Origin of the sequence: Amycolatopsis sp. NPDC051373, assembly GCF_040689465.1 — a bacterium.
Lineage (GTDB): Bacteria > Actinomycetota > Actinomycetes > Mycobacteriales > Pseudonocardiaceae > Amycolatopsis.
In genome coordinates, this window is the sequence record NZ_JBFBAE010000032.1 from 1 (window position 1) to 57671 (window position 57671).

Genomic DNA, 57671 nt, shown 5'->3' on the forward strand with positions numbered 1-57671 from the left:
CCGTCGGCGCGCAGCACGCGGCACACGCCGAGCCCGTCGACGCCGGGCATCATCACGTCGAGGATCAGCACGTCGAAGCGGTCCCGCCGCGCCGCGGCCAGCGCGGCGACCCCGTCTGTCACCTCTGTGACCTCGTAGCTCTCCAGCTCCAGTGCGCGTAGCAGTGACTCGCGGATGGCGCGGTCGTCGTCGGCGAGCAGGACGCGGGGCTGCATGCCGCCATCATGCACCGGCGTTTCGTGGGATGCCGGAAGCGACGGCCCGCGCGGGCGGGAAAGGCAAGCAGACGGCAAATTACCGTCCGTTGTGGACACCCGCATCCCGGCGCCGCTTCGGGTGACGTTGGTCCTTCGCCGCGATGCCTTGTGGCCGGCGCGCCGAACCCGGTGCCGGCGGTTTGCTGAGCGAGTCCGGCCAATCGACACCTTCAGGAGAAGCCGTGACCAGCGAAGCCGATTCGGCACCCGGACCGCGGGCCGGCGCCTGGACGAGCGCCGAAGCGGAGGTGCTGGGCCGCGCGGTCCTGCGCGCGCCGTCAGTGCACAACACCCAGCCCTGGACGGTCGAGCCGATCGCGGGAGCGGTCGTGCTACGCGAGCGGACGGATGTCGCGTTGCCGCGGCACGATCCCGATCGGCGCGACCTGGTGATGTCGTGCGGGGCGGCACTGGCGAACCTCGAGCTGGCGGTGCGGGTGCTCGGCCGGCGGGCGGACGTCACGATCCTGCCCGACACGGCCCATCCGGAAGTTCTGGCGCGCATCGATGCGACGGCAACGGCGCAGCCGTCGGACTCGGACCTGAGGCGGTTTTCCGCGATCACGACCCGGCGCAGTCAGCGGGCGCGGTTCACCGGAGCGCCCGTGGGGCCGAGGCTGGTCGAGCAGGTGGCGCGGGCCGCGGTGACGACCGGAGCCCAGGCGGTGCCGCTGCCCGACGCCGGTGAGCTGGCGGCGTTGTTCGGCCACGCGGCGCGAGCGATCCGTGACGACGGGGCGTACCAACGTGAGATCGCCTTGTGGACGATTCGCGACGAAGCGAGCCACCGCCACGGAGCGGGGCTCGGCCGCACCGTGGTTCCGGGCGGCGAGTTCCCGTGGGCGGGGCTGGTCCGACGCACCACCGACCTACCGGAGCTGCCCGTCTTGCGATCCAGGCTGGCGGCCGAGACGTTCCTGCTCTTCCTGACCACCGATGACGGCCGCGCCGATCACGTCCACGCGGGCTACGCGCTGGAAGCGGTGCTGGCTCGAGGCGATCGCGCGCGGGCTGGCGGTGGCGGTGCTGACACAGCCCCTGCACGTGCCGGAGGTGCGATCGGCGCTGTGCGAGGACCGCGGCTTGCCCGGTTTCCCGCAGGCGTTGATGCGGCTGGGCCGTACGTCGCGCATCGCGCCGCCGAGCCTTCGCAGGGGCCTGGGTGAAGTCCCGATCGGGCAGCGGGGGAGCGAGTCGTGATCGATCACGTGGTCGTGGGTGTCGACGGCAGCGAGCCGGCGGCGGTGGCTGCCGGCTGGGCTGCCCGGGAAGCCTCGTGGTGGCACACGTCGCTGACTGTGCTCACCGTGAACGGGGTCGACGGTCCGTCCGTCGGCGGCGCCGAGTGGCGTGCGGCCAAGGAGGCGCTCGCGCTGGAGGTTGCGCGGACGACGCGTGACGAGCCGGCGGTGGCCGAGTCCGGTGTGTCGATCACCACCGAGACGAGCGGCGTCGGCGTAGAGGCCGCTTTGCGGCAGGCCTCCCAGCACGCGCTGTTGCTGGTGCTGGGCCCGCCCACCGGAACACTGTCCGGTTTGCTCGCGGGTTCACCTGACGCAGACCTCATCGCCCGCGCCGGCTGTCCGGTGGCGATCGTCCGCGGCAGTGGCGCCACGCGGGTGGACGGGCCGGTCATCGTCGGCGTGGACGGCAGCCCGACGAGCGACGCCGCGATCGGATGGGCGTTCGAGGAGGCGTCGCGGCGACGCGCCCGGCTGGTGGCCCTGCACGCGTGGCAGGACAACTACAGCGGCCGGCCGTTCGGGGAAAGAACGCGCACTGGCCCGGCGGCTGGCCGGTCGGCGCGAGCGCTTTCCGGAGGTCGACGTCGAGCTGGTCGTCGAGCGGGACCGGCCGAGCGACCGGTTGATCGAATACGGCAAGGACGCGGCCGTAGTGGTCGTGGGGCAGCCGCGGGCGAGGCGGCTTCACGGGCATGGTGCTCGGTTCCACCACCCATGCGTTGCTGCACCACGCCGACTGCCCCGTGCTGGTGGTGAGCAGGGAGCGGAACGGACAGACCTCGACAGGGGAGGAACGATGAACACGAGCACGACACCCGTCGCCGCAGTGATGACGCCCAGCCCGGTGTGCGCGCGGCTGGACACGCCGGTCACGGAGATCGCGGAAACCTTGGTCCGCCGCGGGATCAGCGCGGTGGCCGTGGTCGATCGCCAAGGTGCGATTGCCGGTGTGGTGTCCGAACGGGACTTGCTGCCGTTGTTGCGCTCGGATCGCCGTCGCGGCTGGTGGCGCCGAAACCCGTCGCCGCCGCGTACGGCGCGGGACGTGATGACGAGCCCGGCGTTGACCGTGGCTGCCGGTGCGCCCGTTGCCGACGTCGCCGCGCGGCTGGCCGAATCGGGGCTGCGACGGCTCTTCGTCGTCGCCGCCGGGCGGCCGGTGGGTGTTGTCGCGCGGCGCGACCTCGTCGGGGTGATCTCGCGCCCGGACGCTGAGATCCACCGCGAGGTGACGGTCCTGCTGAGAGAGTCCCTGCGGATCGGGCCGGATCGTGCGCGGGTGATGGTCCACGCCGGTGTGGTGACGGTCGCGGGCCGAGCCGAGCGGCGCAGCGAGATCGCGTCCGTGACCAGTCTCATCGAAGCGGTGCCCGGGGTGGTCGAGGTGTGCAACGGCCTCGACTTCGTGTGGGACGACGTGACCCGATGAACGGAAAGCACCCCGCGGCGCGGCTGTCGCGCGCGGTTTACGAGAAGGAGCTCGCCCGGCTGCAGATCGAGCTGGTGAAGTTGCAGGAGTGGGTGCGCGCGGAGGGCGCGCGCCTGGTCGTGGTGTTCGAGGGCCGTGACGCAGCGGGGAAGGGCAGCACGATCAAGCGGTTGACCGAGCACCTCAACCCGCGGGTGGCGCGGGTCGAGGCACTGCCGAAGCCGACCGAGCGGGAGCGCACGCAGTGGTACTTCCAGCGGTACGTGGAATTGTTGCCCGCCGCTGGTGAGATCGTGCTGTTCGACCGCAGCTGGTACAACCGCGCGGGCGTGGAGCGGGTCCTGGGGTTCTGCACACCCGACGAGTACCACCGGTTCTTGCAGCAGTGCCCGATTTTCGAACGCCTGCTCGTGGGCGACGGCATCCTGTTGCACAAGTACTGGTTCTCGGTGAGCCGCGACGAGCAGGAGCGCCGGTTCCGGGCACGGATCGACGATCCGCTCCGGCGTTGGAAGCTGTCCACGACGGACCTGGAATCGGTGTCCCGGTGGGAGGATTACTCCCGTGCGAAGGACGACATGTTCGTGCACACCGACATCCCCGAAGCACCGTGGTACGTGATCGAAAGCGACCAGAAGCGGCGCGGGCGGATCAACATGATCGCGCACCTGCTCGCCGGCGTCCCTTACCACGAGATCCCGCGCGAAGCCGTGACCATTCCGCCGCGGCCCCGCGACAGCGGGTATGCCCGGACGGACCGGCGGTTGCAGCGCGAGGTCCCCGACCACGCGGCGACGCTGATGGAGCACTCCGCGCTTTCGTCCCGCCCGGAAGGGACTTCCTCCCCTGACCGCGCTCATCGCGGTTGAGCGACGGTGGAGTGAGTCACCGGTCCGAGGTGGCGGGAACGGAGGCACGTCGTGACGGGAACGACAGTCCGCGCCACCGTGGTGGTCGGTGCCGGCGAACCGGAGGCGGCTTTGGCCGCCGCCCGGTGGGCGGCGGAAGAAGGGGTGCGCCGGGAGTGCGTGCTCCGGCTGTTCCACGCCGGGCTGTTCGACCCGGCCGACCTCAGCGGCCGCGAATGGTCGTGGGAAGAACCGCTGCTGCTGGAGCGCGCCCATCGCGGGATTCAACGAGTCGAAGCGGCCGCGGAGGGCGGTTCGACCGGGAGCCGGTTGCTCGCTCATGCGATGTGCCCGGTCACCGTCGTTCATTGAGACATCAGGAGGAGAGCCGTGCGCGCACGGGACATCATGACCCGGCCGGTGGTCGTGGTCGGGCCGGCGACGCCGGTGCGGGAGGCGATCGTGCTGCTCATGGAGCACGGCATCGCCGCGTTGCCCGTGGTCGACGAGGAAAACCGCGTCGTCGGTTCGTTCACGGAGGCCGACGCGCTGTGCGGGGTTCTGACCGGAGAGCCGGTCGCGCCGGGCCGGCTCGTGGAATCCGTGATGACCAAGCCAGTCGAAGTCGTCGAGCTTGACACCGATATCAGCGACATCGCCGCCCGGATGCTCGTCGACCGGCTGCGCAGCATCCCGGTGGTCGACGCGGGCGGTCTGGCGGGGATTGTCAGCCGGCGAGACCTGCTGCGCCCGCTCGTACGGCACGACGACGCCATCGCCGCGCAGGTCCGCGGCTTGTTCAAGGACTACACGGGCCACCGCGACCTGTGGTCTGTCTCCGTCACCGCAGGTCTGGTGACTGTCTGCGGCACGTTCGCCGACGAAGCCGAACGACGGCTCGTCGCCGCTCTCGCGAAGACGGTCGAGGGCGTCACCGCGGTGGAACTTGCCGGCAACACCTGACTTGTGCGGCCGCGATTCAGGCCGTCGAACGTGATCTCGAGGAGGAGTGGTGCACGCACAACCCGGCGACTGGCTCGTAGTGAAGGGTGTTCGAGTCGACCTGCCCGAACAGCGGGGCCGGATCTTCGCCGTCGGAGGGCCGGACGGCACCCCTCCCTTCAGCGTCCGCTGGCTGGCCGACGACCACGTGTCGACCGTGTTCCCCGGCCCGGACGCCATCGTCGCGACCGAAGCGGAGATCACCGTGCGTGACGAAGTGGACCGTGCGCGGTTCGAGCGGTTGCGGGCGCTGTGGCAGTCGGGCGGAGGTGCGGACAGTGTCCCGGCGTGACGACCGCGTGGTGCTGGCCGGCGTGGACGGTTCGGCTTCGGCGCGGCACGCTGCGGTCTGGGCCGCCGAGATGGCTGTGCGGCGGGGCGCGGTGCTGAGGCTCGTGCAGGCGTACGTGCTTCCCTCGCCGGGCGTCTCGGGCACGGCTGTGACAGCTGTCCGCGAAGACTTCCGGGGCCGCGCCGAGTCGGGGGTGGCCGAGGCCGAGGGCGCTGTGTTGGCGAAGTGGCCTTCGGTGCGGATCGAGCGGTCTGTCGTGGAGGGCGGTCGGGTGGCCGTCCTGCTGCGAGAGTGTGCGGACGCCGAAGTGGTGGTGCTGGGCTCGCGCGGGCTGGGCGGGTTCACCGGGCTCTTGATCGGCTCGACCGCGGTCTCACTCGCCGCCCACGCACCGTGCCCGGTCGTCGTGGTGCGCGGGCGTCGGCCGGACGACCCGCCGCCGGTGGCCGGCCCGGTGCTTGCCGGGCTCGACGGGTCTCCCGACAGCAACGACGCTCTGGGTTATGCGTGCGAACAAGCCGCGGCCCGCGGCACCGCGCTCGTGGCGGTGCACACCTGGAACGAGATCACGCCGGAGGGAAAGTTGCGGGCAGCGGGCACCCGCCTGGAGGACGTCGCCGCAACCGAACGCCGGCGGGTCGACGAGCAGCTCGCGCCCTGGCGCGAGAAGTTCCCCGACCTCCCGATCGACGTCCTGGTCGTCCGAGGACGGCCGGTCCGGGCTCTTCTGGAGCTCGGAGCGGACGCCCAACTCGTCGTGGTGGGCAGCCGCGGCCGCGGCGGGTTCACCGGGATGTTGCTGGGCTCCACCAGCCAAGCGCTGCTCGCGCACTCCGCGTGCCCGGTCGCGGTCGTTCGCCCGGGCGCGCAACCTTCATGAACTTTCGCAGGGCGACGGCGCGGAGGCCACTCGCCGTGTCGCAGACGGTGTGCGCGCCGTGCCCTCAGGGCGGCTTGTGATCCGGTCCGCGGTGATCGGGATCCCCGAACCCGTGCGGGTGGGCAAATTCTCTTGTGGACAGTCGTGGCGGGACAGTGCCGGCGGTGCGGGAAGCCGTGGTCCGGGGACTCGGACGGCTCGCGACCGGTGACGTTGGTCCTTCGCGGTGGTGACTCCGGACCGGCGTGGCAGGCCTTGCCCGGTGGCTACTTTCGATGCAATGAAAGAAGGGGCGAACTCCATGCGTGCACGAGACCCGTTCGCGATGCCGATCGTCGACGGCCGCCGCCTGGTCGGGATCGTCACGCGTGGTGACGTGGTCCGTGTGCTCGCCCGGGAAGACAGTGTGATCTGCGCCGACGTGCAGCACCGGCTGGAGATCCACGGCGGCACCGGTCGCCGGAAGGTCGCGGTCCGCGAGAGGGTCGTGCGGATCGTCGAGCGCTACGACGACAAGACCGGTCGCCACGTCGCGACCCTGCTCGCCCTGCGCGCGCCGGGCGTCGTCGGTGCCGAGACGGTTTCGTCGGAGAGGACCCGTGGTCATGACAACGCACAACAGCAACACCGTGGTGGTCGGTGTCGACGGTTCGGCAGGTGCGGACGAGGCGGTCCGCTGGGCCGCGCGGCTCGCGTCCGGACGGGGGCTCGAGCTGGAACTCGTGAACTGCTTGCAGGGCGCTGCGCTCTACTACGGTGGCGGCCTGGCCGGAGGCGACGAGCTGTTCGAGCAATTTCGGCGGGAAGGTGATCGCCTCCTGACAGCGGCTCGCGAGCTGGCTCTGTCCGTGGACGCGGCCCTCACCGTGCGAACGGGCGTGCTCTTCGACGCTTCGACCACCGCCCTGCTCGACCGGTCGAGGCGGGTTCGGCTGATCGTGCTCGGCCGGACCGGCACCGGTGGCTTCGCCGGGATGCTGGTCGGCTCCACGGCCGCCACCGTGGCCAGCCACGCCGAGTGCCCGGTCGCGGTGGTCCGTGGGCGGCACGGCGATGGCCCGGTTCCGCTGGAGGGACCGGTTGTGGTCGGCGCGGACTGCACCCCGAACAGCGAGGCCGCCATCGCGGCGGCCTTCGAGGAAGCGAGTTTCCGCGGTGTACCGCTCGTGGCCGTGCACGCGTGGAACGACGTCACGTACGACTCCGCGGACAGCACGGCCCGCCTGATGCCCCAGCCGGAATCGCTCGAACCGACGGAGGAGCGGCTGCTGGCCCAGCGGCTGGCCGGCTGGCAGGAGAAGTTCCCCGAAGTGGCGGTCCGCCGGGCGTTGGTCCAGGACCGGCCGCGGCACGCGCTGCTCGCGGAGTCCGACCGGGCACAGCTGGTGGTGGTCGGCAGCCACGGCCGCGGCGGCTTCACGGGCATGCTTCTGGGCTCGACCGCCCAGGCGCTGATCCACCACTCGTCCTGCCCCGTGCTCGTGGTGCGGCCGGAGCCGAAGCGGTGACGGCTCTCGAGGCCACGGCCTCGACGCTTTCGCCGGTCGAGCCGGCCCCGGTCGACGCACAGTGGCGAGCGGCGAACTACCTGGCCGTGGGCCAGATCTACCTCACGAGCAACCCACTTGCTGCGTGAGCCGCTGGTGCCCGGCAGGTCAAGCCGCGCCTGCTCGGGCTCCGGGGGACCTCGCCGGGGCTGAGCTTCGGCTACGCCCACCTCAACCGTGCGATCCTCACCCACGACCTGGACGCGGTGTTCGTGACCGTCCCGGGCACGGCGGTCCGGCGCTGCTCGCGAACACGTGGCTCGAGGCGGTCGCGAATCCCGCTATCCGAACTGGATTCGCTGCTGCGTGGCGTCGGCTGGTGTAGTTGGAGGGCGACGAGCCCTCAGCGATGCACCAAGCGATGGCGGCGGCCCTCGACGCGTGGCCGACCCGGCGGCGCTGCGACGAAGTCGCGGCCGGCCCTGGCCGATGATTGTGCTGCGCTCACCCAAGGGCTGGACCGACCGGCCACTGTGGACGGAAAGCAGGTCGAGGGCACCTCGCGTGCCCACCAGGTGCCGCTCGCGCAGGTGCGCGAGGATTTCGAGCACCTCAGCGCGCTGGAGACATGGTTGCGGTCGTACCGGCCCGAAGAGCTGTTCGACGAACGAGGCTGCCCTACGGGTGCTCTCGATGGCCGACGACGGAGCGGGCCGCCGGCGGAACTCGTGGCGGGCGGACTGAGTAACGTGCACGACCGCGCGGAGTCGGCCGGCGGCCGGTTCACGCTCGATTCGCACCCTCGCCGCGGCGTGCGGATTCATCCGGGCTTGAGCCCCGACCACGCCGAGCTCGCGCGCTACCACGCCATCGGGCGCCGGCGCAGCCACCGCCGCTGGTTCTCGGCCGAGCCTGTGTCCGAAGTGGACCAGGCGGCGGTGTCGGCGGCGGGCGGCGAGGCGAGCGTGCGCGCGGGCGGCGCTCGGCCCCGAATCGCTGCCTGCCGCGGGGGCTGGTGCGCTGCGAAACGCCGGTGCCGGACGATGCCAGGCTCACCGCGCGGCTCGAAGCGGAGCACCTCCTGGTCTTCTGCACGGAGGGGGACAGCCGGCGCGAGCACCTCGCCGCCGGCGCCGTGTGCGCCCGGACGTGGCTGGAAGCGACCGCGCGCGGTCTCGCCGAGTCGGTCCTCACCCAGCGCTGCACCTGTGCGGTTTCCGCGAGCTGCTCGCCGAGCGGTTGGACCTGCCCGGACTGCCGCAGGTGATCTTCCGCTACGGGCACCCGGTGGATCCCGTGCCGCCTTCGCCTCGTCGCCTCCTTGCCGATCTGCTTCCGGACTGAACCGGGCCGGCTCGACCAGGAGACCATGATGACCACAGCGCTTTCCCCGTCGTCGGCGGGCTCTGTCGGCCGCGGTCCGCGCTCCGTCACCGCACGACGCCCCAGCCGTGGCGGTTCGTGGTCGACGGCCACCGAACCGAAGTGTGGCTCGACGGCGGCCTCCTGACCGTCGCCGACCCGGACTCCCGCGAGGCGCGGCGGGTACAACCTGCTGATCATGTTGCGGGTCAACGGGTTCGGTATCGCGCCGCGGATCATGCCCGAACCCGCGCAGCCGGATCTGCTCGCCGTCGTGCGGGTCGACGGCGACGCACGCTCGTCTCTGCCCGACCGGCAGCTCGCCGATGCCGTCTGGCACCGGCACACCAACCGCCGCCCGATGTCCGCGCACCCGGTGTCGCCGGTCGCACGGGCCCGGCTCAAGGCCGCCGCGCTCGGTGAGGGCGGCGTGCTGGAGTTCCTCGACGCGCCAGGCCGATACCCGAAGGTGACCGCGCTCGTCCGCCGGGCGGAGGCCGAACTGCCGCTCGACGCCGAGTTCCGCGCTGAAGCCGCTCAGTGGACGGGCCGTGATCCGAACAGCCCGGACGGGGTGCCGACGATAGCCTTCGGCCCACCGCCGGACATCCCCGGCATTCGGCCTTGCGTTCTTCGCACGAGAACCCGGCCATCGCCCCCGCTTGTTCGAGCAAGATCCGGTGCGGGCCGCGGTGCTGACCCGCGACCAGGGTGCGGCCGCCGAGGTGCGTGCCGGGCTGGTGCTGCAACGAGTCCTGCTGCCCGCGACCGCGGAAGGCCTCGCCGCGTCGGTCGTGTCGCAGCCGTTCGAGGCGCGTGGCACCCGGGCGCCTTTGCTCGACCTCTTCCGCGGCACCGGCCGTCCGCACACGCTGCTGCGTCTCGGGCACGGCCTGCCGGGGCGGCGTCCGGTGGCGGAGGTGACGACCGGCGCGCCCCTGACGTGCCTGCTCGCTGACCACCTGGTGCGGACTCGGTGTCCTATGAGGACCGCTCCTCGGCGGGCAGGACGCGCAGCAGGTCCTGATACGTCACGATGCCCACCAGCAATCCGTTGTCCTCGACCACGGGCAGCGCGCGCACACCTGATTCGGTCATGCGGTGCGCAAGCGCAGTGGCGTCGAGGTCTGGCGTCACGGTCGGGGCCGGGGTGCGCATGACTGCGGACACGGTGCGGTGGCGGCTGAGCAGGACGCCCGTGTCAGGGTCCCCGGTGGCCGCGTCGCCGGGGAATCCGGCCTGGACGAGGTCCCTTTCGCTGATCAGACCCACGAGCTTGGCCGAACGGGTGACCACGGGCAGGGTGGTGAAGCCGTGTCGCGTCATCAGGTGAGCGGCTTCGGCGAGCGAAGCGTCGAAAGTCACGCTGATCACTGGGGTGGTCATGATGTCACGCGTTCGCATGGCGTTCTCCGTTCCGGCGGCCCGGCGTAGGTGCCTCGACCCTGATGCCGGCGACCCGGGCGGGCCAAGGGTCTTTGGTCCCTGGCGGGCCGCCGGGTGGGGCGTGCGCCGGGGACCGGTGACCCGGCGAAGCGGGCAGAAGGCCTCTTCGGATCAGCCGACGCGCGGCCCATGCTGATGAGCGGAAACCGGCCCGTCGAAACGAAAGGCGCGAGACATGTTTCCGTCGGCGAACCGCTTGTCGCGGTGGCGGCACCTGCTCGTTCCCGTGCGCGGGTCCGTCGCACGGACTTCGGACCGGTTGCAGGCCGGTCTGGTACTCGTGGTGATCCTCGGGGCCCTCGCCGCGATCCCGTTCTCGGCGGCCGCCGGCTCGTCGGTCTACGCTTCGCAGAAGGCGGTCTCGGTGCGGGAACTCGCCGAGTACGTGCCGGTGACGGCGACGCTCCTCGCGGATGGCCCGCCGATTTCCGTGAGCGGCCGCAGCGGCGCCGTCGGCAGCACGATGCCGACCGACGCGACGTGGGACTCCGCCGACGGCGTCCGTCACGTCGGGAAGGTGGATGCGAACGAAGGCTCCCACCGTGGCGATACCGTGCCGATCTGGGTGGATCGCACCGGCGTCGTGGTCGAGCCGCCGCTGAGCGCCGCCGCCGTCGTGAACGCGACCGCGGCCGCGGCCGGGCTGTTGTTCGCGGTGTGCCTCGGACTGGCGGTGGTTTACGGGATCGCTGTCTTCGCACTGAACCGTTACCGCAGGGGGGAGTGGCAGCAGGAGTGGTTCGCCTTCGCGAGCAAGAAAGCGCGCTCGTGAGCCCGGGGCGGCCGATCGACGACCATGACCGCGTGCCGACGAGGGTTCGAGGATGGTGGCCGAACCGTCCGCGGAGCAGGAGGTAGTGATGCACACCAGGCAATGGCACGTCGAACTGTTTCTCAGCGAGAACGAAGGGCGGACGAACGCCACGGCCCGGCTGCGCACCGGGTCAGGTGCGACGCTCGACGCGGAAGGCACGGCGCGGCTCAACCCGGCTGACCGCGACGTCCCGGAGATCGGGGACGAGCTCGCCGCCGCCCGGGCCCTGAGCGCGCTCGCGCATCGACTGCTGGACGTCGCCGCCGAGGACATCGAAGGCATCACACACGAGCCTGCTCGGCTCGACAGGTGAGGAGGTGGACGGGATGCGCGCGATCGTCGTGTACGAGTCCATGTTCGGCGACACCGAAGAGGTCGCACGAGCGGTGGCGGACGGGCTGGATTCCGCGGAGGTCGTCCCCGTCGACCGCGCGCCACGCGATCTGATGGGGTGCGACCTGCTCGTGGTGGGCGCGCCGACGCACGTTCACGGCCTGAGCCGGCCGTCGACGCGCAGGGCGGCGGTGGAGCAGGCTCCGGGCGGGACTCGCACGCACGAGCCGGGGATGCGCGAGTGGCTGGGCGGTTTTCACGTCCTGCCTCCGGGAACGACCACGGCCGCGTTCGACACCAGGCTCCGCAAACCTGTCTGGCTGACCGGCTCCGCCGCGAGGGCGGCCGGCAAGCTCTTGCGCCGCCTCGGTCATCCGCCGGTGATTCCGGCGACGAGCTTCTTCGTCGAGGTGGTGAACGGCGAAACGCGGCTGGTGGACGGAGAACGAGCACGAGCTCGGGAGTGGGGCGAATCCCTCGCCCGGGCCCGGCGGACCGGGTCCGGCCGCGGCTTAGGGTCCGGCGTCCCCGGGTGCCCCGTCACCGGTCTGCAGGACCACCGATGGGCGCTTCGGCCGAGCGGTGGAAGCACACTACGGCGATCACTCCGGCGACGGCCGGCACGAGCCCGAGCCCGCACGGCCGCCCGGACCGCAGGACCTGCGGACGTCGCGGCGGAATCCGACCAAGGTAAAGCTCGTATCGCAGAGCGGACGGGAGTGGTGATGACGACGGACATGTGGAGGTGACGGTCCGCCCGCCCGCGGGACGTCCGGCGGCGGTGCCGCGATCACGGTGCTTCTGACGTTCGGGGGAAGTCTCTGGCAGCGGGAAGGAGGAGCATCGTTGACGAGAGGGAACAGGCATTGATCGAAGAAGACGCGCGGCGTGAGGTCGCCGCGTGGTACTGCGATCCGCCGGTGCATGCTGGTCGGTGAACGGCGCGCGATCGAGGAGAACGAGAAGACCGTTTTACCCGAATCGACACCTGAGTCCGGATGCTGACGGGCGAGCCCGAGCCGGTTCCCGGAATCGCGGCGGGACCCGGCTCGAACGACCGTTCATTCCGGCCGGCTGTAGGCGGCCAGGGCCCGGTCCCGCGCCTCCTGGGAGATCGTCCGCACCAGCGTGGCGTGAGCCGCCTGGGCGAAGGGGCGGGCGATTCGCCAGTACCGGCGGAACTTCAGCCAGCTCTGCGGGTCCGTCATCTGCACTCGGGAGTCGACGGTCAGCAGGCTGTGGTGGATTCCGTAAGGCCGCACGCCGAACGCGATCACCAGCTTTCCGTATCCGGGTTCGGAAAAAGCCGCGAAGTCGTCCGGGTCGACCCGGCGCCAGGTGGTGACCGGGCGCCAGAACTTCCCTGCGACGCCGACGGCGAATTCGGTGCCCGGGTGTTCGCCGAGGAGCGCCCAGTCGGAACCGCTGTCGAGGTCGTCGACGGTCAGTCGGGTGGGCTGCCGTTGCGGCCCGTGCCGCCGGTCGCGCCAGCGAGCGGGCAGCTCGCGAAACCGCTCCGCGATCGTCAGAAATCCACTGTGGATGTCCGTCAGGTCGAGGTCGCGTGCCGCCGCGTATGTTTCTTTGACCGGTGCGTCGACGATCTCGTGGCGCACCAATGAGAAGTGGGGGTGCGGGGCGAACCGGTCGACGAGCAGATCGGGTGCCTGCGGGTGGGAATCCGTCATGGTGCCTCCTCGGGCGGGTGTGGAGTTCCAGGCTGGGCGCGCCCCGGTGCGTGCGCTAGGAGCGGAGGGTATGTGCGTGGCCGATTTCGTCATCGCCGGAAGTGACTTCGTGCCCTGCCGCGGGCTGTGGTGGGACGCGACGGTGAGGAGCGTCGATCGAAAGGCGGCATGCCATGAGGATTCTCGTCGCGGTGGCGACCAGACATGGGGCCACGAGGGAAATCGCCGAGCAGATCGCCGCGACGGCCGCGGCTTCGCTCGAGGAAACCGGTGTCGCGACGGAGGCCGAGGTGCGCGATGCCGAGCACGTGACGTCGTTCGCGGGGAACGACGCGGTGGTGCTCGGCAGTGCGGTCTACTTCGGGCATTGGCTCGACAGCGCACGTCGGCTCGTGCACGAGCACCAGGAGGAGCTGCGCCGCGTCCCCGTGTGGCTGTTTTCCAGCGGGCCGGCAGGGGAGCAGGCGCACCCGGGTGAGGATCCGGTGGACGTCTCGGACGTGCTGGTCGCTTCGGGTGCCCGCGAGCACCGGCTTTTCGGTGGCCGCATCGAGCGCGCGAAGCTGCGCTTCCCCGAACGGGCCGTGGTCGCCGCGCTACGGGTACCGGACGGCGACAACCGTGACTGGCCGATGATCCGGGCCTGGGCGCGGACCATCGCCGGCGAGCTGGCCACGGCGCCTGTGCAGCGGCAGGGCCGGCGATGACAGGGCGAGCCCCGACGAGCCGCGGTCGTGCCCATTCTGGTTCGTGAAGCGATTTCCCGGCTCTGTCACACCCGATCTTCACGGCCTGTGTCGCCGGTGGACGCGGCCCGTTCGCCGGGCGCGCCGCGTGGACGACGTCAGGGGGTCGCGCCCGGCGATGAACACAAGCCGGCCAATCCGTCGACAACGCAGCCCAAGGGGATGGCTGTCGGGTTGATGTCCACAGCGAGCCTCGCCTTCGCCGTCAGCTCGCCTTGCGGCGGCGGTGTCCGCTGAGGGTAACCGGCGGCTCCGGCCCGGTCATCCTCCTGCGCGCACTCGTTCGTCCGGCCGATCAGGGAGAAGTGCTGCCATCGCCGTCAATGGCGGCGGTGACGCAGCGAAGCGTGGCCGCCCGCACGGCCCGGCCTCGTTCGCCCGGCGGGAGAGCGCGTGCGATCGTGACGGCGCCGACGACCGAGGCGACCAGTGCCCACGCGCGTTCTGTCTGCTCGTCCGGTGAGCCGGGCATGGCCGGAGTGAGCAACTCGACCAGGGCCGCCATCCGACGCTCGTAGGTCTCCCGAACGGCATCACTCGCGCGCGAGACGTCTCCGCTGAGCGCCGGCATGAGACACCCGTCCGCGACCGCCGCGCAGTGCTCGTCGCTCAGGTAGAAGTGGAGGAACTCCACGAGACGACGTCGGCGCTCACCCGGGTCGTCGGCCTCGATCACGGTGAACTCGGCACCGAGTTGCTCCTTCACCACCTGATCGAGGAACGCCTCCTTGCTGCCGAAGTTGGAGTAGATCGCCCCCGAGGTCACGTCGGCCGCCGCCGCGAGGCCGTCGACACCGACTCCGTGGAAGCCTTTCTCCTTCAGCGGGCGAGCTGCCGCGGTCAGGATCGCGGCGCGGGCCGTCTCTTTGTGGTCTTTCGGGTAGCGCACGTCGAGTCCTCGTCTTCCCACTTGCCTTCACGCTGCGACCACCATACGATAGCGGTCGTTATATAGCGATCGTTATCCAATGATGGGTCGCTGCCACAAGCCACGAGAGGTACGAGGACCGACATGTCTGCAAGCCACAACGACGCCCCCACCCGGACGGTCGACGTCGACGGAACGGCCTTCGCTTACCGGGAGGTCGGCGCCGGATCGGGCGTTCCGGTCGTCCTGCTGCACCACTTCACGGCCAACCTCGACGACTGGGATCCCACCGTGGTCGACGGCCTGGCTGCCGAGCGCCAGGTCATCCTCGTGGACCTGCGCGGGGTGGGCGCTTCGGGCGGCACCACGCCCGACAACGTCGAGGCCATGGCCGCCGACGCCGTCGCCTTCGTGCAGGCGCTTGGCCTGACGAGCGTCGACCTGCTGGGCTTCTCGCTGGGCGGCATGGTCGCGCAGGCCTTCGTCCAGCAGGAGCCGGGCCTGGTCCGCCGCCTGATCCTGGCCGGCACATCGCCGGCGGGCGATGCGGGACCGGCCAACGCCTTCGGGGTACTGCAGAGTTCGGTCGAAAAGGCCACCGCCACGGGCCGGCACCCGAAGCACGTCCTGTTCTTCTCCCAGACCTCGGCCAGCCAGGCCGCGGCCGACGCGTTCCTCGCTCGGCTCGACGAGCGCACGGCCGACCGGGACGCCGCGGTCACGAACGAGACCATCGGGGCCCAGGCCACCGCTTTGGCCAAGTGGGAGCAGAGCAGTTCGCCGACCGGCCTCGCGAACGTCTCCCAGCCCGCTCTGGTGATCAACGGTGACGACGACATCATGATCCCGACCATCAGCTCGTTCAACCTCGCGCACGTGCTGCCCCATGCCCAGCTGGGCATCTACCCGGACGCCGGTCACGGAGCCCTTTTCCAGTACCCCCAGCTGTTCGTCCAGCAGGTCCTGCACTTCCTCCGCGACTGACCGCCGCAGAAACGAGATCCGAACACCGGGTCGCGTGGCCGCGGCCCGGTGCTCCCCGTGACCGCAGCAGGCTTGCACTTTTCCTGCTCCGTCCGCGACGCTCTGCCGCCTCCCGTTGACGATGTTGAGTTCAGCGCGGCCAAACCCTTCTTCCGCGCCACCGCTGACATCGGTGGCCAGTGGGTGACCCACTTCGGCCGCGGCCACCAGTCGGATCTCCATGATCGGGTGGAGGGGTTCGGCCGCCCCCTGAGTGAGAGGACCGTCGGTTCCACGCAGCGAGAAGTCCCGCCCCTGGGCGTCGACACGGTGCGCGAGCTTCCCGGTGTCGGGCTGAACCTGGTTTCCTCGTCGCTGTTCACCTCCGGGGCCGGCTCCGTCGGCCAACACCAACGCCACGGTCTACGCCGTCGCGGAACGCGCGGCGGATCTGCTGCGGCAGAATCGCCGCTGACAAGGCCGCCGTACGGAGCAACTGCGTCGAATTGAAAGGTCAGTATGAGCGAACGCGTTGATGCACTCGAACGGACGACACCGATGTGCGAGCGGACGTCCCTGCCCCCGCTGTCGCTGCTTGGCGCGCTGCGGCGATCCGGCGAGTCCTACTGCGACCAGCTGACCGAACTGCCGGCGTACCTGGCCGGCACGAGCGCCCTCCGCGTGGTACCCGGCCTGACCGCGGTCCCGGCGCCGTGGTTGCTGGCATCGAGCGCCGAGAGCGCGGCGCTGGCCGGGGAGCTGGGCTGATGTTGTCCACACCGATCTACGACCCGGTATCGCGCGCGAGATCCCTCGAACTCGTCTGCTCGTAGTCCCGGGATCTACCGCAGCGTTGGGCGAGAACTCCGGCACAGGGATCGGTGGTCATGTCCCTGGTGCGATGAAGAACTCGAGAGCGATGTTGTCGGGGTCGCGGAAAGAGACGCCCGAGCCGTAATGCGCCTTCTTGATGCCGCCGTGGGTGATGGCGAGCTCGTCGAGGCGATCGCGCCACTGCTCGAGCTCCGCGAGGCCAGACAGTGCGAAGCCCACGTGGTCGAGGCCGGTGCGCGTCTCGGCGAAGCGGTCCTTCGACTCGCGGCCAGGGTGAGTGTGCAGACCGAAGAGCATTCCGCCGTCGAGGGCGAAGACCGTGTGGTGGAACTCGCCGCCTTCCTCGTCCTCGTCGAGTACGGGTTCGGCATCGAACAGGCGGCTGTACCACTCGGTGCTGCGCTTGAGGTCCGAAACCGTGATCGCGACGTGCTGCAGGCCGGGAAAAGCCATGTGAGCGACTCCGTTCCTTGGTCGGTATCGAATAAGGGCTCCGGGCCGGCGGCCACGCTGAATCCGGTTGTCCGGCGGGGCCTCGCATGAGCGACCGGCAGTACTAGGCGAGCAGCTTCCGTAGCCCGGCGATGCCGCTGCCGTACACGTCCTGGGCGAAGGTGCGGTTCAGCTCTTCCTCTTGACCCGCGTCGGCGTCGTACTCCGCCCACCACTCGACGAAGGACTCGCCGGTGTCGGTGACCGGGCTGACCCGGACCGTCGAAACGTAGCGGCGCACGCCGAACGGATTCGCCCCGGTGAACGCGTAGGTGAGCGTGCGACCAGGGTCGTCGAGGACGAGCAGCCGTTCGTCGAAGGGGTCGCCGCCCGCATCGAGGGTCAGCCTCCGGACGGCTCCGACCTGCCCGTCGACGCCGTCGGCGATCTCACTGTGGCCGACTGCCGGCAGGAAGGCGGAAACGTCGCCGAATGCGCGGACCTGGGCCCAGACCTTTTCGACGGGCGCGGCGACGACTCCGCTGGCGTACGGGCGCGGCATGGAAACCCCCAAATTGTCGGTCGAACACTCTCGTGCCGGCGCATCGTGGCAGCCGCTCGAAGGCCTGGAACGCACACCAGGCAGCAGAGAGGCCGTCACGAACTCGGAATCAGTGACTCGGCTCACGCTAACCGCAACGGATTCTCAACAGAAGATCTTTGTGACGACCGGCCGCGCCTGCCCGCCGAGCGGGAGGAGCGCCCCGTCGAACGGTTCACGCCCTTGTCGTCCGTGCCGATCAGCCACACCCGGCGCCATCCGGTTCAGGGCACCATCCACGAGAGCAAAGGGGTGGACTGCAGGTAGACGAGCACGCACATCACCGCGAGGAAGAGCACGCTCCAGAGGAACACCCTGCGGAAGAGATCGCCCTCCCGGCCGGACATACCCACCGCCGCCGCGGCGATGGCAAGGTTCTGTGGGCTGATCATCTTGCCGAGCACCCCGCCGGACGAGTTCGCGGCGGCGAGCAGGGTAGCGCTCAGCTCGGCCTTCTGCGCGGCGACCACCTGCAGTGCGCCGAACAAGGAGTTCGACGACGTGTCGGAGCCGGTCACGGCGACGCCCAGCCAGCCCAGGATCGGCGAAATGAGCGCGAAGATCCCACCGGCGCCGGCCATCCACGTGCCGAGCGTCGTGGTCTGCCCGCTCGCGTTCATGACGTAGGCCAGCGCGAGCACGGCCATCACGGTCACGATCGCGGGAGCGAGCTGGCGATACGTGGCGAAGTAGATGCGCAACGCGGTCGCGGGCCGGATCCGGATCACGGGAATGGTGAGCAGCCCGGCGATGATGAGCAGCGTGCCGGCCGCGGCGAGCCAGTCGAACTTGAACATCGGCAGCGTCGACACCTTCCCGCTCGCGGACGCGATGTGCAGCCCGGGCCAGGCGAAGGTGCGCGTGACGCTGGTCAGCGCGTGCTGGATCGCCGGGATCTGTGCGAGCCCGAACACCACGATGATGATCAGGTAGGGCGAGTAGGCGCGGAACACCTCGGCGCCGCTGTCGCGGCGGCCGGCTTCGGTGTCACCGTCACCGCCTCCACCCGATGGACCGTCGCGGCCCGCCCGGGGAGCCTGCCGGTCGATCGTGGCCGTCGAGGTCGCCGCCTCCGCGCGCCCGTCCGGGCCCGCGCCGGCGGTGCGGGTGACCTCAGGTCCGCCGGCCTCGGTGAACCCCTCGACCGGCCGCCAGACCCGCAGGAACAGTACGATCGCGCCGGCGCTCAGCAGCGACGCGACGATGTCGGTGAGCGGTGCGCTCACGTAGTTCGAGATCGCGAACTGCGCGACGGCGAAGACCACGCCGCAGACGAGCGCCACGGGCCAGGTCTGGCGGACCCCGCGGGTGCCGTCGATGATGAACACGAGCGCGAGCGGGACGACGAACCCCAGCAGCGGGGTCTGGCGTCCGACCATTGCGGACAGGTCGTGCAGCGGCAGGCCGGTGACGGTGGCCAGCGTGGTGATCGGCACCGCGAGCGCGCCGAAGGCGACGGGTGCGGTGTTGGCGACGAGTGCGACGACCGCGGCCTTCAACGGCCGGAAGCCCAGCGCGATCAGCATGACGCTGGTGATGGCGACCGGGGTGCCGAACCCGGCCAACGCTTCGAGCAGCGCACCGAACGAGAACGCGACGATCACGCCCTGGATCCGCTGGTCGTCGCTGACCCGCGAGAACGAGCGGCGCAGCACGTCGAAGTGTCCGGTGTGGACCGTCATGTTGTAGATCCAGATCGCGTTGATGACGATCCAGAGGATGGGGAAGAACCCGAACGCGGCACCTTCGGCCGCCGCGAGGAACGCCGGGCCGGCCGGCATCGGGTAGACGAAGATCGCCACCACGATCGCGACCGCGAGTGAGATCAGCGCCGCGAGCCACGCCGTCATCCGGAGGATGCCGAGCAGGACGAACAGCACGATCAGTGGGACAGCGGCCACGAGCGACGACCATGCGAGCGAACCCGCGACGGGATCGAGAATCTGCTGGTACATGTGCCACCTCACCGTTGAGGACGACAACCTGGGATCTGCCGGCTTACGCCCCGGATCGGGACCTCCCGACAGCGTCCGCTGCCAGGCCACGGATCGAGGCATCGAGGACCTCGACGGTGTGGGCGACCTTCAGCTGCGCGCCGAGCCGCTCGGCCGACGCGGCCAGCTGCATCAGGCAGCCCGGGTTGGCCGTCACCAGCAGGGGTGCGCCGGTGGCGAGAACGTTGCGCGCCTTGCGGTCCCCGAGTTCCCCCGCGGCCTCGGGCTGCAGGATGTTGTAGATCCCCGCGGAACCACAGCACAGTTCGGCTTCGGCGATCTCCCGCAGCAGAAGCTCCGGGATGTCCCGCAAGAGCGCCCGGGGCTGCGTGCGGATCGCCTGCGCGTGCCCGAGGTGGCAGGCGTCGTGGTACGCGATCATGACCGGCAGCGGGTGGCGGGCGGCCACCGTTCCCCGCTCCACGAGGAATTCCGTGATGTCGCGCACCCCCTCGGCGAATCCTCGCGCGCGCTCGGCGTAGGCGGGATCGTCGGCGAGGAGGTCCGCGTACTCCTTCATCGCCGAACCGCAACCGGCGGCGTTGACCACGACCTGCTCAACCCCAGTCGCCGCGAAGGTGTCGATCAGCTTGCGGGCAAAGGATTGCGCCTCTTCCTCACGGCCGTTGTGGACACTCAGCGCACCGCAGCACCCCTGCCCTGCGGGCGCGATCACGTCGAAGCCTTCGGCGGTCAGCACGCGGGCGGTCGCCGCGTTGACGCCCGGGAAGAACTCCCGCTGCACGCAGCCCAGGAGCATGCCGACGGTGCCTCGCTTCGCACCCTGGGCGCAGGACTGTTCCGGCACCTGCTCGAACGGCTCGAGCTCCGGTGCCAGCGACTCCAGCGCCGCCAGCGCCGGGAAAGTCCTGCGCAGCAAGCGGCCGCGGCGCAACCAGCGGCTGAGGCCGGTGGCCTGGTAGGCCCGCAGCGGACCGCGCAAGGCGTGCAACCGCTTGGCGTACGGGAATACGCCGAAGACCGCGCGGCGCATCAGCCGGTCGCGGGCGGGGCGGTGGTGACGCCGCTCCACCTGCGCACGGGTGGCTTCGATGAGCTTGTCGTACTGCACGCCGGACGGGCACGCGGTCACGCAGGCCATGCACCCGAGGCAGGCGTCGAAGTGCTGCACCATCTCCGGTGTCATCGGCTCGCCGCCGAGGCCCATTTCCATCAGGTAGATCCGCCCGCGTGGAGAGTCCATCTCCTCGCCCCACAACGTGTACGTGGGGCAGGTCGGCAGGCAGAACCCGCAGTGCACGCAGTCACCGACGAGCGCCGCCGACGGCGGGTGGTGGTCATCGAAGGCAGGTTCGGACATTTAGATCCCTCCGGCGAAGCGACCGGGAGCGAGCCGGTGCTCGGGGTCGAACTGGTCTTTCACCCGGCGCATCAAGCTCAACCCCCGTACCGGCCCCCACGGGTCGAGCGCCGCCTTCACCGCAGGCGGAGCGTCCAGCACGACGACATCCCCGCCCCAGGTGGCCGACCGGTCGCGCAAGACCTGGACCAGCTCGGCGATCACGGCGGGCTCGGCGGCACCCGGCACCGCGGCGTACAGGAGACCGACGCCGGCCGAACCACGGGCCGAGACCGGTACGCCGTGACGCCGCGCCTGCTCGTCGAGCGCGTTCAGCAAGGCCGGCAGGCCCGTGATCCGGTGTGTGAGGCGCAGGGCCACGTCGCCTCGCCGCCAGGGGGCTCGGCCCCACCACTCCGGCGCGGCGTCGCACGGTTCGGCGCCGTCCCCGAGGAGTTCGAGGAACTTCGCGACCCGGCCGGCGACTCCCTGCGCAATGCCCTCGACGAGCACCGCGAGCGTCCCCGTCGCGCCGGCCGGGCGGTCGAGTTCGACCGCGTTCGGCACGAGCTGGGTGTGCAGAACCCGCCGCAGACGCTCGTACGCGACGCCTGTCGAGTCCACCGGCACCACGACCCAGCGAGCCACCGCCGGTCGCGGGTGCAGCCGGAACACCGCCTCGGTGACCAGGCCGAGCGTTCCCCAGGATCCGGTGAACAGCTTGCCCAGGTCGTAACCCGCGACGTTCTTCACGACCTTTCCGCCGGCCTTCGCCACCACGCCGTCGGCCCGGACGACCGTGATACCGATGAGCAGGTCGCGCACCGCGCCGTGGGAGAAGCGCAGCGGGCCGGAAGCGGCGGTCGCGATGAGCCCGCCGGCCGTTCCGGCGTCGGCCGCGCCAGGCGGCACCACGGGATCCGCTGCCAGCCGCTGACCCGCGGGGGAGAGGCGGTCCTGCAGCGTCGCGAGGCGCAGGCCCGCGTCCACGTGAACGACAAGGTCGCCGGCGCGGTGCTCGACGACGCGGTCCATGCGGCCGGTGTCCACGACCAGGTCGGCCTTCGCGGGCCGCTGTCCCCAGCCGAGTTTCGTCCCCGAGCCCCGGACGACGACGGCGAGCCCGTTGTCAGCGGCGATCCGCATGACGGCTGCCGCTTCCGCGGTGCTGCCCGGTGCCGCGACGAACGACGGCGCGATGCCGTCGACCTCGTCACCCACCTCCGCGGGTCGGGCATGCTTCGCGGTCGCCGCGCACAGCGCGTCCAGCATCGCCGGATCGGGCCCGCTCATCAGAAGACCTCGGCGATTCCGGCTTCCTGCAAGGGATGCGCACCCTTGTGCCGGCCTGGCACCTCACCGCACAGCCGCGGCGTCGGGAACACCTTGCCGGGATTGGCCAGCCCGGCCGGATCGAAGGCGCAGCGCACCAGCTGCATCGTGTCGAGGTCCGCCTCGGTGAACATCCGCGGCATGAACTTCGCCTTGTCCGACCCGACGCCGTGCTCGCCGGTGATCGATCCGCCGTACTCGATGCAGAGGTCGAGGATCGCCCCCGAAACCTCCTCGGCGCGCTCGGCTTCGCCGGGCACCGCGTCGTCGAACAGCACCAGCGGGTGCAGGTTTCCGTCCCCGGCATGGAAGACGTTGGCGACCCGGACTCCGCTGCTGCGCGAGAGCTCCGTCATCCGGTGCAGCACCTCGGGCAACGCGGTGCGCGGGATGACACCGTCCTGGACGATGTAGTCGGGACTGATCCTCCCGACGGCGGCGAACGCCGACTTGCGCCCCTTCCAGAACAACGCGCGCTCCACGTCGTCCTTCGCGATGCGGATCTCGAAGGCCCGGTGCGTGCGGCAGTGCCGCTCGACCTCCTCGAACTGCCGCTCGACCTCGTCGGCCGGTCCGTCCAGTTCCACGATCAGCACCGCGCCCGCACCACCGGGGTAGTCACAGTGCACGGCCGCTTCGGCCGCCTCGATCGCCAGCGCATCCATCATCTCGATCGCCGCGGGCACGACTCCGGCGCCGATGATCTCCGAAACCGCCGCTCCGGCGTCGTCGGTGCTCGGGAAGGCCGCGAGCAACGTGCGGACCGCTTCCGGCAGCCGGGTGAGCCGCACCGTCACCTCGGTGGCGATGCCGAGCGTGCCTTCCGAACCCACGATGGCCCCGAGCAGGTCGTACCCGGTCGGATCCGGCGCCTTGCCGCCGAGCCGCATGGCTTCGCCGTCGGCGGTCACGAAGGTGATGCCGGTGACGTGGTTGGTGGTGAAGCCGTACTTCAGGCAGTGCGCGCCACCCGAGTTCTCCGCGACGTTGCCGCCGATCGAGCACACCTGCTGGCTCGAGGGATCCGGCGCGTAGTAGTAGCCCTCGGGCTTCGCGGCCCGGGAAACGTCCAGGTTGATCACCCCTGGCTCGACCACCGCACGCTGGTTCTCCTGGTCGATCTCGATGATGTGGCGCATCCGCGAGGTGACGATGAGGACCCCGTCGGCGCGCGGCAGCGCACCACCGGAGAGGCCCGTGCCGGACCCGCGCGCGACGAACGGCACCTCGGCCTCGGCGCAGGCACGCACGGTCTCCACGACGGCGGCCGTGTCCCGAGCGAGCACGGCGAGCGCGGGAGTGACCTTGTAGTGCGCGAGGCCGTCGCACTCGTAGGTACGCAGCCGATGGTGATCGTCGATGACCGAATCAGGACCCAGCGCCGCCCGCAGGCGCTCGGCCAGCGCCGCGATACCTGGTCGCACATCTCGTGGCTCGTAGGTCGTCATGCGCGCCCTCCCAGCCCGCTTGACTGTGGATACGGACGGCTTTTGAGCTACAGAAAGTAAACTCTGCCTTTCGGCACCGTAAGACGCTCCGGAAGGCCAGTCAACTCGAGTTCTCGGGCGGGGGACAGGGCCTCGCGGGTCGCGGGGGAAACCGCAGGTGGGCCGCGTGCGGCTACCCGGCCAAGCGCCGGATGCTGGGCCGTGCGGTGATCACGACCGAGCCGCCGCAACTCCAGCACTCGACCGCCATCCCCGGCGGAGTCCGCCCGGCGACCTCGCAGCTGGCGCATTCCCACGCGGTGAGGACGACGAACTCCATCGAGCCGTCGTCGTCGGACTTCGCTTCCACGACGCTCCACCGTTTTCTTGATCAGCATTGGTTCGACGCCGTAACAGGCAGCCGGTGCAGGACGAGGCAAGATAACGAAACGATATACCTTAAGTCAAGCCGGAGCGTGGTTTTTCGTTGCCCTTGACATCCCTGCGCGGCGTGCGAATACGCTGCGCACAGCGCGATCCCGTTCGAGATGCGGCGTCGGGCCAGTGCCGTCCTGGTCTCGGGAGTGGCCGAACGTCCTCGTGAGTCCGCCCGGGCCGTCACGGAAAGTAGCCCGCAAGCAGTCGGTTTGGCGACCGCAACCGCGATGGCGATCAGCGCCGGCCGGAGTCGTCGATGCTTGCTCGGGGCGTGGGTACGGATCGCCGGACAGCGAAGGTCTTTTCGCAGAATTTCATATCGTCGGCGAACTCAGGTTTTTGTAAATTCAGGCGTCGGTTTTTCTGCCGAACGTCGCCGAATATGACCAGGAGGTTCACACGTACTGACCAGAGAACGGCGGGCGAATTGGATCGAGGGCCCGCAAACAGAGGAGAATTCGCATGCCAGAAGTAGTGTTCAGCGTCGACCAGACGAAATCCATGCGCGATCAGGCCGTGCCGGGCCACAACCGGTGGCACCCGGACGTGCCGGTCGCCGCGATGGTCCGTCCCGGGCAGGAGTTCCGGGTGGAGTGCCGGGAGTGGACCGACGCCCAGCTCGGCAACAACGACTCGGCCAACGACGTGCGCGACGTTGACCTGAACCGCTGCCACATGCTCAGCGGTCCCATCGGCGTCGAAGGCGCGCAGCCCGGCGACCTGCTCGTCGTCGACATCCTCGACCTCGGCCCGGTTCCGCAGGAGACCGGCGACGCGCCGGGGCAGGGCTGGGGCTACACCGGCGTGTTCGCCAAGGCCAACGGCGGCGGGTTCCTGACCGACTACTTCCCCGACGCCTACAAGGCGATCTGGGACTTCCACGGTCAGCAGGCCACGTCGCGCCACCTGCCGGGCATCCGGTACACCGGAATCACCCACCCCGGCCTGTTCGGCACCGCGCCTTCGGCCGAGCTGCTCCAGCGGTGGAACCGCAGGGAGCAGGCGCTGGTCGACCGCGAGCCCGACCGCGTACCGCCGCTGGGCCTGCCGCCGTTGCTCGACGGGACGCTCGCCGGAACGGCCGACGGGTCGACCGCGGACCACATCGCCCGCGAGGGCGCACGCACGGTGCCGGCCCGGGAGAACGGTGGGAACCACGACATCAAGAACTTCACCCGGGGGTCGCGGGTCTTCTACCCGGTCTACGTCGACGACGCCAAGTTCTCCGGCGGAGATCTGCACTTCAGCCAGGGCGACGGCGAGATCACCTTCTGCGGCGCCATCGAGATGGGCGGGTACATCGACTTCCACGTCGACCTCATCAAAGGCGGCATGGAGAAGTACGGCATCACCACGAATCCGGTGTTCATGCCGGGAAACGTCGAACCCCGGTATTCCGAGTTCCTGTCGTTCGTGGGCGTCTCGGTGGATCGGGAGACCGACGAGAACCTCTACCTCGACGCGACCATGGCCTACCGCAATGCCGCCCTGAACGCGGTGGAGTACTTCAAGAAGTGGGGCTTCACCGGTGAACAGGCCTACCTGCTGCTCGGCTCGGCGCCCATCGAAGGCCGGATCAGCGGCATCGTGGACATCCCCAACGCGTGTTGCACGCTCTACGTGCCCACGGAGATCTTCGATTTCGACGTGCGCCCGACGAGCGAGGGCCCGGTGAGGGCCGATCGCGGACAGTGCGCGGTCACGTCCTGACCTGCAGAGCGGGTTCAGCGAGGCCGGACCTCGTTCGGTGTCGACCGACAGTGGCGAAACGCTCGGCTGGGACTCTCAGCCGAACGTTTCCCTGGCTGTACTGCCTGAGCGAACCGTGCACGACGAACGCCACCGGTCGCCCGTGATCGGTCGCGCGGAACCGGTTCGGATGGCAGGCCGCCGCAACGGACCGGGCTCCGAGCTCGCTGCCGGTCATCGTGGCGACGAATGCGGCCGGTGGTCCGGACATCTACGGCACGGCATCTGCCCGCCGCGTCCGGGCCGGATGCACATGGAGCGGGTCTGAAAATGCTGCGCTCCCGGTGATTCACCGTGTGGAGGACGATCGCGGGTCGGCAGACGGCGGCAAGTCGGTGGCCGAAATGGACAAACAGCGCTAACGGGACAGCGGTCTGTCGACCTTTCCTGAACGCGCACTGATGCGGTCCGACGTACTCTTGTTCCCGGATGGGCCAACGGAACGCGCCGCCCGGTTCGCACCGGACGTGCCGTCGTCTCCACGCTCTCAGTGTCCTCGCACGGCCAGGCGACGAGGTGACGGCGATGTGCCCGACCGAGCGCGAAGGAGGCTGTGCGTGAGCCCCGATTCACCGTGCGTCGTCGGCAAGCAAGCCGTCCTGCCGCCCGTGGCGCGCCGGCTCCCGGCGCGAACGCGGCTGGCGATCGCGGCCGGGCGGCTCGGCGCGGCGATCTCGCGGGGGATGGGTCTCGGCAACGGCGGCGTCATCGGCGGGCGGATCGCACTCACACTGGATCCTCGCGTGCTGAGCCGGATCGGCGGCGGTCGGACAGTGGTGCTGGTGACCGGCACCAACGGCAAGACCACCACCGCGCTCATGCTCAGCCGGATCCTGGAGACGCTGGGCCAGGTCGCCACGAACAGCGACGGCGCGAACATGACCGACGGGGTAGTCGCCGCCCTGGTGGACAACCATCAGGCGCCCTTGGCGGTCCTCGAAGTCGACGAGACCTACGTGCCCGCCGTCGCCGCGCAGGTGCACCCGGCCTGCCTCGTGCTGCTCAACCTCAGCCGGGACCAGCTGGACCGGGTCGGCGAGGTTCGGACGACCGAACGGGCGTTGCGGGCGGTCGCCGCGGCATTGCCGGACACGACCGTGGTCGCCAACTGCGACGATCCACTGGTCACCTCGGCCGCCCTGGGCTCGGCTCACCCCGTGTGGGTCGGCGCGGGACAGCGGTGGCACGCCGACGCCGTGGCCTGCGCCCGATGCGGCCGAGCCGTGGTCCGGCAAAACACCTGCTGGCACTGTGCGTGTGGTCTTACCCGGCCGGATCCGCTGTGGACACTGACCGGTGATGCCGTGCAAACCACGGCGGGCTCGAAGATCACGCTCGGCCTCCGCCTGCCGGGCCGGGCCAACGCCGCGAACGCCGCGATCGCGGTGGCCACCGCCGCTCGGCTCGGTGTCCCGCCGGAGGTCGCCGTCGCACGACTTCGCCCGATCGCCGACGTCGCCGGCCGATACCGCCAGGCTCGGGTGTCCGGGCGCAGTGTGCGGGTGATGCTGGCGAAGAACCCGGCGTGCTGGGAGGAAACGTTGCCGCTGCTCGACTCCCGGTTGCCGGTCGTGATCGCGGTGAACAGCGGTGAGGCCGACGGGCGGGACATGTCGTGGTTGTGGGACGTGCAGTTCGAGCAGCTGCGTGGACGGCAGGTCGTGGCGGCCGGCGAACGGGCGACCGATCTGGCCGTCCGCCTCACTTACGCCGAGGTGCGGCACACGCTCTGCCCCCGTCCGTTCGCCGCGGTCGACTCACTGCCGCCCGGCCCGGTCGAGCTCGTCGCGAACTACACGGCGTTCCGAGATCTCCGGCAGCAGCTCGGCGATGACTGAGTCAGCCGTCCGGATCGGGGTGCTGCTGCCCGACATCCTCGGCACCTACAGCGACGGCGGCAACGCCCAGGTGCTGCGGCGGCGATCGCAGTGGCGGGGCATCGCCGCGAGCGTGACGGAGACCCGCCACGGCGAGGCGGTGCCGTGCTCGCTCGACCTGTACTTGCTGGGCGGTGGCGAAGACGATGCCCAAGCTCTTGCGACGGCGCACCTGCACGAGCATCCCGGACTGCAGCGGGCGGTCACACGAGGTGCCGTGGTGTTCGGCGTCTGCGCCGGGCTTCAGGTCCTCGGCATGAGCTTCACGACGCCCGACAACGTCTCCCATCGGGGTCTGGGCCTGCTCGACGTGGTGACGTCTCCCGGGCGGGGGCGTGCGGTGGGGGAGATCGTCGTCGACGTCAGACCCGAGCTGACGGCACAGCCCCTCACCGGCTTCGAGAACCACCTCGGCCGCACGCTCGTCGGCCCCGGCAGCTGTCCGCTCGGCTCGGTACGCACCGGCGTCGGCAACGGGGATGGCACAGAGGGCGCGGGAACCGGCCGGGTACTGGCGACCTACCTCCACGGCCCGGTGCTGGCGCGCAACCCCGCGCTGGCCGACCGGCTACTGGAATGGGTGCTCGGCACCCCGCCCTCGCCGCTGGCCCTGCCGGAGGTCGATGCCTTGCGGGAAGAACGATTGCGCGCAGCCATGCACGGCCCGCGGTGGTGATCCCCCCCGGACACCCAGCGCTCGCGTCGGACCATCGCAGCACGAACCACGGCCGGCAGCCCGAACGGTCGGCGTTGCACCGGGGGTGAAATCACCAGGGCGCAGGCGCGGAGTCGCCTGACTTCACGGCGACTCAGACGTCGATCCGGGCCGCGCACCACCAGCCGCGTTCGGTGCGCTCGCACCGGACATGCCGCCGGGACACGGCTTTCGGAATCGCCCCGGTCGGGATGACGGCGCCGAGGTCGGTCATCTGGCAGCGCAGCCGCACCGTCGAGCCGTCCACGACGATCCCCTCCGCGGTGACCGGGATCAGGCTCCTGGTCCGCATCATGAGGATGACCTTGTCGAGCAACGCGACCAGCACCGAACCGTCCGTCGCGCCGCAGACCTCGAACGACCAGGCCGCGGACCCGCGGTGCAGACGTGTACGGGCGAAACTCTCCACCAGCGCGCGGACGGCTTCCGTCAGGCACGCTTCCCGCGTCGGTCCCCACGCTTCGATACGCAGGTCAGCGGCGTGCACGACGCGTGGCGTAGCGCGGGCGTCCTGCTTTGGCAACGGTTTCCGGTCGAACCTCCCCACCAGTGCAGCATCCGGGCGAGGGCCCGTGTCCGGCTTCACCCGGACCAGGCGAACCTTGGGCCCGGCCGAACCCGGCGCGCCCGCATCGGGTTTGGACCGGTCGAGTTTCACCAGTGGTGACCGAGTGGCCGGTTTTCCGGCCGGATCAAAAACACCGGCCTCTCCTCGGTAGGAAAGTTGCGGTCGGTCGGCTGTGTTCGTGACCGTGTGCCGGGAAGTGGTGCATCCACACAGTGCGGTGCTCGCGTGCAAACTTGCGCAGGTGACAGCCCTCTTGACGGAATGTGAATTCGGACACACCCTGTAGGGAGGTGTGAGGGAGCCGTCGAGCGCAGACCGCCTCGGAGATCCTCACGCAGGGGAGGTCCATGTGGGGACCACACCGGGCGAACAGCCACCGTCGAGCGAACCCTCTTGGCAGCAGGGCAATCCTGCCCATCGGATCAGCTATCCCACCCCGAGTACCGGGCGCACCGTGCTCGTCGCCGCCACGGCGGCGCTCGGCGGTTTCCTCTTCGGCTACGACACCGCGGTGATCAACGGCGCCGTCAAGGCGGTCGGGGAAACCTTCAACGCGTCGCCGTTCGTCCTCGGGTTCGCAGTCGCCGCTGCGCTGATCGGCTGCGCGATCGGCGCCTGGTTCGCGGGTGCGATCGCGGACCGCTACGGTCGGATCCGCGTCATGTGGCTCGCGGCGATCGCGTTCGCGATCAGCGCGCTGGGCAGCGGCTTCTCGTTCTCGATCTGGGAACTGGCGTTCTGGCGGTTGGTCGGAGGCCTCGGTGTCGGTGCCGCATCCGTGATCGCTCCCGCCTACATCGCGGAGATCTCGCCGGCGCACCTGCGCGGCAGGCTGGGCTCGCTGCAGCAGTTGGCCATCGTGTCCGGCATCTTCGTAGCGTTGCTCGTGGACTACGCACTGGTCGCCGGATCAGGCGGCGCGCTGGATCCCCTGTGGTTCGGCCTCGCGACGTGGCGGTGGATGTTCCTGTCGCTGCTGATTCCCGCCCTCGCCTACGGCCTCCTGGCCTTGACGATCCCGGAGTCGCCGCGACACCTGGTCCAGAAGGAGCAGCTGGCCAGAGCGGCAGAGGTGCTGCGACGGTTTGTCGGCGGAGACGTCGACGCGAAGATCACGCAGATCATCCGGACGGTCAAAGGAAAGACCGAACGCACCGGCTTCGTGACCGTCCGTGGCCCGAGGCTGGGGTTGCTGCCGATCGTCTGGATCGGCATCGGACTGTCGATTTTCCAGCAGTTCACCGGCATCAACGTGATCTTCTACTACTCCTCGGTGCTGTGGCAGGCGGTGGGGTTCAGCGAGCAGAACGCACTGGCGATCACCGTGATCACGTCGGTGACCAACATCCTCACCACGGTCATCGCCATCGCACTGGTCGACCGGATCGGCCGCAAGCCACTGCTGGTGATCGGCTCGATCGGTCAGTTCGTCTGTCTGGGCGTGCTCGCCCTGCTCTTCGGCACCGCGCCGATCGTGAACGGCACGCCGGACCTGGGTTCGGCCGGGCCGATCGCGCTCATCGCCGCCAACGTCTACGTCGTGTTCTTCGGAGCGACGTGGGGCCCCGTGGTGTGGGTGCTGCTCGGTGAGATGTTCAGCAACAAGATCCGCGCGATGGCCCTGTCCGTCGCGGCGGCTGCGCAGTGGCTGGCCAACTTCGCCATTTCCACGACCTTCCCCGCGCTGTCGGATGTCGGGCTGGGACTTGCCTACGGCGTCTACACGTTCTTCGCCTTCGCGTCGATCTTCTTCGTGATCAAGTACGTCAAGGAGACGAAGGGGCGTGAGCTGGAGGAGATGGCCTGACGATGACCGAGTCGACGTCGACGGTCCGAGAACTTCCCGACGCACTGCGCGACGGTGATCGGTTCGCCGAGCGGTTGACCGGCCGACGCCCGGCGGTGTTCCTCGACTACGACGGTGTGCTGGCCCCGATCGTGAACCATCCCGAGGACGCCCTGATCTCCGACCGCATGCGTGCCACGGTGCGCGCGCTGGCCCTGCGCTGCCCGGTGTGCGTGGTCAGTGGCCGAGACCGGCTCGACGTGCAGCGGTTGATGGGGATCGACGACCTGGTGGTAGCAGGCAGCCACGGCTTCGACATCTGGAGCCCGGCCGCCGGCGAAATCCACCACGATGCCGCGAGCGGGTTCGAGGACGTCATCGGCGAGGTCACCGATCGCCTGCGCACCGAAACCGGCTCGATCCCGGGCGTGGTGATCGAACCGAAGAAGGCCTCGGTTGCGGTGCACTATCGGCTCGTCGACCCGGACCGGCGCCAACGGATCGCCACCGTGGTCGAGACCCTCCTCGCCGAGCATCCGGACCGGCTGAAGATGACGCCGGGCAAGATGGTCTACGAGCTTCTGCCGAAGATCGACTGGCACAAGGGCAAAGCCGTGCTCCACCTGCTCCGCGCCCTGCACCTGGACTCGCCGGACGTGGTCCCGATCTACCTCGGCGACGACATCACCGACGAGGATGCCTTCCGGGCACTGGCCGATCGTGGTGGAGTCGGCATCTTCGTCGGCCGGGCCGACGACCCCGAAGTGGCCGATCGCAGCACGTCGGCCGACTTCGCCCTCTCCTCCCCGGAAGAGGTCGCGCAGCTGCTGTCCACTCTGGCCGTCGGTGACGGCCCGCCCCCGGACGAGCGGAAATCCGTGTCCGACTGCGTGCTCGTCTACGACCACTTCGATCCCGGCGTCGAAGGTCTGCGGGAGTCGCTGACGTCGACGGGCAACGGATACTTCTGCACCCGCGGCGCAGCCGAGTGGGAGGACGCCGGCAAAGTCCACTACCCGGGCACCTACGCGCACGGTGGTTTCAACCGCGAGACCACCATCCTCGGGGGACGCCCGGTGCAGAACGAGGACCTGGTCAACCTGCCGAACTGGCTGGTGCTCAAGCTGCGCATCGAGGGCGAGGAGGCGATCAGGCTCGGCAACGTCGAACTGATCTCCTACGAGCACTCCTACGACATCCGGCTCGCGACCGTTCAGCGCGTCCTGCGCTTCCGCGACCGCGCCGGACGGGAGACGACGCTGCGCAGCCGCCGCTTCGTGAGCATGGCCCACAGCCACCAGGCCGGCATCGAGTGGACGCTGACGCCCGAGAACTGGTCGGGTCGCGTCGAGGTGATCTCCGGGCTGGACGGCCGGGTGACCAACCAGATGGTCGCCCGCTACCGCGAGCTGGAGGGGCGTCACCTCGACCCGGTGTCTCCGCGCACTTTCGGTCCGGAGACCATCGCGTTGAAGGTGCAGACCCGGCAGTCGGACATCTACGTCACCGAGGCCGCCCGCACCCGCGTCTTCCTCGACGGCGAGCAGCTTCCGGTGGAGCGCACCCTGGATCAGATGGATGACTACATCCAGCAGGTGATCACCTTCGACGTGGCGCGGGGCCGGCCGGCTCGGGTGGAGAAGATGGTGTCGCTGTTCACCTCGCACGACAACGCGATCACCGAAACGCTGGCGGCCGCGGGCCGGGGCGTCCTGCGCTACCCGGACTTCGCCGAGGCACTGGTGGAGCATGCTTCGGCGTGGACGGAGCTGTGGGAGGTCTGCGACCTCGAGCTCCCGCGGGAACCACGGGTCGAACTGCTGCTGCGGTTCCACGTGGCGCACGTGTTGCAGGTCTGCTCCCGGCACACCGCACGGCACGACGCGGGTGTCCCGGCCCGGGGGCTCAACGGCGAGGCTTACCGCGGGCACGTGTTCTGGGACGAGCTCTTCATCCACCCGTTCCTCAACTTCCGGCTGCCCGGCATCACCCGCGGCTTGCTCCTCTACCGCTATCGCAGGCTCACCGAGGCCCGCGCGGCTGCCCGGGAAGCCGGCTTCCAGGGCGCGATGTTCCCGTGGCAGAGCGGCAGTGACGGCACCGAGGAGACCCAGGTCGTCCACCTCAACCCGCTCTCCGGTCAGTGGGACCCCGACCTCAGCCACAACCAGCGCCACGTCAACGCGGCCATCTTCTACAACGTCTGGCAGTACTACCAGGCCACCGACGACCGGGAGTTCCTGCGCGACTACGGCGCCGAGCTGATGCTCGAGATCGCGCGGTTCTGGGCTTCGATCGCCCGGTACGACCCGGAGCGCGACCGCTACGAGATCCACGGCGTGATGGGACCCGACGAGTTTCACGAGCGCTATCCCGGCAGCGAAGAGGGCGGATTGCGCAACAACGCCTACACCAACGTGATGGTGGCCTGGATCGCCGACACCGCACCGCGGGTGCTGAGGCTGTTGCCGGCCAGCCGCCGCGCCGCGCTGCGCGCCCGCCTCGGACTGACCGATGACGAGCTGCACACGTGGGACGAGATGAGCCGCAAGATGTACGTGCCGTTCCACCCGGACGGCATCATCAGCCAGTTCGAGGGCTACCTGGACCTGGACGAACTCGACTGGGAGCACTACCGGGCCGAGCATGCCAACATCCAGCGGCTGGACCGGATCCTCAAGGCGGAAGGCGAAGAACCCGACCGCTTCAAACTGGCCAAGCAAGCCGACGCGGTCATGTTGTTCTTCCTGTTCTCCGACGAAGAGCTCCGCACTCTCTTCCGCCGGCTCGGCTACGAGCCCGATGCGGAGCTGACCCGGCGCACGATCGACTACTACGACCGGCGCACCTCCCACGGTTCGACGCTGAGTCTCGTCACCCACGCCGGCGTGCTCGCCGCGCTGGACCCGAAGAGTTCCTGGGACCGGTTCATCGTGGCGCTGGAGAGCGACATCGGTGACGTCCAAGGAGGAACGACCAAGGAAGGCATCCACATGGGTGTGATGTCCGGGACCTTGGACCTGCTGCAGCGCTACTACGTCGGCAGCGCCGTGCGGGACGGCGTGCTGTACTTCGCGCCGACCCAGCTCAACCGGCTCGACGGCCTGGTTTTCTCGATGCAGTACCGCGGCGTGCCGCTGCGGGTGTCGATCACGGGCGACGAGCTGACCGTCTTCGCGCTTCCCCAGGGCTTCCGCGGGCCGGTCTTCATCGGCGTCGGAGACGAGGTCCACGAGCTCGGGGCGGGGGACAGCCGGGTCTTCACCCTGTCCCACGAATCCGGACCCGCAACCCGGGAGAGCCACCCGGGCCACGCGGAAGGGAGTCACCATGGCGAACGGCTTTGAGGGCGCGATCTTCGACGTCGACGGCGTGCTCGTCGACTCCCCGCACGAGCGGGCCTGGAAGGACTCGCTGCGCGAGCTGATGGAGACCGAGTGGGCCGACATCCGCGACCGGACCACGTGGTCGGACGACCGCTTCACCCCCCAGGTCTACCAGCAGGTGATGTCCGGCAAACCCCGAGCCGCCGGAGCTTTGGCCGCCCTCGAGCACTTCGAGGTCCCCGACGCGAAGGCGCGCGTCGAGGTCTACGGTGCGCACAAACAGGACATGGTCATCAAGCTCATCGAGGCCGGCGAGTTCGAGGCCTACCCCGACGCGCTGCGCTTCGTCTTAGCGGTGAAGGCCGCGGGCATTCCGACCGCGGCGGCGTCGTCGTCGAAGAACGCCGGGCTTTTCCTGAGGCAGATCCGTCTCGACACCTTCGCCGCGCAGAACGGCCTTTCCCACGACTTCGTGACGCCCGGACTGAGCCTGCTCGACTCCTTCGACGCCGACATCTCGGGCCGCGACTTCGCCCACGGCAAGCCACACCCGGAGATCTTCCTGACCGGCGCGGCCGAACTCGGCGTCGCCCCCGAAGACTGCTTCGTCGTCGAGGACGCGGCCAGCGGCATCGAAGCAGCCAAGGCCGGCAGGATGTCGGCGCTGGGTGTCGCCAGGGCCGACGACGAGGAGCTGCTCTCAGCCGCACGGGCCGACCTCGTTGTGACCTCCCTCGACGAGATCGACGTCGCGGCGCTCGGCCGTCACGTGCTGGCCGGGCGGGCGTCATGACCAGCCCGGTGGCCGAGGCGGTTCCCCGGCCGGTCCACGAGGCCGCCGAGGGGACGTTCGCCATCGGCGTCGACATCGGCGGCACCAAGATCGCCGCGGGGGTGGTCGACGAGGGCGGGCACATCGTCGCCCGCACCCGGCGTCCGACGCCCGCCGACGACCCGTCGAAGACCCAGGAGTCCATCGCCGACGCCGTTCGCGAGCTGACGAGCGAGTACACCGTGGTCGGGGTCGGCCTTGGCGCGGCGGGTTTCGTCGACGAGACGCGTTCGACCGTGATGTTCGCGCCGAACCTCGCCTGGCGGGACGAGCATTTGCGGGAATCGCTGGAGGCCCGGCTCGGCCTGCCGGTGATCGTGGAGAACGACGCCAACGCGGCCGCGTGGGCCGAGGCCCGGTTCGGCGCCGCCCGCGGCGAGACCCACGTCGTCATCCTGACCATCGGTACCGGGATCGGCGGCGGTGTCGTCCTCGACGGGAAGCTCTTCCGGGGCCGCTACGGGCTGGCCGCCGAGATCGGGCACTTCACCATCGTCCCCGACGGACGGCGCTGCGGCTGCGGCCTGCACGGCTGTTGGGAGCAGTACGGCAGCGGGCGTGCGCTCGTGCTCGAGGCGCAGGAGCAGGCGACCGTCGCGCCCTCGATGGCCCAGGAGCTGCTGCGGCTCGCCGGGGGGCGTCCGGCGGGCATCACCGGCCACATCGTCACCGAGGCCGCGCAGTCCGGCGACGTGACCGCCCTGAACTGCTTCGACGAGCTGGGCAAATGGCTCGGGCGCGGGATGGCCGCGCTGGCCGCGATCCTCGACCCGGGCATGTTCGTCATCGCCGGCGGCGTGTGCGAGGCCGGGGAAATTCTCCGCGCGCCGACGGAGGCCGTCTTCCGCAAGAACCTCACCGGCCGTGGACACCGCCCGGCCGCGAAGGTGCGGATCGCCGAGCTGGGCAACGAGGCCGGACTCGTGGGCGCCGCCGACCTGTCCCATCGGCGGTGAACCCGGCGGGTTCGAGGCGCCGGTCGGGATTCTCGACCGGCAAGTCCTTTGTGGACCTCTTGGCCCGGGTGGTGCGCGGGTTCTACCTCTCTCGACGGCGACCGCCGCGGCCCTTCGCCCGTAGACCACGGCACGTGCGGCGACTTATCATGAGATTGCACAGCGTGTCAAGGGCTGACCGAGTGGGTGGTCTTCATGCGCAGTTATCTCGTGGTCGCGAACCAGACCCTCCTGGGTCCGGAGCTGCAGAACGAGCTCCACAAGAGGATCGAGGCGGGGCCGAGCTCCTTCTATGTGCTCGTCCCGAACACCGCCGCCGCGCACTACCACACAGTGCCCGCTGCCGGCGGCTTGATGCCGATGCCCAGCGTGGTGATGGACTTCGGTCGACCTGCCTCCGACGAGGAGGCGACAGCGCAGGCCCGGCAACGGCTGGACCAGGTGCTCGCCGACCTCGCCGTGCAGAAGGTGCAGGCGGACGGCGACCTCGGGAGCGCCCAGCCGCTCGAAGCCATCGAGAAGGTGATGGCGGGTCGCGAGTTCGACGAGATCATCGTGGCCACGCTGCCCCGGCGCGCCTCCCGCTGGCTCCGGGCCGACCTGCCGCACCAAGCCGAGCGCCGGTTCGGCCTGCCTGTCACCACGATCACCACGAAACGCTGACCGGCCCGCGCGGCAATGAAATCGACGCAGGAGGAATCACCGTTCTGTTTGATCAGGTACCGAGTCGGAAAGTCACAGACCTGGTGACCGAGGATCACGAGGGAAACATTCCATCGTGATTTCGCGATAGCTTTCTCCGGGCGAACTTTTCACCGCACCGGCCCGGTTACCGAAATCGATCCGCGGCCCGACTTGGCGCGACCACTGTCGACCGAGAAGGCTCTACCACGAAGGTCGCGACCCGGGCCGGGTGCCCGAGTTACGCGAGCGTGCGACGGGTGCGTGCGAAGAAATTGTCGATCAGCCCGACTGTCCGACGGCGCTGTTTCAGGACGGCATGCCGCGCCAAGACGGGTGAGCACGCGCGATACCCCACCGTCCGGTAGTCGAACCGGGCGGCCGCGGTCCATGCCGATCGCCGGAATTTTCACGTTAATGTGGATTCTGCTCGGGTTCGGGTACTCGCCCTGCCTCGGAATTGGAAGGAGCTGGGATGACGACGACGGGCACCACGACCGAAGACAGATATCCGACGCGGATCGGCGGCGAACCGGCGCTGCTGCGCCGGGAGGTGCCCGCGGTGTGGCCGGGTCGGCTGCGCGAGCCGTTCACCCCGGCCGAGCTGGCCGCGCACGCCGAACGGGGATATTCGATCGTCCCGTCGTCGGTCACGGGGGAGGAGCTGGACCTGCTGCGTGCGGAGCTGGATCGGCTCTGCGCCGACGAGACGCTGGCAGCGGACGAACGCGTGGTGCGGGAGAAGGCTTCCGGGGCAGTGCGGTCGATCTTCGAGGTCCACCGCATCAGCCCGCTCATCGCACAGCTGGTGCGCGATCCCCGTGTGCTGGACCGGGCCCGGCAACTGCTCGGCTCGGAGGTGTACGTGCACCAGAGCCGGATCAACTGCATGCCCGGCTTCCGCGGCAAGGGTTTCTACTGGCACTCCGACTTCGAGACCTGGCACGCCGAAGACGGCATGCCCGTTCCCCGCGCGGTCAGCCTGTCACTGGCACTGACGGACAACCACCCCTACAACGGCGGTCTCATGGTGATGCCCGGTTCCCACCGGGAGTTCGCGCAATGCGCCGGCGCCACCCCCGGGGACCACTACCGGGATTCACTCAAGGAGCAGCAGGTCGGCGTGCCCGACGAGACCACGATCGCGCGCCTGGCGGCGGCCCACGGGATCGACCAGTTCACCGGCCCCGCCGGGCACGCGCTGTGGTTCGACGCCAACCTCATGCACGGATCCGCCGACAACATCACTCCCTACCCGCGTTCCAACGTGTTCGTGGTTTTCAACAGCGTGGAGAACACCTTGCGGGAACCGTATGCCGCTGCCTCGCCGCGTCCCCCGTTCGTCGCCGCCCGCGACTTCACGCCCCTCACGCCCGCGCACTAGCCGCAACCTGGCCCGCAGTCGAGAGTTCCCGGCGGTACTCGCAGGGGCGGTCCACCGCGTGGACCCCCCGAGATTCGCTGCTGTTCGACGAACCCCTGTCCAATCTGGACGCTGATCTGCGCGACCGATCCCGCCGTTCGACAACGCTGCCGGGACACCGGGAACCACTCGACACCGGACGCCTCTCGTGCCGCCGGCCCGGAGGCGGCGCAACCGGGCGAGAGGCGCTGACCCGCCCGCTCACGGCCGGAATGTCGTCCCCGCTGGGAAACCCGCGCTCCCGCTGTGCGGGCGCCGTGGAGCAGCGCCTCAAAGGCCTCGACGCAGTGCGCCATCGCGTTGAGACCGCTCGCGGCTGACAGGTCCATGGGCAGCGTGCAAGTCAGCTCCGGGTAATAGATGACCGTCCGCGGCAGCACCCGCGGATCGGTCCCCGTCGTTTTGCGGGCCGCGTCGGTGAGCCCCACACCCGAGTGACTTCCGACCCCACGTACATCGTCGAGATCGCGATGATCGGCGGGCCGGTGCTCAGCGCGACGGCCTTCGCCGTGTCGGTCGTCGAGCCGCCGCCGACGCTCAGCAGCGAATCCGCGCCGGCCGAGCGCGCCGGCTCGCGGGCCTCACCCGCGACCGGGACCGGAACACCGGCTTTCCTGGCACCTGGCGCCGGCCGCTCGACTGCCGGCAGTCGCCGAGCGGCACGGCGCGACACCCGGCGCGCTTGCGGTGGCCTGGACGCTGCGCAACCCGGCCGTCACCGGCGCACCGGTTTCGGTGAGCACTGGTACGCACCGCCGGCGCGGAAGCAACCCGTGCCTGGAGATCGATGCATTCTTCCCCAGTCACTGCGAAATGGCGGAACGGTGGCCGTCCTCTGGGTCGAAAAGCTGGCCCTGTATCCGCCAGCGGACGGGTTCCGTCCCTGGACGCCGCTCGCCTTCGCGTCGCGCGGCTGTCACGGAACCGTGGATAGTCGAAGGGCCAGTCGTCTGGGGACCACTAGCCTCCGGCCTTGCCTGCGAGCCCATAAGCGCCCCTGGCGACGCGGGTGAGGTTTTCGCTTCAGCCCGGTGCTGCGCGTACAGCTTGGCGTACGGTCCGCCAAGGTCCAGCAGGTCTTGGTGCCGACCGGATTCGATCAGCCGCCCGTGGTCCAACATCAGGATGTGATCTGAAGCCGGAGCCAGGGACAGATCATGGCTGATCAGGATCGTCGTCTTGCCGCTGGCCAGCCGGCGCAGTGGTTCGATCACACGCTGGACGGCACGCGCATCCAGCCCGGCGGTGGGCTCGTCCAGGACCAGGATCGGGGTGTCGCGGACGATGGCCCTGGCGATCGCCAGCCGTTGCCGCTGCCCACCGGAGAGCCGGTGGCCGGCGCCGTCCAGCGCGGTCTGATATCCCTCCGGCAGGGCGGAGATGAACTCGTGGGCGTCCGCCGCGACCGCCGCGGCCACGATCTGGGAATCCGTGGCCGAGGGCCGTCCGTAGGCGATGTTGTCACGCACGGTGCCATGGAAGACCTGGGTCTGCTGCAGCACCAGGGTCACCTGTTCGCGCAGCGATTCGGTGGTGATACCACGCAGGTCGAAGCCGTCGAGCCGAATACTGCCTGAAGACGGGTCGGCGAAGCGCAGTAGCAATTTTGTGATGGTCGACTTGCCGGCGCCGCTGGCCCCGGTGATCACCACCAACTGGCCACGGCGGACCGTGAACGACAGCTCAGTCAGCGCGGACCGGTCGGCATCGGGATAGCGGTAGCTGACCCGGTCCACGCTGATCTCGCCACGGGAGTGGGCCAGCACGTGGGCACCCGCGTGGTCGACGACCGTCGGTCTTGTGTTCAGCAATTCCGAGATGCGGTCGGAGCTCGCCGTGGCCGCGTTCACCATGATCGTCAGAGAGCCGAGCTGGCGCAGGGGAGGATAGAGATAGCCGACGTATGCGGTGAACGCCAACACGCCCCCCGGGGTCAGGTGATGCTGGCTGATCTCCCAGATCCCTGCGCCGACCACCAGCAGCAACGCCGTGACCTCCGTGATGTCCACCAACGGTGCGTACGCTCCGGACACCCGTGCTTCGCGCACCTTGGTTCGCATCCAGGACGCGCCGTGTGCGTGCAGCCGCTGTTGTTCGGTGTGCTGTTGGTTGTAGGCCTGCACCAGGGGCAGGTTCGTCAGGCTTTCCTGGACCGCAGCGGTGATCATGCCGTTGTAGTCGCGCTCGTCGCGGGAGACTGTCTTGATTCTCTTCGAAAACGACCGTGCCGCCAGTCCGAATAGCGGGGCGAGAATAAATGACGCGAGTGCCAGGTGCCAGGATACGATCAGTGCGGCGCCGGCGTAGAAAATCGCGGTTACGATCGCACTGACGGTTTCGACCGTCCCGGACGCGGTCAACTGTTCGACCATCTCGATGTCACTGGTCACCCGGGCCACCAGATCACCGGTGTCATGCCGGGCGAAGAAGTCGGGGGAAAGCTGTTGCAGGTGTGCGTATACGGCGTCGCGCAGGCGAAGCAGAAACCGCTCTGACACCCAGGAAGTCAGGAGGCCGCCTCCGAACGAGGCGAAGCCCCCGACTGCGGCCATGCCGACCCAGATTGCGGCGGGCCGCCAGAACCCGCGGAGGTCGCCCGTGGTCAAGGCATCGTCGATGATCACACCGAAGGTCCAGATCGCCACGGTCTCCGCGACCGCGCTGATCACCAGCAATAGAATGGCCAGCAGCAGCAGACGGCGTTCGGCGCGGACATAGGGCCAGAACCTCCGGAATGCCTGACGTACCGACGCCGGCTTCGCGGGGCTGTCCGCGTCGCTCGTGTAGGTGCCGCCGTCGCTCGCCGCGGGAATAATGGCGGTCACGCGCACCTCGTTTCGAGTCGTTCCATGGACTGCGGCTTGGCCGGCCGGGTTGGGGAAAGAGTGAGGGCCGGCGCTTTCGACGCGCCGGCCCCTCCCCCCTCTTTCGGGATCAGGACTTGCTGGTCCTGACCGTCAGAACAGGATCAGCGACCGTAGCGACGGTTGCGGTTGTGCCGCCGGGAGTGGTCGTACGATCCCCCGTGGTCGTTGCGCCGCGAGTCGTAACGGTCGCGGTGAACCGGCTTGAAAGAACCCATCGTGATCTCCTCCTCAATACAGTGTGAATCTGTTCCGTCGGCGCGCCCCGACATCAACGACGGTACCCCGGAAATCGACTTGCAGACTTGGTTAGAGAAGTGTCGTCGAACACGTCGCATAGGCTGTGAAAAATGCGTAAGTAAAGGCGTTTTCCGACCATGGACCATATCTGCGCAGAGTGCGCAAAAGTGACGCCAACCGATGAAAGCCACACATTGCGCGCGACCCATAGATCAACTCCTGCGCCCACGTCGGATTGGAGCCAAACTGCCGCCGATCTTGACATCTTCATGGGCCCGGCTTGGCTCGCGCATCCTTGACACATGGGAAATAGGAAGCGCTGTAACCAACGTTGCTCGAATCGCTGTCTGGCTTGAAAGACGACCACATCAAGGGCTTCAGTTGATCAGCGTGCACGGTGCCGGCGTTGCGACATCCGGAGCCTCACCCGCTCGCGGCTGGAGTTCCACCGCCCGGCGATGGACCGGTCCGCTCGTTGCTGGAGTCATCGATCAGGCGAACCCTGTCGTCAGGGCTCCGCAGAGCGGGCGTTCGTGCGCGGCGGCGCGGTATTGCTGGCGAGAGCTGATGCCGAGCTTGCCGAAGATCCGGGTTGGTGAGGCCGCTGGGCGAAGTGAGCGATTCGAGTCTCTTGTGCGGTGAGTTCAGTGCTGCTCTCTCTGCGGCGGAGTGCGGGCGCCTCGCCCGTGGCAGGTAGTTCGCGAGCAGCTCACTCGGCGAAGCCGAGTCGCCAAGCGAGTCTCACGAGCGCGGCTGCCCAGGGCACCGCGTAGGCGACGTCATCGAGCAACGTTGCCTACGTTCGCGAATGTTGCGCCAGCGCCGGATTGCTCAACGGGCGGCGTGGGCGGTCGTCACTGGCTCCCGGTGCTTTCGGCGGTCAGTCCGAGGCCGAAGCGGGCGTCGGTGGTGCTGATGCCGCAGATCCGGCCGTGGCTGTCGGCCAGTTGAGCGGCGTCGGTTCGGCTGTGTACGGCGATCGTCCGAACGTTACTGCGTGCCTGCCGCCGCACTCGACGGTCGGTTTCCTCCCGCGTCCCACGAGGAAGTCACCCAGCGCGACGGGCGGTGCACTCACTGGTATTCGCGAAGCCTGGCAGGACTCAATCGCCGCACATCCAGCCGTATTTGCCGAGTCGTGGCCGGAGTACGCGGTCGACGCTCCACATGGCGTTGCCCGGAGCGGCCAGCAGGGCCAGGGCGGCGATGATGTACCCGATCGACGGGCCGATGTCGGTGGCGCCGGCCGCGGACCACGGGAGGCCGAACGCCTCCGCCGCGGACCAGATCCCGAACGAGTACACGGCGCTCCCGACATACACCACATTGCACAGCGTGCCGGTGAGCAGGCCGACCGCGATGAGCGTTTCGACAATGGCCGTCGCGACGCCCATGCCGGTGGGCGCCAGCGCCGCGATGTGCTGCCACAAGTCGATCCACTGGCGGATGACGGGAGTGGTGATCTGGTCGTGGATGCCGAACTGGTGGGCGAACACCTGGCCGCGCAGGAAATCGGGGCGCCACTTGAGCGAGGCGTCGATCGCCCACACCACCCCGAACAGGATCCGCAGCACGCCGGCCAGCCGGCGGCGGCCGGAGACCGGAGCCGCCGACTGATTCGGCTCCTGGTACTCCTGCACCTCCCGGGGCACCGGGTCCGTCCTGGTTTCTTCCGCGAACTCCTGCGGATCGGCCTCGCCGTCGCCGTCGTGCGGTTCTCCGTGCTTCATTGCCGCTCACCTCCCAGCGAACCGCTCGTGGATTCCCAGTGCTCCCGCTGCAGCAGCTCGAGGACGTCCTCGTCGTTCTCCGCCATGGAAACCTCCTTCTTGTCGCCTGAAGGCTTCCCCGGAACACGAAGTTCATGCCTCGAACTTTTCTGCGACGGGCAGCTCAACCTGGTCGGCGGACGAGCGGCGGGACCGGTGTCGGTGTGGGCGACCGCCCAGACGTCACCGGCCGCACAGCGCAAGGGCCGATACGTGCCGGAGTCGACCGCGCACCCGGCGAAGATGCTGCCTGCTGTCGCGGCGCACGCTAATCTCGATCGTGATTTTCTTGGCTATCTGTGTCGACTTGGTTGAGTTGTCGGATCACGTGACGGGTTTGTTGAATAGTAGCGTCCAGAAATTCCGTTACGGTCGCCGGTATGTGCTATGGCGAGGTTTTTGATTTTCTTCGAAGTCCTATTGACGGCTTGTTGGTTCTTCGACATGGATAATTGTGTGCTGCGGCGACACTTCCCTGAAAAGGCTTTGAGTGGTGACCATTCAGCTGTCCCCAAGGACCTTGTAGGACCAGGCTGCCGCGCCGGTGTTCTGCGGGGGCTGGAGCAGGAGGCGTTGATCCGGCGGAACTTGTGGCTGGATCCGCGTGATGGCGAAACCCGGTTTCAGGACTTCGCCGAGGAGTGGCTGGAGGCTGTGTCTCCGCGGCTGGAGCTGAACAAGGCCGCGAAATACCGATCGTTCCCGGACAATCAGCTCCTCCTGCAGTGGAAGGTGTGGCCCTTGATCGCGATCTTCAACGGTTACGTCGAGATCGAGCGTGGCTCTCGGAGCTGCACGAAGACTACGCAGAGTTGTCGGCGTCGTCGTACTTCGCGTTGTTCTCGACCATCCTCAACGGCGCTGTGCGTACTCGGATGATCCCGGCCAACCCCTGCAGCGGGGTCCGCGTGACCAGTGGCGAGTTCGAGACTGAGCGGCTGGTCGCCAGTCCGGCTCAGGCCCTGCGGGCTGCCATGCGGCTCTACGAGACGGGTCTGGAGAAGTCGGGGTTCGTGTTGTGCCTGACGGACTTCTACACCGGCGCCCGTTGGGGTGAACTCGCCGGACAGCAGCAGCACGAGTACGACGCCGACGACGCGCACGGCTGGGTCAGAAGATGAAGGGGATCGCACGGGTCAACGACCACGTGACCCCGGCGATGGTCAACCAGAATCTGGACGCGCTGGAGGAGCGGTGGCTGCGGTCGCTGGCGTCGTTGTATCCGGGCGAGCGGGCGAAGCTGGTGTCGTGGTTCCCGCACCTGCGGTCCCGCCGGGCGCTCGACACCGGTTCGGGGCCCATCGCCATTTCACGCCATCTGACGGCTGAAGCCCCGCCCCTCCGAAGAGGAGCAGGGCTTCTGACCTGCGGTTTCAGCTGGTGCGCGATACTGGGATTGAACCAGTGACCTCTTCCGTGTCAGGGAAGCGCTCTCCCGCTGAGCTAATCGCGCGAGGTGGAGACGGGATTCGAACCCGTGTACACGGCTTTGCAGGCCGTTGCCTCGCCTCTCGGCCACTCCACCGTGCAAGGCCTCGAAGAGCCTTTCGAGCGGACGACGGGATTCGAACCCGCGACCCTCACCTTGGCAAGGTGATGCGCTACCAGCTGCGCTACGTCCGCACTCTCCTCGGGTCCCGAATGCCCGGTTTGTGGCCCGGCACCCCGTCGCCGTGGTGTGGGAGAACCATATCGGACCCCGAAAACCGCCCCGTCACCGGGGCGCCATCTCCCGGTTGCGGGTCTGTGATCAGGCGAGATCGTTGGGGATGAGGTGGGTCAGGGCGTCGTCGACGTCGACCCACAGGTGTTCGTTGCCGGGGAGCACCACGTCGTACGTGCGGTCGAGGAAGTCGGCGAGCTCCTGGGCGGAGGCCTCGAACATGGCGTGCCCGGAGGGTGAGTTGAGCTCGATGAGCACGGACTCGGGGTCTTCGACGGAGGGGCGGATCCGCACGTCGCCGTCGCCGGCGTCGGCGAGGAGGCCGTCGGCGAGGAGGTCGCGGGCGTAGACCCACTCGACCCAGCCCGCGCGGCCGGTGCGGAAGGCGGCGACGACCGCGTAGGGGTCGCGAGTGTCGTAGCGCAGTTCAACCTTGACCGGAACCGCCGGGGTCCGCGGCGCCAGCAGGTCGAAGACCGCCGTCGAGCGGAGCGTCACGTGATCGTTGCGCATCGTCCTACCCTTCGTCTCCCTTCCCGGCCCGGACGACCGAGGACGACGATGAGACGCTCCGGAAAGCCGATTCCGTCGCGGGTTCGCCGGAGATCACCCGTCCGTGGTCGGCAGTACCGTTCCATCCTTCGTCGCCCGCGCCGCGCAGCCCTCCGCGGGCGCCCGCTGGGCAACCACACGTACATACTGCGCGGTTCGACCGTCGCGCGATAGCACCGTCGCACGGATGTCGAAGCCGGGCGCGAGCGGCCCCATCGCGGCACAACCCCGGCTAGCTCGGGGTTGTTCGCTCCGTATTCGCTGGTAGACGCAGGGTGTTCGCCGCCAACCACCCGTTTGCAGGCCCTCGAAAGTCGTGTTGTAGAGTTGTCTTCACTCCATGAGCGGGCGATTAGCTCAGGGGGAGAGCGCTTCGTTCACACCGAAGAGGTCACTGGTTCGATCCCAGTATCGCCCACCACATCGAGGCCCTGGATCCCACGATCCGGGGCCTCGACTGTTTTCCGCGCAAGAATCTTCGCAGGTCAGCACCTTGCGGTGGCGCAACCCGGCCCGGCGGTCGCGGGACCCGGCCCGATCCGGTCGATCACAGCTCCGCAACGGTCTCGGCACGGGTTCCTGACCTGCAATTTGCAGGTCGCACGCGGACAAATGACCTTCGCCGTACGACTCGCGTGGTTTTTGTGGCATGCGGACTCGAACTGGTGCCGAGAATGTGATCCTGAGCACTTTCTCGATCACGTTGGGGTTCGGACCACCCGAACGGCCGCATGCATTTCGCCCGCGCTCCGGCCCGGGCCGGCGGCGCGGTCCGCCGACGTTCGAAGGTTTCCGTCCGAGGCGCGGCCATTCCGGTGAATCTGGCGCGCTTCCGAGGCGCCCCAACGGCCTCGCGCATCAGCGGGCCCGGTTCGGCATGACGGGTGAACGAGGCGATCCCGCGGTGGGAGCACGGCGTGATCGACGCGCCGGCGCGCGCACCCCGGGGAGTATGGGGCCCGGCGGGGACTTCGCGTGTGACGAAAACCCGACGCCGTGACACCGCGAGGAGAATGTCACCCCCGGCGCGGCCCGATTCACTGGACCTCCGGGGAAATCCAGTGTGGACGCGTCCGGACCGGAGTGTCCACAGTGGAACATTTCGGTGGCCGGGACGCCCCGGGCCCGCCGCGGACGGTGGTGGAAGATTGACTACATTCCGTAGTTATCGGTGGGTTGCCACTTATTACTCATCGTCATCATCCCGTTATCTTCAAGCCATTCATTTGCGTGATGGAGCCGCAGGATGTGGCCGGAAATCCTTGTAACGAGTCCCGGATAGCCGCCGATACCTTGGCGTGTGTCGCTCCTTTGGTGGCTGAATCGGGTACGGGTCATGATCACGCTCCGAGATCAAACTTGTTCACGCAGCGTGCCGGCGGAGACCTTCGAACCATGCTCCTGGGAGGTCTGATGGAAGAGTCGGTGCGGCCCACATTCACGGTCAGCGAACCGCCGCGGCACATCGACCTCCAGGCGATGCCGGAGATCCCCGCACCCGCCGGCGCGGGGAGCGTGAAGACCGCGACGGCCGCGCAGGCCTCGAACGCGACCCGGCCCGCGCCCGTCGAGTCGACCACGGCCAAATCGCATCCCGCTTCGTGGGAGAAGCGTTACCGCGCCTGGGTCATCGCCAGTGACATCGTCGCCGCCTTCGTGGTGATCGGCGTCAGCGCCTTCGTGATCGACCGCGTGGCACCGCAGGACATGCACGCGTTCGGCACGGCCCTGGCGGTGCTGTGCGCGCTGCCGGTCAGCCGCGCGTGGAGCCCGCGCGTGCTCGGCGAAGGACCCGAGGAGTACCGGACGCTCGGCCGCGGCCTCATCGCCGCCGCCGTGCTGGTGGCGCTCGGCGGCCTGCTCTTCCGCGCGCTCGACGTGCAGCCGTGGGTGTTCATCGTGGTGCCCGTGATCGCGCTGTTCGCCTTTCCCCAGCGCTACCTGCTGCGCCAGGTCCTGCACCGCAAGCGCCGCCGCGGCCTGTGCCTGCTGCCCGTGATGGCGGCCGGCAGCCCCGCGACGGTGGCCGACCTCATCGCCCGCACGAAGACCGAGGCGCACGTCGGCTGGCGCGTGGAAGCGGTCTGCACGGTCGACGGCGGCACGGACCGCGGCAGCGGCGAGATCGACGGCGTGCCCGTGGTGGGCCGGCTCGAGGAGCTCTCCCGGCACGTGCGCCGCGGCGGCTACCGCGTCGTCGCCATCACCGCGGACCAGTACTGGACGCCGAAGCGGTTGCAGCGCCTCGCATGGGACCTCGAAGGCACCGCCGCGGAGCTGGTCGTGGCGCCGGTGCTGATGGAGGTCGGGGGACCCCGGCTCAACGTCTCGGGGGTGCTCGGGATGCCGCTGCTGCGGGTCACCGCGCCGCGGTTCACCGGTGGCCGGCGGCTCGTCAAGGAGGTCGTCGACCGCTGTGGCGCGGCGTTCCTCCTGACGCTGTTCTCCCCGCTGCTGCTGGCGATCGCGCTCGCCGTGAAGCTCGGCGACCGCGGCCCGGTGATCTACCGGCAGCGCCGCGTCGGCAAGGACGGCGAGAACTTCACGATGCTGAAGTTCCGCACGATGGTCCCCAACGCCGACAAGATCCGCCAGAACCTCGAAGGCGACAACGAAGGCGCCGGGCCGCTGTTCAAGATGAAGCGCGACCCGCGCGTGACCCGTGTCGGCGGGCTGCTGCGCCGCTACTCGCTCGACGAGCTGCCCCAGCTGTTCAACGTGCTCGCGGGACGCATGTCGCTCGTCGGCCCGCGCCCGCCGCTGCCGGAGGAGACGCGCCAGTACGCGCCCGACGCCCGCCGCCGGCTGCTCGTGAAGCCGGGCCTCACCGGCCTGTGGCAGGTCAGCGGCCGCAGCGACCTCTCCTGGGCCGACAGCATCCGGCTCGATCTGCGCTACGTCGAGGACTGGTCGCTCGCGCTGGACCTGGTGATCCTGTGGAAAACCTTCCGGGCCGTCGTCGGCGGGGACGGCGCCTACTGAGCGCCGGACGAGGTCCGTCGAAGCGGCCGCCGACCACCCGGTCGGCGGCCGCTTGCGTGGTGCGGGAAGACGAGCCCGGGGGAGCCGCCCCGGTTAGCGCCGACACGCGTGAGACGCCCGCGGGCCGCCGACTAGCATCAACCGGAGTCATCCTCGTCACTTGCCCCAGAAGGAGCCGATCGTGTCGCATCCGCCGTCAGCCGCCGCCGTCCCCGCCGAGCGCGTGGTGGTTCCGGCGGGCACTACGGCGGGAGCCGCGGTCCGCGAGGCCGGGCTGCCGACCAAGGGCCCGGACACGATCGTCGTCGTGCGCGACGCCGAGGGAAAGCTGCGCGACCTCGCCTGGGCGCCCGAAGCCGACGCCGAGGTGGAGCCCGTCGCGGCGAACACCGAGGACGGCCGCAGCGTGATTCGCCACTCGGCCGCCCACGTGCTCGCACAGGCCGTGCAGCAGGAGTTCCCCGACGCGAAGCTCGGCATCGGGCCGCCGGTCAAGGACGGCTTCTACTACGACTTCGCCGTCGACAAGCCCTTCACCCCGGAAGACCTGCAGGCGCTCGAGAAGCGCATGAAGCAGATCGTGAAGGGTGCCCAGCAGTTCTCCCGCCGCGTGTTCGACTCCGTGGACGAGGCGAAGAAGGAGCTGGCGAACGAGCCGTTCAAGCTCGAGCTGGTCGACCTCAAGTCCGAAGTGGACACCGACGAGGTGATGGAGGTCGGTGGCGGCGAGCTGACGATCTACGACAACCTCGACCCGCGCACCAAGGAGCGCGTGTGGAGCGATCTCTGCCGCGGCCCGCACGTGCCCACCACGAAGTTCATCCCCGCGTTCAAGCTCACCCGCGTGGCCGCCGCGTACTGGCGCGGCAGTGAGAAGAACCCGCAGCTGCAGCGGATCTACGGCACGGCGTGGGAGTCGGGCGAGGCGCAGGACGCCTACCTCGAGCGCATCGCCGAGGCCGAGCGCCGCGACCACCGCCGCCTCGGCGCCGAGCTCGACCTGTTCTCCTTTCCGGAGGAGATCGGCTCCGGCCTGCCGGTGTTCCACCCGAAGGGCGGCATCATCCGCCGCGAGCTGGAGAACTACTCGCGCCGCCGCCACGAGGAGGCCGGCTACGAGTTCGTGAACACGCCGCACATCTCCAAGGGCGAGCTGTTCCACACCTCCGGCCACCTGCCCTACTACGCCGACACGATGTTCCCGCCGGTCAAGTTCGACGACGAGGACTACTACCTCAAGGCCATGAACTGCCCGATGCACAACCTGGTCTACCGCTCGCGCGGGCGATCGTACCGGGAGCTGCCGCTGCGGCTGTTCGAGTTCGGCACGGTGTACCGCTACGAGAAGTCCGGTGTGGTCCACGGCCTCACCCGTGTGCGCGGCCTGACGATGGACGACTCGCACATCTACTGCACCAAGGAGCAGATGCCGGGCGAGCTGCGCTCGCTGCTGAAGTTCGTGCTCGACCTGCTGGCCGACTACGGGCTGTCGGACTTCTACCTCGAGCTGTCCACCCGCGGTGACTCCGAGAAGTTCATCGGCGAGGACTGGGAGTGGGAGGAGGCCACGGAGACGCTGCGGCAGGCCGCGATCGACTCCGGCCTCGAGCTCGTGCCCGACCCGGGCGGCGCCGCGTTCTACGGCCCGAAGATCTCCGTGCAGGCCAGGGACGCCATCGGCCGCACCTGGCAGATGTCCACGATCCAGCTGGACTTCAACCAGAACAAGCGCTTCAACCTCGAGTACACCGCGTCCGACGGTTCGCGCCAGCGCCCGGTGATGATCCACCGCGCACTGTTCGGCTCGATCGAGCGGTTCTTCGGCGTGCTGACCGAGCACTACGCCGGTGCGTTCCCCGCATGGCTCTCGCCGGTGCAGGTCGTCGGCATCCCGATCACCGCCGACCAGGTCGAGTTCCTCGACGGCGTGCAAAAGGCGTTGCGCGCCAAGGGAATCCGGGCCGAGGTCGACGCGAGTGACGACCGCATGCAGAAGAAGATCCGTACCCACACCACGCAGAAGGTGCCCTTCCTGCTCCTGGCGGGCGCGAAGGACGCCGAGGCGGGCGCGGTGTCGTTCCGCTTCCGCGACGGCGGCCAGATCAACGGCGTGTCCGTGGCCACCGCCGTCGACGCCATCGCCGAGTGGGTGGCCGGCCGCGAGAACGCTTCGCCGAGCGCGGAGGCCGTGGAGAAGATCCTGCGGTGAGCGACGCGGACGGTCCCGAGATCGTCGAGCAGGACGGAGTGGGGGTCCCGGACGCGCTGCAGCGGCTGTGGACCCCGCACCGGATGGCCTACATCAAGGGGCAGGAGAAGCCGGACGACGACGAGTCCGACGGCTGCCCGTTCTGCCGCATCCCGGGCCTCGACGACGAGACGGCGCTGATCCTGGCGCGCGGCGAGACGGTATACGCGGTGCTGAACCTGTACCCGTACAACCCCGGTCACCTCATGGTGGTGCCGTACCGCCACGTGGCCGACTACACCGACCTGACCGAGGCCGAGACGCGCGAGCTGGCCGAGTTCACCCAGCACGCCATGGGCGTCGTGCGGGCGGTGTCGGCGGCCCACGGGTTCAACATCGGGATGAACCAGGGCGTGATCGCCGGCGCGGGCATCGCGGCGCACCTGCACCAGCACCTGGTGCCGCGCTGGGGCGGGGACGCCAACTTCATGCCGGTGATCGGGCACACCAAGGTGCTGCCGCAGCTGCTCGGAGAGACGAGGAAACTCCTGGCGGACGCGTGGTGAAGACCACGGGGCGCGGGAGTGTACCGACGCGGTCTGTGCCGATCATTACTAATCCGACCACAGTCACGGCCGAATGTCTTCGTAGCAACGGTTACGTGCCGCTCGGGGGTCGGCCTACTTTTGGCCGGATTAGTAATTGAGCCCTCAATCAGGGGTACCGTGGACGTATGTCCGAACCTCGCTGGCTTTCCGAAGACGAGCAACGCGTCTGGCGCGACTTTTCCCAGGCCGCCGCGCTGTTGCAAGCGCACCTCGAAGGCCAGCTGCAACACGACTCGGGCATGCCGCACACCTACTACGAGGTCCTGGTGGCGCTGTCGGAAGCCGACGGGCGTCGGCTGCGGATGAGCGAGCTCGCCGAAGCCCGCGGCTCCTCGCGCAGCCGTCTGTCCCACGCCGTGGCGCGGCTGGAGGGCAAGGGCTGGGTGCGGCGCGAGTCGTGCCCCACCGACAAGCGCGGCGCGTGGGCGGTGCTCACCGACGCCGGGTTCGCGGCGCTCGAGACGGCGGCCCCCGGCCACGTCGAGGCCGTGCGCGAGAGCCTCTTCGACCGGCTGACGCCGGAGCAGGCGCAGCAGCTGGGCGAGATCAGCTCGGCGATCCTCGGCGGTCTGCGGCCCCGGTGCGCGGCCGCGATCGCGGCCGAGGAGGCGGGCGGATTCGTGGCCCCGGTCGTCGAACTGCCGAAATCAGGCTGATCGCCCGGCGGGTCGCGGGGCGGGACGTCGGCCCCGTGCCGGCGGGTCGATAGGCTTTCGTGGCCCACCCACCCTCGAGCCAGGTGCACCAGACGACGAGATGCTCAACATTTTCGCCCGTGCCTCAGTCTCCCGCGTCACCGATCCGATCGGTCGGACGCTGGTCCGTGCCGGACTGACTCCGAACGCGATGACCGTGATCGGCACCGCGGGTGCCGTGGCGTGCGCGCTGGTCTTCTTCCCGCAGGGGCTCCTGCTGTGGGGAACCTTCACCGTGTGGGGGTTCGCCATGCTGGACCTCCTCGACGGCGCGATGGCCAGGGCCCGCGGTTACGGCACCCCGTTCGGAGCCGTCCTCGACGCGACGTGCGACCGCTTGGTGGACGGCGCGCTGTTCGCCGCCATCGCGTGGTGGTGCTTCGTGGTCGACCACAACAACCGCGCGGCCGCGGCCGCCCTGATCTGCCTGGTGCTCGCCCAGGTCATCTCCTACGTGAAGGCCCGCGCCGACGCGTCGGGCCTCGAAGCCGACGGCGGCCTCGTCGAGCGAGCCGAGCGGCTGATCATCGCGCTCGTCGGCACCGGCCTGCACGGCCTCGGTGTGCCCTACACCGTGGAGATCACGCTCTGGCTGCTCGCCGTGCTGTCGGTGATCACGCTGCTGCAGCGCGGTGCCGCCGTCGCGAAGGCCGCGCGAGCCGTGGCCGCGCAAGCCCAGCAGGCCGCGGAAGCCACGAGAGCCGAGCAAGCCCGGCAAGCCGCGGGAGCCCAGCAAGCCGCGAAAGCCGAGCAAGCCAGGTCGGCCGAGCAAGCCGCTACCGCTGCCGAGCAGGCCACGACCGGAGAAGTGCAGAAAGGTGGGGCGCAGCCGTGAGCGCGCTGTCCCAGCGGCTCGGCGAGTTCGGCTACACGGCGGGCTGGCAGCTCGCCCGCCGGATGCCCGAGCCGATGGGGACGACGGTGTTCGCCCTCGGCGCCGACCTCGCCACCCGCCGCGGCGGCGGGGGCGTGCGCCAGCTGCGCGCCAACCTCGCGCGGGTCGTGCCGCAGGCCGACGAGACGGAGCTCGACGAGCTCGTCCGCCGGGCCATGCGGTCGTACGCGCGGTACTGGTACGAGACGTTCCGGCTGCCGTCGATGGACCGCGCCGAGGTGATCTCCAAGGTCGGCGCCGCGATCACGGGTGTCGAGAACATCGACGCCGCCCTCGCCGAGGGCAACGGCGCGGTGATCGCGCTGCCGCACAGCGGAAACTGGGACGCGATCGGGGTGTGGCTGGCCGATCGGCTCGGCGGGTTCACCACGGTCGTCGAACGGCTCAAGCCCGAGTCGCTGTTCAACCGGTTCGTGGCCTACCGCGAGTCGCTCGGGTTCGAGATCGTGCCGCTCACCGGCGACAGCGCGGCGATGCGCTTGTTGCTGAAACGCCTGCGGGAGAACAAGGTCGTGTGCCTGGTCGGCGACCGCGACCTCACCACGAGCGGTGTCCCGGTGCGGTTCTTCGGGGAGCGCACGCACATGCCCGCGGGCCCGGCGCGGCTCGCGGCCACCACCGGGGCCGCGCTGTTGCCCGCCGGCTCGTGGTTCAGCGAAGACGGCTGGCAGGTACGCGTGCACCCGCGCATCCGCGTGACCGCCCGCGCCGAGGTGCCCGCGGCCACGCAGGCGCTGGCCGACGCGTTCGCCGGCGACATCGCGGCGCACCCGGCCGACTGGCACATGCTGCAGAAGATCTGGCTCGCCGACCTCCAGGCCGCCGAGCGCGGCAGCCTCGAAGAAGTGGGCTGACGCGATGGCGGGCGGGCTGAAGATCGGGATCGTGTGCCCCTACTCGTTCGACGTACCGGGCGGGGTGCAGGGGCACGTGATCGACCTCGCGCGGGCGCTCATCGCGCGGGGGCACCAGGTGTCCGTGCTGGCGCCCGCCGACGAGGACGCCGTGCTGCCGGACTTCGTGCACCCCGCGGGCAAGGCGCTCGGCATCCCGTACAACGGCTCGGTCGCGCGGCTGCAGTTCGGGCCGGTCTCCTACTCGCGGGTGCGGCGCTGGATTCGCGACAACGGGTTCGACGTGCTGCACCTGCACGAACCGGCTGCGCCCAGCCTGTCGCTGCTCGCCCTGAAGGTGGCCGACGGGCCGATCGTCGCCACCTTCCACACGGCGACCACGCGCTCGCGCACGCTGGCGGCGTTCCAGCCCGTGCTCCGGCCGTTGCTGGAGAAGATCACCGCACGTATCGCGGTGTCGGCGCTCGCCCGCCGGGTGCAGGTCGAGCACGCCGGAGGCGACGCGGTCGAGATCCCCAATGGCGTCGACGCCGAGTTCTTCGGCCGCGCCACGCCGCTCGACGGCTACCCGCGCGCGGGCGGCACGGTCGGGTTCGTCGGCCGGTTCACCGAGCCGCGCAAGGGCATGGACGTGCTGCTGGAGGCGTCGCGCCGGCTGCTGCCGGAGTTCGAGGACCTGCGGCTGCTCGTGGTCGGCCGCGGCGACCCGGACCAGCTCCGGCGCATGGCCGGCCCCGAGCTGTGGCCGCACGTCGAGCTGCTCGGCCAGGTCGACGACGCCACGAAGGCGCGGGCGCTGCGCAGCGTCGACGTGTACTGCGCGCCGAACACCGGCGGCGAGAGCTTCGGCATGATCCTCACCGAGGCCATGGCCTCGGGCACGCCCGTGCTGGCCAGCGGGCTCGACTCGTTCCGCCGCGTGCTCGACGACGGCAAGGCCGGGCAGCTCGCGACGACCGGCGACGCCGGCGCGCTCGCCGACGGCCTGCGCGAGCTGCTCGGCGACCCGGCCCGGCGCGCGTCCCTGGCCGCCGCGGCGGGGGAGCGCGTGACGGCGTACGACTGGTCGGTCGTCGTCACCCAGGTGCTGCGCGTGTACGAGACCGCGATCGCCGCCGACCCGAGGCTGGTCGTCGCGGGGGAGCGGGAGTTCGCGCGGTGACCTGGCTCGCGTGGCTGATCCCCGTGCTGGCCGCGATCGTGGTGCTGGGCGGGCTTTTCCTCGTCGCGACGGCCAATCGCCTCGACCGCCTCCATGTGCGCACGGACGCCGGCTGGGCCGCGCTCGACGCGGCGCTGGCGCGGCGCGCGGTGGTCGCCCGGGCCGTCGCGGCCCTGCTGGACGGCACCGGCCCCGGTCTGCACGCCGCGGCCGAGCGGGCCGAACGCGCGTCCCGCGCCGAACGCGAGGCCGACGAAAACGAGCTGACCCTGCGCCTCGGAGCCATCGACCGGACGGCGCTGCCGCCGGTGCTGGCCGAGGAGCTCACCGACGCCGAGCACCGCGTGGTCATCGCGCGCCGCGTGCACAACGACGCCGTGCGCGACACGCTCGCCCTGCGGCGCCGGCGGAAAGTGCGGTACTTCAAGCTCGCCGGGACGGCGCCGCTGCCGGAGTACTTCGAGTTCGCCGAACCCGACGTGTGACCGGAATTGCGGGCGACGGTGGCACACTGAGGCGCATGACCGCCGAACCGGATGCCTGCGCCGTCGCCCACGGCGCTCCCGAAGCGAACCCCGACGCGCGGACCCTGGTCGCCGTGTTCGCGTCGCCGGTGGCCCGGTACCTGCTGAGCTACGCCGCCGACCTGGGCTACCACACCGTGCTGTTCGAGCCGGACGCCGCGCGCGCCACCGATGTGCGGTCCGCGTGCGACATCCGCACCGCGATGCCGGCGCTCGACAAGACCGCTGACGTCGTGGTGACCGACCACCACCGCACCGAGCTGGGCCCGGTGTTGCGCGACGCGCTCGCGGAGGACGCCCGCTGGGTCGGCGTGCTGGGCAACCCGCGTCACGAAGGGCCGCACGTGTCCGCGCTCACGGCTCTGGGCGTGCCGGCGCCGGACATCGCGCGGGTGCACCGCCCGGTGGGGCTGAACATCGGCTCGCGCAAGCCGGCCGAGATCGCCATCGCCGTGCTCGCCGGCCTCATCGCCGACCGCAACGACAAGCCGGGCGGCTTCGAGTTCTGACCTGCGCGAGCACCGGGCTCACAGAGGCATCGCCCCCTCCGGCAGCGGCTCGAACCGGGCGTGGACGCGGGTGAACGTGGCCGTGCCCGACGTCAGCGAGCGCAGGTCGATCGCGTACCGCAGGAGTTCCGCGGCGGGCACCTCGGCGTTGATGACCGTCCGGCCGCCCTCGCCCGACTCGGTGCCGAGGACCCGCCCGCGGCGGGACGACAGGTCGCCGAGGACGGTGCCCAGGTGTTCGTCCGGGAGCGTGACGGCGACGCTGTCCAGGGGTTCCAGCAACGTGATCCGGCTGGCGGCCGCGGCTTCCCGCAGGGCGAGCGCGCCGGCGGTCTGGAACGCCGCGTCCGAGGAGTCGACGCTGTGGGCTTTGCCGTCGACGAGCGTCACGCGCACGTCGACGACCGGGTGCCGGTCCACGAGCCCGCGCTTGAGCTGCGCGCGGACGCCCTTCTCCACGCTCGGGATGAACTGGTGCGGCACCGAGCCGCCGACGACCTTGTCCACGAACTCGAACCCGCTGCCGCGCGGCAACGGTTCCACTTCGAGGTCACACACGGCGAACTGGCCGTGGCCGCCGGACTGCTTCACGTGGCGGCCGTGGCCGCGGGCGGGTTTGCCGAACGTGGCGCGCAGGCTGATGCGCACCGGCTCGGTGTCCACGTCGGCTCCGCCGGCGCGCAGCCGGGACAGGACGACGTCGGCGTGCGCCTCGCCCATGCACCAGAGCACGAGCTGACCGGTCTCGGCGTTGCGGTCGAGCCGCAGCGTCGGGTCGCCGGCCACGAGGCGCGACAGGTTGCGCGAGAGCGTGTCCTCGTCGCTGCGGGTCTTCGCGATGATGGCGACCGGCAGGAGTGGCTCGGGCATGCGCCAGGGTTTCATCACCAGCGGGTCGTTCGGCGACGAGACGGTGTCGCCCGTTTCCGCCGAGCCCACCTTGGTCAGCGCGCACAGATCGCCCGCCACGCAGTAGGGGACTTCGCGCAGCGCGGAGCCGAGCGGCGAGTACAGGTGTGCCACGCGTTCGTCGGCGTCGTGGTCCTCGTGCCCGCGCTCGGCGAGGCCGTGGCCGGACACGTGCACCGCGTTCTCCGGCCGCAGCGTCCCCGAGAACACCCGGACGAGCGACACGCGTCCGACGTAAGAGTCCACGGCCGTGCGCACGACCTCCGCGGCGAGCGGTCCGGCGGGGTCGGCCGTCAGGTCGCCGTGCGGGCCGCCGTCGGGGGTCGTGACGCCCGGCACGACGTGCTCCAGCGGTGACGGGAACGCGCGCACGATCCCGTCGAGCACCTCAGCGAGCCCGATGCCGCTGGTGGCGCACACGGGGATGACGGGGTGGAACGACCCGCGCGCCACCGCCGTCTCGAGATCGGCGATGAGCGTGTCCTCGGAGATCTCCTCGCCGCCGAGGTAGCGCTCCATGAGGGTCTCGTCCTCGCTCTCGGCGATGATGCCCTCGATGAGCGCGTTGCGGGCGTCTTCAAGCCCGGCGAGGTCGGCCGGGTCGGGCTCGCCGATCCGCGGCGGGTAGCCGGCCGAGTAGTCGAAGTAGCGCTGGGTGATGAGGCCGACCAGCCCGTCGCGGGCCGGCAGGTAGAGCGGCAGCACGCCCGCGCCGAACGCGGCCTGGCAGGCGGCGATCTCCGCGAGCGCGTCGGCCCGGTGGTGGTCCAGACGGGAGACGATCACGGCCCGGGGCATCCCGACCGATGCGCACTCCTCCCATACGGCGACCGTCGCGGCGTCTACGCCTTCGGCCGCGCACACCACGAACAGTGCGGCGTCGGCGGCGCGCAGCCCGGCCCGCAGCTCGCCGACGAAATCGGCGTACCCCGGCGTGTCGATCAGGTTGATCTTGTGGCCCTGGTGCAGCACCGGCGCCACCGACAGCCCGACGGAACGCTGCTGGCGCACGGCGGCCGGGTCGTGGTCGCACACCGTCGTGCCCTCGACGACCGAACCGGCGCGCGAGACGGTGCCCGACGCCGCGAGCAACGCCTCGGTGAGCGTGGTCTTCCCGGAGCCCGAGGGCCCCACCAGCACCACGTTGCGCACCCGGGCGGGGTCGGCCACAGCGACGGCGGCCCCGGTGTCGGTACTCCTGCTCTGTTTGTCGGCCATGGCGACTCCTCGGCGAACGGCTGGTGTACGCGATGTGTCCTCGATCACACACCCGCTACCCTGGGCAGGGCAAGGCAGGGCCGGGGGGACCACGCGTTTGCTCCCCGCT

52 protein-coding genes, 4 tRNA genes and 5 pseudogenes are annotated in these 57671 nt (G+C 69.7%); 40 read left to right on the forward strand and 21 right to left on the reverse strand.

Annotated elements, in window-relative coordinates; all coding sequences use genetic code 11:
- Positions 1–215, reverse strand: a 215-nt coding sequence (locus AB0383_RS41230; protein ID WP_366190166.1) for a response regulator, incomplete at its 3' end; no start/stop codon positions are given.
- Between the two features lie 290 nt (positions 216–505).
- On the opposite strand from AB0383_RS41230, the gene AB0383_RS41235 reads away from it, so the two are divergent.
- The 14 genes and pseudogenes from AB0383_RS41235 to AB0383_RS41300 all read left to right on the forward strand — a co-directional run bounded on the left by AB0383_RS41235 (position 506) and on the right by AB0383_RS41300 (position 8706).
- Positions 506–1423, forward strand: coding sequence for a nitroreductase (locus tag AB0383_RS41235; RefSeq protein ID WP_366190167.1), 918 nt, complete (start codon positions 506–508; stop codon positions 1421–1423).
- 78 nt (positions 1424–1501) lie between these two features.
- Positions 1502–2026: pseudogene (locus AB0383_RS41240) on the forward strand (universal stress protein); the annotation flags it as partial.
- A 167-nt stretch (positions 2027–2193) separates the two neighbouring features.
- Positions 2194–2301, forward strand: a complete 108-nt coding sequence (locus AB0383_RS41245; protein WP_364189711.1) for a universal stress protein — start codon at positions 2194–2196, stop codon at positions 2299–2301.
- Positions 2298–2930 (forward strand): CBS domain-containing protein, encoded by a 633-nt coding sequence (locus AB0383_RS41250; RefSeq protein WP_364189709.1) that lies wholly within the window; start codon positions 2298–2300, stop codon positions 2928–2930. The genes AB0383_RS41245 and AB0383_RS41250 overlap by 4 nt, the downstream gene beginning before the upstream one ends.
- Positions 2927–3799: a polyphosphate kinase 2 gene (gene ppk2, locus AB0383_RS41255; protein ID WP_364189707.1), complete on the forward strand. Its 873-nt coding sequence runs from the start codon at positions 2927–2929 to the stop codon at positions 3797–3799. The genes AB0383_RS41250 and ppk2 overlap by 4 nt, the downstream gene beginning before the upstream one ends.
- A gap of 51 nt (positions 3800–3850) precedes the next feature.
- Complete coding sequence (locus AB0383_RS41260) at positions 3851–4150, forward strand: hypothetical protein (protein ID WP_366190168.1); 300 nt, start codon at positions 3851–3853, stop codon at positions 4148–4150.
- A gap of 18 nt (positions 4151–4168) precedes the next feature.
- Complete coding sequence (locus AB0383_RS41265; RefSeq protein WP_364189701.1) at positions 4169–4741, forward strand: CBS domain-containing protein; 573 nt, start codon at positions 4169–4171, stop codon at positions 4739–4741.
- A gap of 49 nt (positions 4742–4790) precedes the next feature.
- Positions 4791–5072 (forward strand): DUF1918 domain-containing protein, encoded by a 282-nt coding sequence (locus tag AB0383_RS41270; protein WP_364189699.1) that lies wholly within the window; start codon positions 4791–4793, stop codon positions 5070–5072.
- Complete coding sequence (locus AB0383_RS41275; RefSeq protein WP_366190169.1) at positions 5059–5952, forward strand: universal stress protein; 894 nt, start codon at positions 5059–5061, stop codon at positions 5950–5952. The genes AB0383_RS41270 and AB0383_RS41275 overlap by 14 nt, the downstream gene beginning before the upstream one ends.
- A 301-nt stretch (positions 5953–6253) precedes the next feature.
- A pseudogene (locus AB0383_RS41280) lies at positions 6254–6334 on the forward strand (hypothetical protein); the annotation flags it as partial.
- Between the two features lie 223 nt (positions 6335–6557).
- A complete protein-coding gene (locus AB0383_RS41285) occupies positions 6558–7460 on the forward strand; it encodes a universal stress protein (protein WP_366190170.1) in 903 nt (300 codons plus the stop codon).
- Positions 7457–7588 carry a hypothetical protein gene (locus AB0383_RS41290; protein ID WP_364189691.1) on the forward strand — a complete coding sequence of 44 codons (132 nt, stop codon included), beginning with the start codon at positions 7457–7459 and terminating at the stop codon, positions 7586–7588. Before AB0383_RS41285 ends, AB0383_RS41290 begins: the two co-directional genes overlap by 4 nt.
- Before the next feature lie 24 nt (positions 7589–7612).
- Positions 7613–8065: pseudogene (locus AB0383_RS41295) on the forward strand (hypothetical protein); the annotation flags it as partial.
- 407 nt (positions 8066–8472) lie between these two features.
- Entirely contained in the window at positions 8473–8706 is a 234-nt protein-coding gene (locus AB0383_RS41300) for a hypothetical protein (RefSeq protein ID WP_366190171.1), read from the forward strand.
- 1076 nt (positions 8707–9782) lie between these two features.
- Here AB0383_RS41300 and AB0383_RS41305 read toward each other — a convergent pair.
- Positions 9783–10205, reverse strand: coding sequence for a CBS domain-containing protein (locus AB0383_RS41305; RefSeq protein WP_364189681.1), 423 nt, complete (start codon positions 10203–10205; stop codon positions 9783–9785).
- Between the two features lie 217 nt (positions 10206–10422).
- Between AB0383_RS41305 and AB0383_RS41310 the strand changes: the two genes are divergently transcribed.
- Both AB0383_RS41310 and AB0383_RS41315 read left to right on the forward strand, forming a co-directional pair.
- Entirely contained in the window at positions 10423–11019 is a 597-nt protein-coding gene (locus tag AB0383_RS41310) for a hypothetical protein (protein ID WP_366190172.1), read from the forward strand.
- A gap of 52 nt (positions 11020–11071) precedes the next feature.
- The gene (locus AB0383_RS41315; protein WP_364189675.1) at positions 11072–11374 is read left to right on the forward strand and encodes a DUF1876 domain-containing protein; all 303 of its coding nucleotides are present in this window, start codon (positions 11072–11074) and stop codon (positions 11372–11374) included.
- A 1081-nt stretch (positions 11375–12455) separates the two neighbouring features.
- Here AB0383_RS41315 and AB0383_RS41320 read toward each other — a convergent pair.
- Positions 12456–13082: a hypothetical protein gene (locus tag AB0383_RS41320; protein WP_364189673.1), complete on the reverse strand. Its 627-nt coding sequence runs from the start codon at positions 13080–13082 to the stop codon at positions 12456–12458.
- Between the two features lie 173 nt (positions 13083–13255).
- On the opposite strand from AB0383_RS41320, the gene AB0383_RS41325 reads away from it, so the two are divergent.
- Positions 13256–13789, forward strand: a complete 534-nt coding sequence (locus AB0383_RS41325) for a flavodoxin domain-containing protein (protein WP_364189667.1) — start codon at positions 13256–13258, stop codon at positions 13787–13789.
- 334 nt (positions 13790–14123) lie between these two features.
- Here the strand turns inward: AB0383_RS41325 and AB0383_RS41330 are convergent, their stop codons facing one another.
- Entirely contained in the window at positions 14124–14717 is a 594-nt protein-coding gene (locus AB0383_RS41330) for a TetR/AcrR family transcriptional regulator (RefSeq protein ID WP_366190173.1), read from the reverse strand.
- A gap of 123 nt (positions 14718–14840) precedes the next feature.
- Between AB0383_RS41330 and AB0383_RS41335 the strand changes: the two genes are divergently transcribed.
- Positions 14841–15680 (forward strand): alpha/beta hydrolase, encoded by an 840-nt coding sequence (locus tag AB0383_RS41335; protein ID WP_366190174.1) that lies wholly within the window; start codon positions 14841–14843, stop codon positions 15678–15680.
- A gap of 537 nt (positions 15681–16217) precedes the next feature.
- A complete protein-coding gene (locus AB0383_RS41340; protein WP_364189658.1) occupies positions 16218–16427 on the forward strand; it encodes a hypothetical protein in 210 nt (69 codons plus the stop codon).
- 117 nt (positions 16428–16544) lie between these two features.
- Here AB0383_RS41340 and AB0383_RS41345 read toward each other — a convergent pair whose 3' ends face one another.
- The 7 genes from AB0383_RS41345 to AB0383_RS41375 form a co-directional block, all read right to left on the reverse strand.
- Complete coding sequence (locus AB0383_RS41345) at positions 16545–16946, reverse strand: VOC family protein (protein WP_364189655.1); 402 nt, start codon at positions 16944–16946, stop codon at positions 16545–16547.
- 103 nt (positions 16947–17049) lie between these two features.
- Positions 17050–17487, reverse strand: a complete 438-nt coding sequence (locus AB0383_RS41350; protein ID WP_364189652.1) for an SRPBCC family protein — start codon at positions 17485–17487, stop codon at positions 17050–17052.
- A 263-nt stretch (positions 17488–17750) separates the two neighbouring features.
- Positions 17751–19481: an L-lactate permease gene (locus AB0383_RS41355; protein ID WP_364189649.1), complete on the reverse strand. Its 1731-nt coding sequence runs from the start codon at positions 19479–19481 to the stop codon at positions 17751–17753.
- 43 nt (positions 19482–19524) lie between these two features.
- On the reverse strand, positions 19525–20841 hold the full coding sequence (locus AB0383_RS41360; RefSeq protein ID WP_364189646.1) for a heterodisulfide reductase-related iron-sulfur binding cluster: 1317 nt from the start codon (positions 20839–20841) through the stop codon (positions 19525–19527).
- Positions 20842–22113, reverse strand: coding sequence for an FAD-binding oxidoreductase (locus tag AB0383_RS41365; protein WP_364189643.1), 1272 nt, complete (start codon positions 22111–22113; stop codon positions 20842–20844). It lies immediately after the preceding gene.
- Positions 22113–23600, reverse strand: coding sequence for an FAD-linked oxidase C-terminal domain-containing protein (locus AB0383_RS41370; protein WP_366190175.1), 1488 nt, complete (start codon positions 23598–23600; stop codon positions 22113–22115). Before AB0383_RS41370 ends, AB0383_RS41365 begins: the two co-directional genes overlap by 1 nt.
- Before the next feature lie 172 nt (positions 23601–23772).
- Positions 23773–23949 carry a hypothetical protein gene (locus AB0383_RS41375; protein WP_364189637.1) on the reverse strand — a complete coding sequence of 59 codons (177 nt, stop codon included), beginning with the start codon at positions 23947–23949 and terminating at the stop codon, positions 23773–23775.
- Between the two features lie 530 nt (positions 23950–24479).
- Between AB0383_RS41375 and fmdA the strand changes: the two genes are divergently transcribed.
- The 3 genes from fmdA (at position 24480) to AB0383_RS41390 (ending at position 28319) form a co-directional block, all read left to right on the forward strand.
- A complete protein-coding gene (fmdA, locus tag AB0383_RS41380; RefSeq protein WP_364189634.1) occupies positions 24480–25727 on the forward strand; it encodes a formamidase in 1248 nt (415 codons plus the stop codon).
- Positions 25728–26323: 596 nt separating this feature from the next.
- Positions 26324–27604: a MurT ligase domain-containing protein gene (locus tag AB0383_RS41385; protein WP_364189631.1), complete on the forward strand. Its 1281-nt coding sequence runs from the start codon at positions 26324–26326 to the stop codon at positions 27602–27604.
- Positions 27597–28319: a glutamine amidotransferase gene (locus AB0383_RS41390; RefSeq protein WP_364189628.1), complete on the forward strand. Its 723-nt coding sequence runs from the start codon at positions 27597–27599 to the stop codon at positions 28317–28319. The genes AB0383_RS41385 and AB0383_RS41390 overlap by 8 nt, the downstream gene beginning before the upstream one ends.
- A 133-nt stretch (positions 28320–28452) precedes the next feature.
- Here AB0383_RS41390 and AB0383_RS41395 read toward each other — a convergent pair whose 3' ends face one another.
- Positions 28453–28845, reverse strand: a complete 393-nt coding sequence (locus tag AB0383_RS41395; protein WP_364189625.1) for an archease — start codon at positions 28843–28845, stop codon at positions 28453–28455.
- Between the two features lie 430 nt (positions 28846–29275).
- Here AB0383_RS41395 and AB0383_RS41400 point away from each other — a divergent pair, with 430 nt between their 5' ends.
- The 6 genes from AB0383_RS41400 to thpD all read left to right on the forward strand — a co-directional run bounded on the left by AB0383_RS41400 (position 29276) and on the right by thpD (position 37891).
- Positions 29276–30733, forward strand: a complete 1458-nt coding sequence (locus AB0383_RS41400; RefSeq protein WP_364189622.1) for a sugar porter family MFS transporter — start codon at positions 29276–29278, stop codon at positions 30731–30733.
- A gap of 2 nt (positions 30734–30735) precedes the next feature.
- Positions 30736–34059, forward strand: a complete 3324-nt coding sequence (gene otsB / locus AB0383_RS41405) for a trehalose-phosphatase (protein ID WP_366190176.1) — start codon at positions 30736–30738, stop codon at positions 34057–34059.
- Positions 34043–34831, forward strand: coding sequence for an HAD-IA family hydrolase (locus AB0383_RS41410; RefSeq protein WP_366190177.1), 789 nt, complete (start codon positions 34043–34045; stop codon positions 34829–34831). Before otsB ends, AB0383_RS41410 begins: the two co-directional genes overlap by 17 nt.
- Positions 34828–35826 carry an ROK family glucokinase gene (locus AB0383_RS41415; protein WP_364189614.1) on the forward strand — a complete coding sequence of 333 codons (999 nt, stop codon included), beginning with the start codon at positions 34828–34830 and terminating at the stop codon, positions 35824–35826. Before AB0383_RS41410 ends, AB0383_RS41415 begins: the two co-directional genes overlap by 4 nt.
- A gap of 195 nt (positions 35827–36021) precedes the next feature.
- Complete coding sequence (locus AB0383_RS41420; protein ID WP_366190178.1) at positions 36022–36489, forward strand: hypothetical protein; 468 nt, start codon at positions 36022–36024, stop codon at positions 36487–36489.
- 493 nt (positions 36490–36982) lie between these two features.
- The gene (thpD, locus tag AB0383_RS41425; RefSeq protein WP_364189609.1) at positions 36983–37891 is read left to right on the forward strand and encodes an ectoine hydroxylase; all 909 of its coding nucleotides are present in this window, start codon (positions 36983–36985) and stop codon (positions 37889–37891) included.
- On the opposite strand, the gene AB0383_RS41430 is transcribed toward thpD, so the two are convergent.
- The 4 genes from AB0383_RS41430 to AB0383_RS41445 all read right to left on the reverse strand — a co-directional run bounded on the left by AB0383_RS41430 (position 37888) and on the right by AB0383_RS41445 (position 42764).
- Positions 37888–38358 carry an iron-containing alcohol dehydrogenase gene (locus tag AB0383_RS41430; RefSeq protein ID WP_366190179.1) on the reverse strand — a complete coding sequence of 157 codons (471 nt, stop codon included), beginning with the start codon at positions 38356–38358 and terminating at the stop codon, positions 37888–37890. The two genes, thpD and AB0383_RS41430, sit on opposite strands and share 4 nt — an antisense overlap.
- Positions 38274–38603 carry an iron-containing alcohol dehydrogenase gene (locus AB0383_RS41435; RefSeq protein WP_366190180.1) on the reverse strand — a complete coding sequence of 110 codons (330 nt, stop codon included), beginning with the start codon at positions 38601–38603 and terminating at the stop codon, positions 38274–38276. The genes AB0383_RS41430 and AB0383_RS41435 overlap by 85 nt, the downstream gene beginning before the upstream one ends.
- Before the next feature lie 130 nt (positions 38604–38733).
- Positions 38734–40755, reverse strand: a complete 2022-nt coding sequence (locus AB0383_RS41440; RefSeq protein WP_366190181.1) for an ABC transporter ATP-binding protein — start codon at positions 40753–40755, stop codon at positions 38734–38736.
- Positions 40756–42137: 1382 nt separating this feature from the next.
- Positions 42138–42764 (reverse strand): hypothetical protein, encoded by a 627-nt coding sequence (locus AB0383_RS41445; RefSeq protein WP_364171364.1) that lies wholly within the window; start codon positions 42762–42764, stop codon positions 42138–42140.
- Positions 42765–42848: 84 nt separating this feature from the next.
- On the opposite strand from AB0383_RS41445, the gene AB0383_RS41450 reads away from it, so the two are divergent.
- Both AB0383_RS41450 and AB0383_RS41455 read left to right on the forward strand, forming a co-directional pair.
- Positions 42849–43118, forward strand: coding sequence for a hypothetical protein (locus AB0383_RS41450; RefSeq protein ID WP_364171396.1), 270 nt, complete (start codon positions 42849–42851; stop codon positions 43116–43118).
- A gap of 243 nt (positions 43119–43361) precedes the next feature.
- Positions 43362–44079 (forward strand): annotated as a pseudogene (locus AB0383_RS41455) (integrase); the annotation flags it as partial.
- A 102-nt stretch (positions 44080–44181) separates the two neighbouring features.
- Here AB0383_RS41455 and AB0383_RS41460 read toward each other — a convergent pair.
- The 4 genes from AB0383_RS41460 to AB0383_RS41475 all read right to left on the reverse strand — a co-directional run bounded on the left by AB0383_RS41460 (position 44182) and on the right by AB0383_RS41475 (position 44979).
- Positions 44182–44256: transfer RNA gene (locus tag AB0383_RS41460), tRNA-Val, on the reverse strand.
- Between the two features lies 1 nt (position 44257).
- A tRNA-Cys gene (locus AB0383_RS41465) sits at positions 44258–44328 on the reverse strand.
- 25 nt (positions 44329–44353) lie between these two features.
- Positions 44354–44426: transfer RNA gene (locus AB0383_RS41470), tRNA-Gly, on the reverse strand.
- A 127-nt stretch (positions 44427–44553) separates the two neighbouring features.
- Entirely contained in the window at positions 44554–44979 is a 426-nt protein-coding gene (locus AB0383_RS41475; protein WP_005159130.1) for an SsgA family sporulation/cell division regulator, read from the reverse strand.
- Between the two features lie 385 nt (positions 44980–45364).
- On the opposite strand from AB0383_RS41475, the gene AB0383_RS41480 reads away from it, so the two are divergent.
- From AB0383_RS41480 to AB0383_RS41525, 10 genes and pseudogenes are all read left to right on the forward strand, one after another.
- Positions 45365–45439, forward strand: a tRNA-Val gene (locus AB0383_RS41480).
- Positions 45440–46431: 992 nt separating this feature from the next.
- Positions 46432–48000, forward strand: coding sequence for a sugar transferase (locus tag AB0383_RS41485; protein WP_364171394.1), 1569 nt, complete (start codon positions 46432–46434; stop codon positions 47998–48000).
- Between the two features lie 181 nt (positions 48001–48181).
- On the forward strand, positions 48182–50209 hold the full coding sequence (gene thrS / locus AB0383_RS41490) for a threonine--tRNA ligase (RefSeq protein ID WP_364171362.1): 2028 nt from the start codon (positions 48182–48184) through the stop codon (positions 50207–50209).
- On the forward strand, positions 50206–50754 hold the full coding sequence (locus AB0383_RS41495) for an HIT domain-containing protein (protein WP_364171360.1): 549 nt from the start codon (positions 50206–50208) through the stop codon (positions 50752–50754). Before thrS ends, AB0383_RS41495 begins: the two co-directional genes overlap by 4 nt.
- A gap of 167 nt (positions 50755–50921) precedes the next feature.
- The gene (locus tag AB0383_RS41500; protein ID WP_364171358.1) at positions 50922–51452 is read left to right on the forward strand and encodes a MarR family transcriptional regulator; all 531 of its coding nucleotides are present in this window, start codon (positions 50922–50924) and stop codon (positions 51450–51452) included.
- Positions 51453–51552: 100 nt separating this feature from the next.
- Positions 51553–52152: pseudogene (pgsA, locus tag AB0383_RS41505) on the forward strand (phosphatidylinositol phosphate synthase); the annotation flags it as partial.
- Positions 52153–52322: 170 nt separating this feature from the next.
- Entirely contained in the window at positions 52323–53240 is a 918-nt protein-coding gene (locus tag AB0383_RS41510) for a phosphatidylinositol mannoside acyltransferase (protein ID WP_366190182.1), read from the forward strand.
- 16 nt (positions 53241–53256) lie between these two features.
- Positions 53257–54402 (forward strand): glycosyltransferase family 4 protein, encoded by a 1146-nt coding sequence (locus AB0383_RS41515; RefSeq protein ID WP_364171392.1) that lies wholly within the window; start codon positions 53257–53259, stop codon positions 54400–54402.
- The gene (locus tag AB0383_RS41520) at positions 54399–54887 is read left to right on the forward strand and encodes an NUDIX hydrolase (RefSeq protein WP_364171354.1); all 489 of its coding nucleotides are present in this window, start codon (positions 54399–54401) and stop codon (positions 54885–54887) included. Before AB0383_RS41515 ends, AB0383_RS41520 begins: the two co-directional genes overlap by 4 nt.
- 35 nt (positions 54888–54922) lie before the next feature.
- Positions 54923–55435, forward strand: a complete 513-nt coding sequence (locus AB0383_RS41525; RefSeq protein ID WP_364171353.1) for an XdhC family protein — start codon at positions 54923–54925, stop codon at positions 55433–55435.
- 18 nt (positions 55436–55453) lie between these two features.
- Here AB0383_RS41525 and AB0383_RS41530 read toward each other — a convergent pair whose 3' ends face one another.
- A complete protein-coding gene (locus tag AB0383_RS41530) occupies positions 55454–57562 on the reverse strand; it encodes an elongation factor G-like protein EF-G2 (RefSeq protein WP_364171351.1) in 2109 nt (702 codons plus the stop codon).
- Positions 57563–57671 lie beyond the last annotated feature (109 nt).

Bases quoted from the DNA above. Each gene is read 5' to 3' on its own strand.
- AB0383_RS41245 (WP_364189711.1), top strand. From the start codon at position 2,194: ATGGTGCTCGGTTCCACCACCCATGCGTTGCTGCACCACGCCGACTGC.
- AB0383_RS41250 (WP_364189709.1), top strand. From the start codon at position 2,298: ATGAACACGAGCACGACACCCGTCGCCGCAGTGATGACGCCCAGCCCG.
- ppk2 (WP_364189707.1), top strand. From the start codon at position 2,927: ATGAACGGAAAGCACCCCGCGGCGCGGCTGTCGCGCGCGGTTTACGAG.
- AB0383_RS41285 (WP_366190170.1), top strand. From the start codon at position 6,558: ATGACAACGCACAACAGCAACACCGTGGTGGTCGGTGTCGACGGTTCG.
- AB0383_RS41305 (WP_364189681.1), bottom strand. From the start codon at position 10,205: ATGCGAACGCGTGACATCATGACCACCCCAGTGATCAGCGTGACTTTC.
- AB0383_RS41310 (WP_366190172.1), top strand. From the start codon at position 10,423: ATGTTTCCGTCGGCGAACCGCTTGTCGCGGTGGCGGCACCTGCTCGTT.
- AB0383_RS41315 (WP_364189675.1), top strand. From the start codon at position 11,072: ATGGTGGCCGAACCGTCCGCGGAGCAGGAGGTAGTGATGCACACCAGG.
- AB0383_RS41320 (WP_364189673.1), bottom strand. From the start codon at position 13,082: ATGACGGATTCCCACCCGCAGGCACCCGATCTGCTCGTCGACCGGTTC.
- AB0383_RS41325 (WP_364189667.1), top strand. From the start codon at position 13,256: ATGAGGATTCTCGTCGCGGTGGCGACCAGACATGGGGCCACGAGGGAA.
- AB0383_RS41335 (WP_366190174.1), top strand. From the start codon at position 14,841: ATGTCTGCAAGCCACAACGACGCCCCCACCCGGACGGTCGACGTCGAC.
- AB0383_RS41340 (WP_364189658.1), top strand. From the start codon at position 16,218: ATGTGCGAGCGGACGTCCCTGCCCCCGCTGTCGCTGCTTGGCGCGCTG.
- AB0383_RS41345 (WP_364189655.1), bottom strand. From the start codon at position 16,946: ATGGCTTTTCCCGGCCTGCAGCACGTCGCGATCACGGTTTCGGACCTC.
- AB0383_RS41350 (WP_364189652.1), bottom strand. From the start codon at position 17,487: ATGCCGCGCCCGTACGCCAGCGGAGTCGTCGCCGCGCCCGTCGAAAAG.
- AB0383_RS41355 (WP_364189649.1), bottom strand. From the start codon at position 19,481: ATGTACCAGCAGATTCTCGATCCCGTCGCGGGTTCGCTCGCATGGTCG.
- AB0383_RS41360 (WP_364189646.1), bottom strand. From the start codon at position 20,841: ATGTCCGAACCTGCCTTCGATGACCACCACCCGCCGTCGGCGGCGCTC.
- AB0383_RS41365 (WP_364189643.1), bottom strand. From the start codon at position 22,113: ATGAGCGGGCCCGATCCGGCGATGCTGGACGCGCTGTGCGCGGCGACC.
- AB0383_RS41370 (WP_366190175.1), bottom strand. From the start codon at position 23,600: ATGACGACCTACGAGCCACGAGATGTGCGACCAGGTATCGCGGCGCTG.
- fmdA (WP_364189634.1), top strand. From the start codon at position 24,480: ATGCCAGAAGTAGTGTTCAGCGTCGACCAGACGAAATCCATGCGCGAT.
- AB0383_RS41390 (WP_364189628.1), top strand. From the start codon at position 27,597: ATGACTGAGTCAGCCGTCCGGATCGGGGTGCTGCTGCCCGACATCCTC.
- otsB (WP_366190176.1), top strand. From the start codon at position 30,736: ATGACCGAGTCGACGTCGACGGTCCGAGAACTTCCCGACGCACTGCGC.
- AB0383_RS41410 (WP_366190177.1), top strand. From the start codon at position 34,043: ATGGCGAACGGCTTTGAGGGCGCGATCTTCGACGTCGACGGCGTGCTC.
- AB0383_RS41415 (WP_364189614.1), top strand. From the start codon at position 34,828: ATGACCAGCCCGGTGGCCGAGGCGGTTCCCCGGCCGGTCCACGAGGCC.
- AB0383_RS41420 (WP_366190178.1), top strand. From the start codon at position 36,022: ATGCGCAGTTATCTCGTGGTCGCGAACCAGACCCTCCTGGGTCCGGAG.
- thpD (WP_364189609.1), top strand. From the start codon at position 36,983: ATGACGACGACGGGCACCACGACCGAAGACAGATATCCGACGCGGATC.
- AB0383_RS41445 (WP_364171364.1), bottom strand. From the start codon at position 42,764: ATGAAGCACGGAGAACCGCACGACGGCGACGGCGAGGCCGATCCGCAG.
- AB0383_RS41450 (WP_364171396.1), top strand. From the start codon at position 42,849: ATGGAAACCTCCTTCTTGTCGCCTGAAGGCTTCCCCGGAACACGAAGT.
- AB0383_RS41475 (WP_005159130.1), bottom strand. From the start codon at position 44,979: ATGCGCAACGATCACGTGACGCTCCGCTCGACGGCGGTCTTCGACCTG.
- AB0383_RS41485 (WP_364171394.1), top strand. From the start codon at position 46,432: ATGGAAGAGTCGGTGCGGCCCACATTCACGGTCAGCGAACCGCCGCGG.
- AB0383_RS41500 (WP_364171358.1), top strand. From the start codon at position 50,922: ATGTCCGAACCTCGCTGGCTTTCCGAAGACGAGCAACGCGTCTGGCGC.
- AB0383_RS41525 (WP_364171353.1), top strand. From the start codon at position 54,923: ATGACCGCCGAACCGGATGCCTGCGCCGTCGCCCACGGCGCTCCCGAA.
- AB0383_RS41530 (WP_364171351.1), bottom strand. From the start codon at position 57,562: ATGGCCGACAAACAGAGCAGGAGTACCGACACCGGGGCCGCCGTCGCT.